This is a genomic window from Corallococcus sp. 4LFB (genome assembly GCF_046520365.1).
Lineage (GTDB): Bacteria > Myxococcota > Myxococcia > Myxococcales > Myxococcaceae > Corallococcus > Corallococcus caeni.
Genome location: NZ_JBKGHJ010000014.1, coordinates 1 through 42,141 on the forward strand (window position 1 = coordinate 1; position 42,141 = coordinate 42,141).

The 42,141-nt window shown below is 70.7% G+C and carries 38 protein-coding genes and 4 pseudogenes; 20 read left to right on the forward strand and 22 right to left on the reverse strand.

The window, feature by feature from the left end:
• A pseudogene (locus ACLEQD_RS02900) lies at window positions 1-511 on the forward strand (hypothetical protein); the annotation flags it as partial.
• 81 nt (window positions 512-592) lie between these two features.
• Here the strand turns inward: ACLEQD_RS02900 and rimO are convergent.
• From rimO to ACLEQD_RS02920, 4 genes are read right to left on the reverse strand one after another with little or no spacing between them, the layout of a single operon-like run.
• Window positions 593-1,993 (reverse strand): 30S ribosomal protein S12 methylthiotransferase RimO, encoded by a 1,401-nt coding sequence (rimO, locus tag ACLEQD_RS02905; protein ID WP_410381652.1) that lies wholly within the window; start codon window positions 1,991-1,993, stop codon window positions 593-595.
• Window positions 1,994-2,026: 33 nt separating this feature from the next.
• Entirely contained in the window at window positions 2,027-3,142 is a 1,116-nt protein-coding gene (locus ACLEQD_RS02910) for a hypothetical protein (RefSeq protein WP_410381590.1), read from the reverse strand.
• 11 nt (window positions 3,143-3,153) lie between these two features.
• Complete coding sequence (locus tag ACLEQD_RS02915) at window positions 3,154-3,651, reverse strand: YajQ family cyclic di-GMP-binding protein (RefSeq protein WP_120578719.1); 498 nt, start codon at window positions 3,649-3,651, stop codon at window positions 3,154-3,156.
• A 30-nt stretch (window positions 3,652-3,681) separates the two neighbouring features.
• Window positions 3,682-5,322 (reverse strand): ribonuclease J, encoded by a 1,641-nt coding sequence (locus tag ACLEQD_RS02920; RefSeq protein WP_410381592.1) that lies wholly within the window; start codon window positions 5,320-5,322, stop codon window positions 3,682-3,684.
• 148 nt (window positions 5,323-5,470) lie between these two features.
• Here ACLEQD_RS02920 and ACLEQD_RS02925 point away from each other — a divergent pair, with 148 nt between their 5' ends.
• From ACLEQD_RS02925 to ACLEQD_RS02940, 4 genes are all read left to right on the forward strand, one after another.
• Entirely contained in the window at window positions 5,471-5,875 is a 405-nt protein-coding gene (locus ACLEQD_RS02925) for a BlaI/MecI/CopY family transcriptional regulator (protein WP_370469482.1), read from the forward strand.
• Window positions 5,872-6,018, forward strand: coding sequence for a hypothetical protein (locus ACLEQD_RS02930; RefSeq protein WP_410381594.1), 147 nt, complete (start codon window positions 5,872-5,874; stop codon window positions 6,016-6,018). The genes ACLEQD_RS02925 and ACLEQD_RS02930 overlap by 4 nt, the downstream gene beginning before the upstream one ends.
• Window positions 6,015-7,460: a transglycosylase SLT domain-containing protein gene (locus ACLEQD_RS02935; RefSeq protein WP_410381596.1), complete on the forward strand. Its 1,446-nt coding sequence runs from the start codon at window positions 6,015-6,017 to the stop codon at window positions 7,458-7,460. The genes ACLEQD_RS02930 and ACLEQD_RS02935 overlap by 4 nt, the downstream gene beginning before the upstream one ends.
• A gap of 179 nt (window positions 7,461-7,639) precedes the next feature.
• Window positions 7,640-8,440, forward strand: coding sequence for a hypothetical protein (locus ACLEQD_RS02940; protein WP_410381598.1), 801 nt, complete (start codon window positions 7,640-7,642; stop codon window positions 8,438-8,440).
• A gap of 4 nt (window positions 8,441-8,444) precedes the next feature.
• Here ACLEQD_RS02940 and ACLEQD_RS02945 read toward each other — a convergent pair.
• A pseudogene (locus ACLEQD_RS02945) lies at window positions 8,445-8,885 on the reverse strand (AAA family ATPase); the annotation flags it as partial.
• A gap of 451 nt (window positions 8,886-9,336) precedes the next feature.
• Between ACLEQD_RS02945 and def the strand changes: the two are divergent.
• A pseudogene (gene def / locus ACLEQD_RS02950) lies at window positions 9,337-9,962 on the forward strand (peptide deformylase).
• Window positions 9,959-11,025, forward strand: a pseudogene (locus ACLEQD_RS02955) (NADH:flavin oxidoreductase/NADH oxidase). Before def ends, ACLEQD_RS02955 begins: the two co-directional pseudogenes overlap by 4 nt.
• 22 nt (window positions 11,026-11,047) lie before the next feature.
• On the opposite strand, the gene ACLEQD_RS02960 reads toward ACLEQD_RS02955, so the two are convergent.
• Window positions 11,048-11,941, reverse strand: coding sequence for a type VI immunity family protein (locus ACLEQD_RS02960; protein WP_410381600.1), 894 nt, complete (start codon window positions 11,939-11,941; stop codon window positions 11,048-11,050).
• Window positions 11,942-11,944: 3 nt separating this feature from the next.
• Window positions 11,945-12,529 (reverse strand): hypothetical protein, encoded by a 585-nt coding sequence (locus tag ACLEQD_RS02965; RefSeq protein WP_410381602.1) that lies wholly within the window; start codon window positions 12,527-12,529, stop codon window positions 11,945-11,947.
• Window positions 12,530-12,783: 254 nt separating this feature from the next.
• Here ACLEQD_RS02965 and ACLEQD_RS02970 point away from each other — a divergent pair, with 254 nt between their 5' ends.
• The 3 genes from ACLEQD_RS02970 to ACLEQD_RS02980 all read left to right on the forward strand — a co-directional run bounded on the left by ACLEQD_RS02970 (window position 12,784) and on the right by ACLEQD_RS02980 (window position 15,395).
• Window positions 12,784-13,632 (forward strand): MBL fold metallo-hydrolase, encoded by an 849-nt coding sequence (locus ACLEQD_RS02970; RefSeq protein ID WP_410381603.1) that lies wholly within the window; start codon window positions 12,784-12,786, stop codon window positions 13,630-13,632.
• Between the two features lie 30 nt (window positions 13,633-13,662).
• Entirely contained in the window at window positions 13,663-14,823 is a 1,161-nt protein-coding gene (locus tag ACLEQD_RS02975) for an FAD-dependent monooxygenase (protein ID WP_410381605.1), read from the forward strand.
• Between the two features lie 68 nt (window positions 14,824-14,891).
• On the forward strand, window positions 14,892-15,395 hold the full coding sequence (locus ACLEQD_RS02980; protein WP_410381606.1) for a hypothetical protein: 504 nt from the start codon (window positions 14,892-14,894) through the stop codon (window positions 15,393-15,395).
• Here ACLEQD_RS02980 and ACLEQD_RS02985 read toward each other — a convergent pair whose 3' ends face one another.
• From ACLEQD_RS02985 to ACLEQD_RS03000, 4 genes are all read right to left on the reverse strand, one after another.
• Window positions 15,396-16,160, reverse strand: coding sequence for an alpha/beta fold hydrolase (locus ACLEQD_RS02985; protein WP_410381608.1), 765 nt, complete (start codon window positions 16,158-16,160; stop codon window positions 15,396-15,398).
• 14 nt (window positions 16,161-16,174) lie between these two features.
• Window positions 16,175-17,734: a mucoidy inhibitor MuiA family protein gene (locus ACLEQD_RS02990; RefSeq protein ID WP_410381610.1), complete on the reverse strand. Its 1,560-nt coding sequence runs from the start codon at window positions 17,732-17,734 to the stop codon at window positions 16,175-16,177.
• Window positions 17,734-19,059: a DUF4139 domain-containing protein gene (locus tag ACLEQD_RS02995; RefSeq protein ID WP_410381612.1), complete on the reverse strand. Its 1,326-nt coding sequence runs from the start codon at window positions 19,057-19,059 to the stop codon at window positions 17,734-17,736. The genes ACLEQD_RS02990 and ACLEQD_RS02995 overlap by 1 nt, the downstream gene beginning before the upstream one ends.
• 102 nt (window positions 19,060-19,161) lie before the next feature.
• A complete protein-coding gene (locus ACLEQD_RS03000) occupies window positions 19,162-19,977 on the reverse strand; it encodes a DUF4140 domain-containing protein (RefSeq protein ID WP_410381614.1) in 816 nt (271 codons plus the stop codon).
• A 413-nt stretch (window positions 19,978-20,390) separates the two neighbouring features.
• On the opposite strand from ACLEQD_RS03000, the gene ACLEQD_RS03005 reads away from it, so the two are divergent.
• Window positions 20,391-21,383: an alpha/beta fold hydrolase gene (locus tag ACLEQD_RS03005; protein ID WP_410381615.1), complete on the forward strand. Its 993-nt coding sequence runs from the start codon at window positions 20,391-20,393 to the stop codon at window positions 21,381-21,383.
• A gap of 12 nt (window positions 21,384-21,395) precedes the next feature.
• On the opposite strand, the gene ACLEQD_RS03010 is transcribed toward ACLEQD_RS03005, so the two are convergent.
• From ACLEQD_RS03010 to ACLEQD_RS03020, 3 genes are read right to left on the reverse strand one after another with little or no spacing between them, the layout of a single operon-like run.
• Entirely contained in the window at window positions 21,396-24,710 is a 3,315-nt protein-coding gene (locus ACLEQD_RS03010; RefSeq protein WP_410381617.1) for a helicase-related protein, read from the reverse strand.
• Complete coding sequence (locus ACLEQD_RS03015; protein ID WP_410381619.1) at window positions 24,707-26,587, reverse strand: phospholipase D family protein; 1,881 nt, start codon at window positions 26,585-26,587, stop codon at window positions 24,707-24,709. The genes ACLEQD_RS03010 and ACLEQD_RS03015 overlap by 4 nt, the downstream gene beginning before the upstream one ends.
• Window positions 26,574-27,797 carry a DUF6361 family protein gene (locus ACLEQD_RS03020; protein WP_410381621.1) on the reverse strand — a complete coding sequence of 408 codons (1,224 nt, stop codon included), beginning with the start codon at window positions 27,795-27,797 and terminating at the stop codon, window positions 26,574-26,576. The genes ACLEQD_RS03015 and ACLEQD_RS03020 overlap by 14 nt, the downstream gene beginning before the upstream one ends.
• Window positions 27,798-28,172: 375 nt before the next feature.
• Between ACLEQD_RS03020 and ACLEQD_RS03025 the strand changes: the two genes are divergently transcribed.
• From ACLEQD_RS03025 to ACLEQD_RS03035, 3 genes are all read left to right on the forward strand, one after another.
• Window positions 28,173-28,718 (forward strand): hypothetical protein, encoded by a 546-nt coding sequence (locus ACLEQD_RS03025; RefSeq protein WP_410381623.1) that lies wholly within the window; start codon window positions 28,173-28,175, stop codon window positions 28,716-28,718.
• Window positions 28,719-28,766: 48 nt separating this feature from the next.
• Window positions 28,767-29,120, forward strand: coding sequence for a hypothetical protein (locus tag ACLEQD_RS03030; protein WP_410381625.1), 354 nt, complete (start codon window positions 28,767-28,769; stop codon window positions 29,118-29,120).
• A gap of 164 nt (window positions 29,121-29,284) precedes the next feature.
• Window positions 29,285-31,663, forward strand: coding sequence for a PAS domain S-box protein (locus ACLEQD_RS03035; protein WP_410381626.1), 2,379 nt, complete (start codon window positions 29,285-29,287; stop codon window positions 31,661-31,663).
• 20 nt (window positions 31,664-31,683) lie between these two features.
• On the opposite strand, the gene ACLEQD_RS03040 is transcribed toward ACLEQD_RS03035, so the two are convergent.
• The 3 genes from ACLEQD_RS03040 to ACLEQD_RS03050 form a co-directional block, all read right to left on the reverse strand.
• Window positions 31,684-32,229, reverse strand: coding sequence for a D-alanyl-D-alanine carboxypeptidase family protein (locus ACLEQD_RS03040; RefSeq protein ID WP_410381628.1), 546 nt, complete (start codon window positions 32,227-32,229; stop codon window positions 31,684-31,686).
• A gap of 121 nt (window positions 32,230-32,350) precedes the next feature.
• The gene (locus tag ACLEQD_RS03045) at window positions 32,351-32,752 is read right to left on the reverse strand and encodes an MGMT family protein (RefSeq protein WP_410381630.1); all 402 of its coding nucleotides are present in this window, start codon (window positions 32,750-32,752) and stop codon (window positions 32,351-32,353) included.
• A 65-nt stretch (window positions 32,753-32,817) separates the two neighbouring features.
• Complete coding sequence (locus ACLEQD_RS03050) at window positions 32,818-34,425, reverse strand: patatin-like phospholipase family protein (RefSeq protein ID WP_410381632.1); 1,608 nt, start codon at window positions 34,423-34,425, stop codon at window positions 32,818-32,820.
• Between the two features lie 205 nt (window positions 34,426-34,630).
• On the opposite strand from ACLEQD_RS03050, the gene ACLEQD_RS03055 reads away from it, so the two are divergent.
• Window positions 34,631-35,815: a DNRLRE domain-containing protein gene (locus ACLEQD_RS03055; protein ID WP_410381634.1), complete on the forward strand. Its 1,185-nt coding sequence runs from the start codon at window positions 34,631-34,633 to the stop codon at window positions 35,813-35,815.
• 7 nt (window positions 35,816-35,822) lie between these two features.
• Here ACLEQD_RS03055 and ACLEQD_RS03060 read toward each other — a convergent pair whose 3' ends face one another.
• A complete protein-coding gene (locus ACLEQD_RS03060) occupies window positions 35,823-36,680 on the reverse strand; it encodes an alpha/beta fold hydrolase (RefSeq protein WP_410381636.1) in 858 nt (285 codons plus the stop codon).
• Window positions 36,681-36,779: 99 nt separating this feature from the next.
• On the opposite strand from ACLEQD_RS03060, the gene ACLEQD_RS03065 reads away from it, so the two are divergent.
• Window positions 36,780-37,133 carry a hypothetical protein gene (locus ACLEQD_RS03065; protein ID WP_410381638.1) on the forward strand — a complete coding sequence of 118 codons (354 nt, stop codon included), beginning with the start codon at window positions 36,780-36,782 and terminating at the stop codon, window positions 37,131-37,133.
• Window positions 37,130-37,396 (forward strand): hypothetical protein, encoded by a 267-nt coding sequence (locus ACLEQD_RS03070; RefSeq protein ID WP_410381640.1) that lies wholly within the window; start codon window positions 37,130-37,132, stop codon window positions 37,394-37,396. Before ACLEQD_RS03065 ends, ACLEQD_RS03070 begins: the two co-directional genes overlap by 4 nt.
• 37 nt (window positions 37,397-37,433) lie before the next feature.
• Here the strand turns inward: ACLEQD_RS03070 and ACLEQD_RS03075 are convergent, their stop codons facing one another.
• The 4 genes from ACLEQD_RS03075 to dgcN form a co-directional block, all read right to left on the reverse strand.
• A complete protein-coding gene (locus ACLEQD_RS03075; RefSeq protein ID WP_410381642.1) occupies window positions 37,434-38,303 on the reverse strand; it encodes a DUF2339 domain-containing protein in 870 nt (289 codons plus the stop codon).
• A complete protein-coding gene (locus tag ACLEQD_RS03080) occupies window positions 38,300-39,085 on the reverse strand; it encodes a DUF2339 domain-containing protein (RefSeq protein ID WP_410381644.1) in 786 nt (261 codons plus the stop codon). Before ACLEQD_RS03080 ends, ACLEQD_RS03075 begins: the two co-directional genes overlap by 4 nt.
• 63 nt (window positions 39,086-39,148) lie before the next feature.
• On the reverse strand, window positions 39,149-39,877 hold the full coding sequence (locus ACLEQD_RS03085) for a YebC/PmpR family DNA-binding transcriptional regulator (RefSeq protein WP_120548648.1): 729 nt from the start codon (window positions 39,875-39,877) through the stop codon (window positions 39,149-39,151).
• A 58-nt stretch (window positions 39,878-39,935) separates the two neighbouring features.
• Window positions 39,936-40,949, reverse strand: a complete 1,014-nt coding sequence (gene dgcN, locus ACLEQD_RS03090; RefSeq protein ID WP_410381646.1) for an N-acetyltransferase DgcN — start codon at window positions 40,947-40,949, stop codon at window positions 39,936-39,938.
• Window positions 40,950-41,063: 114 nt separating this feature from the next.
• Between dgcN and ACLEQD_RS03095 the strand changes: the two genes are divergently transcribed.
• The 3 genes from ACLEQD_RS03095 to ACLEQD_RS03105 form a co-directional block, all read left to right on the forward strand.
• Complete coding sequence (locus ACLEQD_RS03095) at window positions 41,064-41,252, forward strand: hypothetical protein (RefSeq protein WP_410381648.1); 189 nt, start codon at window positions 41,064-41,066, stop codon at window positions 41,250-41,252.
• Window positions 41,253-41,443: 191 nt separating this feature from the next.
• Window positions 41,444-41,983, forward strand: coding sequence for an RNA polymerase sigma factor (locus ACLEQD_RS03100; protein WP_410381650.1), 540 nt, complete (start codon window positions 41,444-41,446; stop codon window positions 41,981-41,983).
• Window positions 41,967-42,141, forward strand: a 175-nt coding sequence (locus tag ACLEQD_RS03105; protein ID WP_410381654.1) for an anti-sigma factor family protein, incomplete at its 3' end; no start/stop codon positions are given. The genes ACLEQD_RS03100 and ACLEQD_RS03105, both read left to right, overlap by 17 nt.

A 42,141-nucleotide genomic window follows, 5' to 3' on the forward strand; every position in this document is an offset into this window, starting at 1 on the left:
CGGAGGCCGGCAGCAGTGCGCGGGCGAGGGCGGCGCGTTCAGCGAGGAGGCCTGCTACGGCGTCTTCGTGCGCGCGGAGCCCGACGGCGCGGTGGCCCTCTCCGGCCAGGTGCTCCGGGACGTGCCCGAGGGCGTGCGCCTCTACGTGGAGCCCCGGGGCGCGGATGGCCAGCGCCTGGAGACGGGCTGTCAGGTGGGCCTGAGCTTCCCCACCACCACGCGCGGGGCCAACACGCAGCACCGGCTGCCGTGGGCGTCCCTGGCGAAGACCTGCCCGCGTGCCACGCCGCGCTGCGGGCGCGCGGGCTACGCCGTGTCGCTGGTGGAGGAGGGGCGCCAGCCCGAGTGCCCCACGACGTGCGCCTTCGTCACGGAGTCCGCGTCGCGGCGCACCGTCTGCGAGTGCCAGCCCACGCCGCTGGGCGAGGGCGTGGCGGTGCCGACGAAGGGCTCGGGCCCGCAGCCTCCTCCTGTCGAGGAGCGCGAGCTGGAGCCCGAGGATCCGAAGTAGGGGCCACGAACGGCTCGGGCCCGCGACCGCCTCCGTGAGGAGGGCGGGGCGGGCCCGGGGCACTGCCTTGGTGGATGCGGACTACTCCGGCCGCGGCTCCGGCGGACGCACCATCGCCTTCAGCGGGATGGGCGCGGGATGGGCCTCGCGCGGGGTGTGCTCGCGCTGCTTCGGATCCGGACGCTCCACCACGCGGGCGATGAGGTCGTAGTCGTGCGCCTCCGTCACCTCCACGGTGACGAACTCGCCCGGGTACGCCAGGCCGTCGTTGATGTAGACCTGCCCGTCGATTTCCGGCGCCTGGCCCTCGTGGCGGCCCACCAGCAGGTGCTCGGACTCCTCGCTGGGGCCCTCCACCAGCACGGTGAGCTTCTGGCCCACGAGCTTCTTGTTCTGCTCGCGGTTGATGCGCTTCTGGATGGCCATCACCTCGCGCCAGCGGCGCTCGATGGTCTTCGCCGGGACCTTGTTCGGCAGGTCGAACGCGGCGGTGCCCTCTTCATCCGAGTACTGGAACACGCCCAGGCGCTGGAAGCGCTGCTCCTTCACGAACTCCTTGAGCAGCTCGAAGTCCTCCTCCGTCTCCCCCGGCAGGCCGACGATGAGCGAGGTGCGCATCACCAGGCTCGGCACGCGCTCGCGCAGCTTGCCCAGCAGCTTCTTGAGGAACTCCGAGTTGCGGCCGCGCTTCATGGACAGGAGCAGCTTGTCGCTGGCGTGCTGCACCGGCATGTCCAGGTACTTGGCGATCTTCGGCTCGGTGGCGATGACGTCGATGAGCTCGTCCGGGAACACGCGCGGGTAGGCGTAGTGCAGGCGGATCCACTTCACGTCCACCTTCACCAGCTCCTTGAGCAGCTCGTGGAGCTTCGGCTTGCCGGGCAGGTCATGCCCGTACGCCGTCAGGTCCTGCGCGACGAGGTTCAGCTCCTGCACGCCGCTGTCCGCCAGCTTCTGGGCCTCCGCGATGATGTCCGCCACCGGGCGCGAGCGCTGGCCGCCGCGCAGCGTGGGGATGATGCAGAACGCGCAGGCGTTGTCGCACCCTTCCGAAATCTTCAGGTACGCCGTGTACTTCGGCATCGAGTTGATGCGCGGCGTCTCCGCGTTGTGGATGTAGTCCGGATCCGGAATCACCTGGCGCGGGGTGGCCTCCGCCGCCAGCAGGTCGCCAATCTGGGCGTACGCGCTGGTGCCCAGGAAGTGGTCCACCTCCGGCATCTCCTGCGACAGCTCCTGGCCGTAGCGCTGGGACAGGCAGCCCGTGACGACGAGCGTCTTGCAGGAGCCCGTCTTCTTCAGCTCCGCCATCTCCAGGATGGAGTCCACCGACTCCTGCTTCGCCGGTCCGATGAAGGCGCACGTGTTGACCACGATGACCTGGGCTTCGGAGGGCTCTTGCACGAGCGAATAGCCGCGGGTGCGCAGCGTGCCCAGCATCACCTCGGAGTCCACCCGGTTCTTCGGGCAGCCGAGGGTCATCATGTACAGACTCTTGGTCTCTTCCACGCGCGTCTACCGCTTTCCCAGTTGCGTCCGCTCGAAGTGGTCCGCACTCCAAACGAAGTTGATGATGGCGCCGTTCGAGTAACCGATGTTCAGCGCCCCCTCTTCTGCCATCTCCACCGAGGTGGCGCGACCCAGCGCACAGGTGGCGGCCGGCCAGTCGAGCACCCGCTGGGCCGTCTTCCCTGACACCACGTAGAGCCCCATCCGGAGCTCGTCGTCGGAGTCGCATTGACCCTCGACGGCATAGGGATTCTTCCCAGTGAGCACGGTGACGACCGGCCGTCCGTCCGGCAGGCGCAAGGCGTCCGGCAGGTTCACGCCCATCTTCTCCGCGTCCACGGCGTTGGGGGCCACCAGCGCGCGCAGCGAGGCGGGGGTGAGGGCCTTCTCCCCCTGCGCCCAGCTCGGGTAGCTGAGCACGCCCCAGCCCAGCCAGCCGGTGGGCGCCGCCTCCAGCGCGGTGACGCTCGGGGGGGGCTTGAGCTTGAGGTTCTTGCGCGCCTCGTCCGGCAGGCGCAGCGCCTCGCCGTCCGCCATCGTGCCGCCCTTGCAGTTGGTCACCGGCACCGCCTTGGCGCCCACCTGGTCCTGGTCCTCGTAGGTGATGCAGAGGTCCATGACGAGCGGCTCCTCCGCGGGGAAGCGGGGCAGGGCGCGCACGGGCACCATGGCCACCACCGACAGCGTGTCGCCCTGGCGGTGCACGGCGGCATTCACCAGGCCCTGCGCGAACCGGGGCGTGCCGCTGTCGGCGTCGGAGGTGCGCTGGCCGTCGAAGGCGAAGCGGTAGGTGTAGCCCGTGGCGGTGGGGCCCGCGTCCGGGAAGAAGAGGGTGAGGGTGACGACGTCGCCGGCGAGCAGCTGGTTGTCCGTGGCCTCCACGCCCACGAAGAGCGTGTTCTTGCGCCAGCCCACCCGGGCGGAGAAGTTCGCGGTGGCGCCTTCGGCGGGCAGCGGCTTGAGGACCAGCGGCGAGCCGAAGTCCTTGAGCCCCTTCTCCGGCCGGGGCGCCCTCTTGAGCACGGGCACCGGCTTGCTGGGCCTGGGCGCCTCGTCCTGCGCGAGCGAGGCGGTGGCGAAGAGCAGGCAGAGGGGCAGGGGGGCCAGACGGGCGGCGTGCATGCGGAGGGGCCCTAGTCGCGGAAGTTGGTGAACTGCATGTCCAGGCTCAGCCGGTCCTGCTCCTTGCGGAACAGCGCCATGGCCTCCTGCAGGTCGTCGCGGTTCTTGCCCGTGACGCGGAGCTGATCCGCCTGGATGGAGCCCTGCACCTTGATCTTCGACTCCTTGAGGACCTTGATGAGCTCCTTGGACTTCTCCACCGGGATGCCCTGCTGGAGCTTGATGGGCTGCTTGACGTTGGACAGGCCCGTCTTCTCGATGTCGCCGAACTCCAGCACGCGCAGGCTGATGCCGCGCTTGGCCAGCTTGCCGAGCAGGACCTCCTTGGCGGCCTGGAGCTTCTCCTCGCTGTTGGTCTTCAACGTGAGCGAGGAATGGTCCGGAGCGATGTCGATTTCGGCCTTCACGCCCTGGAAGTCATAGCGGGTGCTGAGCTCCTTGCGGGTCTGATTGACCGCGTTGTCGAGTTCAGCCAGATCGATTTTGGAGATGACGTCGAAGGAGGGCATGGGGGGGACCTTTTCGCGCCCTTAACATACCTACACCCGGACGACCAAGGGCACCACCAGGGTCCGCCGGGAGGTGTGCTGCTTGAAGGCCCGCTTCACCGCCTTGACCAGCTCCTCGCGCACCAGGGCGTCGTCCCCGCGCAGCTGGGGGTTGAGCTCCTCGAAGAAGGCCCGCGCCTCCTGGGCCACCCGGGACAGCGCGCCCTGCTCGTCCGGGCTGAGGCCCTGGCCGGACAGCTGGGGCCCCCCTACCAGCGCCTGGGTGTCGCGCCGCAGCACCACCGCCGCGGCCACCACGCCCGTCTCCGCCAGCCGGTTGCGCTCCACCAGCGTCTCCTGGGTCACCACCCCGTCCCCGGAGCGCTCCCGCAGGATGCGCCCCGTGGGTACGCTGCCAGTGAAGCGGCCCCGCCCCTCCTCGAACGTCACCACGTCCCCGTCGTGCGCCAGGAGCAGGCCCTCCGGGGCCATGCCGGCCTCGCGCGCGGTGGTCAGGTGTCGGTGCAGGTGCCGGACTTCCCCATGCACGGGGACGAAGTTGCGGGGGCGGACCAGCTCCAGGACCCGGCGCTGCTGGGGGCGGCTGGCGTGTCCGGAGACGTGCACGCCGGGCTCCACCTGGGCGTAGACGATGCGGGCGCCGCGCCAGTGAAGCTGGTCCAGCAGCGCGCCCACGGAGCGCTCGTTGCCGGGGATGGGGCGGGCGCTGACGATGACGGTGTCGCCGGGCTCCAGGCGCACGGGCCCGTCGCCGTTCGCCAGCTGGGTGAGGCCGGCGCGCGGTTCGCCCTGCGCGCCGGTGGTGAGCACGGCCACGCGGTGGGGCGCGAGCTTCGGCACGCTGTCCAGGTGCACGAAGAGCGAGTCGGGCACGTCCAGGTAGCCCATCTCCCGCGCCAGCTCCACGTTGCGCACCATGCTGCGGCCCTGGAGCGCGACGAGCCGGCCGGTGCGCTCGCACAGCTGCAGCAGGTGGCGCACGCGGTGGAGGTTGGAGGAGAACTGGGCCACGACGATGCGGCCCTTCGTCTCGTGGAAGAGGCGCTCGAAGGTGGTCTGCACCACGCGCTCGCTGCCGGTCTCCTCCACGTGCTCGGAGTTGGTGGAGTCCGACAGCAGGCACAGCACGCCTTCGTCGCCCGCCTCGCCCCAGCGCTCCAGGTCCGTCTTGAGGCCGTCGATGGGGTCCGGGTCCAGCTTGAAGTCGCCGGTGTGGATGACGGTGCCTTCGGGCGAGCGGACGATGAAGCCCACCGCGTCCGGCACGGTGTGCGTCACGCGCGTGGCCTCCACGTTGAAGACGCCGCCCACGGGGAAGGGCGTGCGCGGCTCGATTTCGCGCAGGTCCGCCTTCACGCCCAGCTCCTCCAGGCGGTTGCGCGCGAGCGCCAACGTGAAGCGCGTGCCGTAGATGGGGACGGGGACTTCGTCCAGCAGGTAGGGGAGCGCGCCGATGTGGTCTTCGTGGCCGTGCGTGAGCAGCACGCCCTTGAGCTGGGCCGCGTTGCGCTTCAGGTGCGTGAAGTCCGGGACGATGATGTCCACGCCGGGCATTCCCGACGAGGGGAACATCAGGCCGGCGTCGATGAGCAGCATCTCCCCACGACAGGCGAGCACCATGGCGTTGAGGCCGATTTCGCCGAGGCCGCCCAGAGGTATGACGTGGAGCATGTGCCCGGGAGTCTAAGGGCCCGGCTCCTCCGGTGCGTGGGAATCCGTACACCCCGCTCGCGCGAGCCTCCGCCCGCCTGCTTGACGGAATCCAACTAAAGGCTTAGTTGTATTGGAACTAAGGCTTTAGTTCGAAGCCGGGGAGGCCATGCCCGTGACGAAGCCGCCGTCCGCCGAGGAGTCCAAGCCGCTCACGCCGGTGGAGCTGGAGCTGATGCAGCTGGTGTGGAAGCTGGGGGAGGTGAGCGTGGCGGACGTGCTCGCGGCGCTGCCGCCGGAGCGCAAGCTGGCCTACACGTCGGTGTCCACGGTGCTGCGCATCCTGGAGCAGAAGGGCGTGGTGCACAGCCGCAAGGAGGGGCGGGGGCACCTGTACTCGGCGCGGCTGTCGCGCGAGGCCTACGAGGCCCAGAGCGTGCGCCACCTGGTGGCGACGGTGTTCGACGGGACGCCTTCGTCGCTCGTGGCGCGGCTGGTGGAGGCGGTGCCGCTGTCGGCGGAGGAGGTGGAGCAGATCCGCAAGCTGCTGGGCAAGAAGGGAGGCCGGGGATGAGCGCCTTCGTCCGGGACGTGCTGGCCGCGTACCTCACGGCGGCGGCGCTGGTGGCGGTGGGCTTCGGGCTCTTGCGCGCGGTGCTGGCGTCGGGGATGGAGCGGAGGCTGGACGCGCGGCAGACGCTGCGCGTGGGCGGGTGACGCTGGGGCTGGCGGTGCTGCTGCCGTTCGTTGGGCTTGGGGCGCGGGAGTGGCTGCCGTCGGCGCCGCTCTTCACGTTCGAGCGTTCGCTGGTGCGCCATGTCGCGCCGCTGACTCCGGCTGAAGCACGGCCCGTGCGCGGCGCTCCTCCGGGAGCGCTGTCTTCCGGCACGGGGCTGCCCTGGGCGTCGCTGGGATTGGGGCTGGTGGGTGTGGGGGCGTTGGCCTTCCTGGCGTGGGAGCTGCGGCGGTACGCGCGCTTGCGGCGGCGGCTGGAAGCGCTGCCCGTGCTTCGCCGCGTGGGCCGGGTGCGCGTGGTGCTGGGCGACGCGGCGGAGGGCGCGTTCTCCGTGTGGTTCCCCGGTGGGGGCGCGTGGGCGGTGGTGCCGTCCGGCGTGCTGGAGGACGCGGAGGCGCTCCGGCTCACGGTGCGGCACGAGCTGCAACACCACCGGCAGCGGGACACGGTGTTCGCGTATGCGCGGGTGGGGTTCGACAGCGCCTTCTTCTGGAACCCGTTCGCCCGGGCGTTCTCGCGGTGGTTGGCGGAGCGTCAGGAGTTCGCCTGTGACGAGGCGCTCGTCGCCGTGAAGCGCGTGTCCCCGGAGGCGTATGCGCGGTGCCTGCTCCAGGCGTCGCTGCGGGTCCCGGGTGCCTTCTCCCTTCCCGCCGGTGTCACCGGCATGTCCCACCCCACCGTCAGGAGGATCCGCATGTTGTTCCAGCCCCGTCCCCGCAGCTCCGTACGCACCCTGGGTCTGTCGTTGTCGCTGGCGTTGGTGCTCGCGCCGCTGGCGCTGTGGGCACAAGGCGCGGTGCGGGGGCGCGCGGTGTCGCTCACGGAGGCGCGTGCGCTTGCCGATGCTGGGAAGGAGGGAGACCTGCCCGTGGTGGTGGATGCCGCGGTGGTGGAGCAGCTCAACAGGTTCGTCACCACGCCGAAGGGGCGCGACTTCATGCGCAAGGCGCTGGCGAACCTCCAGACGCACCGTGAGGCGATGACGGGCACGCTGCGCTCGCGCTCGCTGCCGGAGGGGCTGCTCGCGGTGGCGATGGTGGAGTCGGCGGTGAGCAACCTGCCGGAGACGTCCCGCGAGCCGTCGATGGCGCCGGGACAGCGGGGCGCGGGCGTGTGGATGTTCATTCCGGAGACGGCGCGCCGCTACGGCTTGAAGGTGGAGGCGGGGCGGGACGAGCGGCTGGACGTGGCGCGGGAGACGGAGGCCGCCGCGACCTTGTTCCAGGCGCTGTATGCGCGCTACGGCGACTGGCGGCTGGCGCTCGCGGCGTACAACCAGGGCGAGGGCGTGGTGGACCGCGTCCTCGCGGAGACCGGCGTGCGCGACGTGAGCGAGCTGGTGCGCACCGGCAAGCTCAATGGCTACACCGCCACGGTGCAGGCCGGAGTGCTGCTGCTGCGAAACCCGCACCTGCTCGACTGAGCGTGGGGGCGCGGTGCCTGTGTGCGGCATGTGGACGCCGCGCCATGCCGCGTTGCCCGGGCCCGGACGCCGCATCTGTCATGCATCCGGGGAATGTCCCCGCCACCCCGGGGTTCGGATGCGCGCCACCCTGCTTTCGCGCGAGGATGGCGCGCTCGGTGCCAGGGGTGGGAAACGCCATGAAGATCGTCGCGCTCGTTCGTCCGGCCGGTGAAGTACCGGAAGCAGCTCAGGTGCTCGCCGCCGCGGCGGGCATGGCCCCGGCGGAGGCCCGCATGCGGTTGGCGCCGGAGCCTCCCGCCCTGCTGGCGCGGCTGGCTCCCGATGCCGCGGATGCCCTGGTGAAGACCCTCCAGGACGCGGGGCTCGCGGCGCTCACCATCGACGAGTCGGAGACCGCGGAGCGCGTCACGGCACGCACCGTGACGTTCGGCTCCTCGCAGGTGACGTTCACGCCTCGCGCGGGGGCTCCGCTCACGATGGCCTGGGAGGACGTGACGGTCATCCTCCGGGGCGCGTCGTCCCTGCGCACGCAGAGCGAGCACACGGAGAAGAAGACGCAGGTGGCGCTGGGGGCGGCGCTGATCACCGGCGGCCTGAAGATGACCAAGACGACGGAGAAGAGCGTGCGCGGCGCCTCGGAGGAGACGTCGCAGCTCCTCTTCGTCTTCGACCGCGACGGCCGGGGCGCCGTGCTGCCGGAGGTGGGCTTCGACTTCTCGTGCCTGGGGCCCGCGATGCAGCCGTCGCGCACCGCGAACATGGTGACCCTGGCGCGACTGGTGCGCGAGCGTGCGCCGGGCGCCTTCTACGACGAACGGCTGCTGCGGCTGGGACGCCGGCCCCTCCCCTTCGTGCTGGGCGGCTCGGTGCAGGTGGTCAGCGGCGCCACGTCCCACTCGCGCATCAACACCGCGCAGGGCCTGGACGTGCTCGCGGAAGCCATTCGCCTGGGCGTGGCGCGGGGCTACCTGCCCTGACCGCTCAGGGGAGCGGGGTGGAGGACTCCGGAGGGGGCCGGGAGATCCACGCGGCGATGAACACGTCCAGCTCCCCGCGCATCACGTCCTTCACGCGAGGCGTCCCGGCGCCCGTGCGCGGATCCTCCACGCGCGCTCCACGGCCCAGGAAGTAGCGGCGGGCCTCGTCGGTGCTGGCGCCCTGGCCGGCGACGACGCGCGCGGCGATGCCCTTGAGCTCGTCCAGCTCCCCGGCGCCAATGAGCGTGAGCACGCGGCCGGTGGCCTCGTCCTTCGCGGTGACCTCGTTGCGCACGCGCTGGAGGTATTCGCCCTCGCGGCTCTTCACCGGACGGCCCTCCAGCACCAGCAGCTCCCGCTCCACCTCCTCCAGCGGCCCGCCCCGGTGCACGCGCACGTACGCGCGCTGGCGCTTCTCGTCCTCCAGGCGGCGGTGCAGCGCGCTGAAGGTCTGGTGCGCGGTGCCGGGCATGTCCTCGGTGTACGTGAAGTACCAGCGCAGCTCGTCCAGGCGCCCGTAGAAGTGGTCCACCACCGCCTGCTCCTGTTCGGAGAGGTGGATGAGCTGGGCGAAGGCGCCGTCCGCGTAGCGCGAGGCCACCGTCTCCACCAGCGGGTCGCGGCTGCGCAGGCGGGAGAAGAGGAGGAACATCTCATCCCGGCGCGCGGCCAGCCGGCGCATGATGCCGGCGGCGTCGAGGGCGAGCAGGTTGCGCACGCGCGCGGTGGTTTCGTCGGCCTTCTTGCGGCGAGCCATGGTGCGACACAGCCTACCGTCAGTGGCACCCCCTCACGCCAGGGGCTGCCCCCTCCGTGGGGAACCGGGCGACCGGGCCCATGCCGGCCCCACGGCGATGCGGCGCGGCGGGAGAGCGGTTGTTACGGTGGGGGCCACCATGGTGCTCAAGATCGTCCAGGCGGGGGAGCCGGTGCTGCGTCAGCGCGCGCGCGAGCTGACCCCGGAAGAAATCGGCAGTGAACAGACGCGGCAGCTCATCCAGCTGATGCGCGACACGCTGCGCGACGCGCCCGGCGTGGGCTCGCGGCGCCGCAGGTGGGCGCGGGCGTGCGGCTGGTGGTCATCGAGGACCGGGCGGAGTACCAGGCCGGCGCGTCGCCCGCGGACCTGGCGCTGCGGGAGCGCTCGCCGGTGGCCTTCCACGTGCTCATCAACCCGAGGCTGGTGGTGGAGGACCCCACGCCGGTGGAGTTCCACGAGGGCTGCCTGAGCGTGAGCGGCTTCGCGGCGCTGGTGCCCCGGGCGCGCGGCGTGCGCGTGGAGGCGCTGGATGAGCACGGGCAGCCGGTGACGGTGTCGGCGCGGGGCTGGTACGCGCGCATCCTCCAGCACGAGCTGGATCACCTGGACGGCACGCTCTACGTGGACCGCATGGAGACGCGCAGCCTGTCGACGCAGGACAACCACCGGCGGCACTGGCTGGGCAAGAGCACGGCCCAGGTGCGCGCGGCGCTGGGGCTGCCGGAAGAGACGCCTTCGCTTCCCCGAAAGGACCCGACATGAGCAGCAAGCTGTTCACCCCCCTGAAGCTGCGGGACATCACCCTGCGCAACCGCGTGGTGGTCTCTCCGATGTGCCAGTACTCGAGCGAGGACGGCTTCGCGAACGAGTGGCACGTGGTGCACCTGGGCAGCCGCGCGGTGGGCGGCGCGGGGCTGGTGTTGACGGAGGCCACGGCGGTGGAGCCGGAGGGCCGCATCTCGCCGCAGGACCTGGGGCTGTGGAAGGACGCGCACGTGGAGCAGCTGGCGCGCATCAACCGCTTCATGCACCAGAACGGGGCCGCGTCCGGCGTCCAGCTGGCGCACGCGGGCCGCAAGGCCTCCACGCCCCGCCCGTGGGACGCGGGCAAGCGCGTGGACCCGGAGCATGGCGGCTGGACGGTGCTGGGGCCGACGACGGAGGCCTTCGACGAGGGCTATCCCGTGCCGGTGGCGCTGGACGAGGCGGGCATCCAGCGCATCGTGAAGGCGTTCGCGGACGCGGCGGTGAGGGCGAAGGCGGCGGGCTTCCAGGTCATCGAGCTGCACGCGGCGCACGGCTACCTGCTGCACGAGTTCCTGTCGCCGCTGTCCAACTCGCGGACGGACAGGTACGGCGGCACGTTCGAGAACCGGACGCGCTTCGCGCTGGAGGTGACGCGCGCGGTGCGGGCGAAGTGGCCGGAGTCGCTGCCCCTGTTCATGCGCATCTCCGCGACGGACTGGGTGGAGGGCGGCTGGACGCCGGAGGACTCCGTGGCGCTGGCGCGGCTGGTGGCGAAGGAGGGCGTGGACTGGTGGATTGCTCGTCGGGCGGCGTGGTGCCGTACGCGAAGATTCCCGTGGGTCCGGGCTACCAGACGCACCTGGCGGAGAAGGTGCGCAAGGAGGCGGGCGTGCTGACGGGCGCGGTGGGGATGATCCGCTCCGCGTTCCAGGCCGAGCACATCCTGGCCACGGGACAGGCGGACCTGGTCATCATCGCGCGGGAGCTGCTGAGGGATCCGTACTGGCCGCTGCGCGCCGCGAAGGAGCTGCGCTCGGACGTGCTGTGGCCGCACCAGTACGAGCGCGCGAAGAACTGAGCCGAGGGGAGGGGACGCCGGTTCAGTCGAGGAACCGGCGGTCCCACGCGAAGAAGTCCTCGTCGGGAAAGTCCGCGGGGCGCCGGGTGGCGTGGAAGGCCCAGGGCTCCAGGACGCGGGCCAGCTCCCGGTAGGCCGGAAGTGGCTGGTCCGGACCGCCGGCGAGCGGCTCGGAACCCAGGGTGACGACGGCCCGGGACGCGTCGAGGGCTTCCACGGTGGTGCCGGGCGCGTGGAGCTGGGAGCGCAGGAAGTCCACGCCGCCCATGGCGCTCAGCGAAGGCTCGCCGATGAAGGTCATCCAGTGCGGGACGCGCAGGCGGGTGCCGATCTCCCAGGAGACCAGATCCAACTCCATGAGGTCGACTCCGGGGTATTGGACCAATTGGGGAACCAAGTCCAATGTGACAGAGCCCATACCGAGAAAGCCGGTGACGGCCAGTCCCGCGTGCCCGGAGCTGAAGGGCAGCGGCGCCGCCAGCGCCAGCGCCAGTTTCCGGACGCTGTCGGGACCGTGGGTGTTCATCCATGACAGTGGAAGAACACATCGCACCGCGCTCACGTGCCCCGGATCGCGACGGAAGATGGCTGCATGGAGGTCCTTGCCGTCGAAGCTGAACTCGTAGCCGTCGGGGTAGGGCGTGTCATTGGTGAGCAAGACAGTCGACCTGGGCTGGCGCCGCATTTCTTCACGGACCACAATCCAGCCAGCCGTATCCAGCTCTTGCCATTCTCCCTCATCGTCCGAGTAGTGGGTGAGCGTCTGGGGTGAGATTGCGTGAAGATACGTCTGTAGGGACTCAGAGATCGCTTGTGTGACGTCCAGCGTAGTCTTGGGAATGTAAAAACAAAGGCTCAGGCCGACTTGTGTGACGGCTCTGTTTCCGCGGGCAATCTGCAGCGGTGAGGAGTTCATGGTTTACAGACCGGCTCCCAGATAGGGAATCACTTGAAGGACTTCGCGCAGGCCGAATGCCTGTCGGTAGATCTCACCCTGAGACTTGCCGTCGTAGGGATGTCCCGGCGGGTATTTTGGCCAGCGCGGACGTTTGTCGATATCTACACAAGGAAACTTGAAGTCGTAGGCTGCTTGAACCTGCTCTGGATTGCCATTGTGAAGAACGGTGTCCGGGACGAGAGAGCCTTTCAGTTCGCCAAGGCTGCCCCGGCGCCGAATCCGGTCCACCTCGGCGGGTGACAGCCACTTCACCTTCCCGCTGCCCAGGTCATAAAGGTATGTGGGCTCAAGACTGAAGCCACCCGGACGGAGTTGGTTCAGCTTCTCCTCCGTGCACTGCAAGGCGACCCGGTGCATCTCGTTCCCGAGCTGCATTGCACGGGTGATGGTCCGGCCCTGGGCGTCGCGGACCTGCTCCGTGCACTCATGCGGCGTCGGGCTCCGGGTCCCGAAGTTCGCGACGATGACCTCTTTTCGCGCCTTGTCCGCGCACTCCTCCAGCGCCTTCCTCACCTTCTGCGTCAACGCCGCATCCAGGATCTTCACGGCCGCCGCCGCGGAGCCTCCCGCCGTCGCGAACGTCCGGACGGCCCTGGGAATCACCGCCTCCTCTCCCGCTGCCTGGGCGCAGTAGGCGGGCTGGGTCCTGCAGGAGTTCGTCGCGCTGTCGAAGTCGTACTGACTCCGCCTGTGCGCGCCTCCGCACGCCTGGAGCAGCACCGTGCCCGTGAGAAGCCACATCCACCGTGGAGTCAACCGCACGAACGCCATCCTTCCGGAGTCCGCATAAGCTTCCGCGCATGCTGACCGAGGTTCAGGCGGGACCGTATACCGTGCGCGGTGTGTCCGTGGGTGGCGTGTACACGTCGCTCCTGGTGCCGGAGCTGGGGGTGCTGCTGGACGCGGGCATCCCCATCCGGTCCTTCGCCGGCACCGACCGCATCTTCCTCAGCCACGGGCACGCGGACCATGCGAGCGCGCTGGGGTCGCTGCTGGGCATCCGCGCGCTCGTGGGGAAGGGGCCTCCGTTCGTCTACCTGCCGGCGGAGATCGAAGCGCCCGTGCAGGAGGCGCTCGCGGCCCTGGGGCGCCTGCACCGGATGAAGTCCGAGATCCGCACCGTCCCCCTGCGCCCTGGCGACACCGTGAAGGTGCAGCAGGACCTGTGGGTTCGCGCCTTTCGCACGCACCACCCCGTGCCGTCGCTGGGCTACCAGTTCCTCCGCCGCGTCGCGAAGCTCAAGCCCGAGTACCGTGAGCTGCCTCCCGCTGAAATCGGCCGCCGCCGTCAGGCCGGCGAGCCCCTGTTCGATGAGGTCGAACGGCTGGAGCTGGCCTACTGCACCGACACCCTCTCCAACGTGCTGGAGCGCCAGCCGTCCCTGTTCGACGGCCGCGTGCTCATCCTCGAATGCACGTTCATCGACGCGGAGCGCACCGTGCGCGACGCGCAGGAGCGCGCCCACATCCACCTGGAGGAGATCGCCTCCATGGCGGACCGCTTCCGGAACGAGGCCCTGGTCCTGATGCATTTCAGTCAGGCTTACAGCCCCGCGCAGGTCCACGCGACGCTCCAGGCCCGGCTGCCGGCGTCGCTGCTCGAACGCGTGCGAGTCTTCGCGCCTGACTCCGGCCGCTGGTTCGGGTGAACGCCAGCGCCGGCCCGTCTGGAGGCAGCCATGACGTCCCCATCCTCTCGCCACGTCCTCATCGCTGGAGCCGGCATTGGCGGCCTCACGCTGGCCTGTGCCCTGCGCCGCGCGGGCGTCCGCGCCACCGTGTTCGAACGGGCCGAAGCGCTGCGTCCGGTGGGCGCGGGCATCACCGTGCAGATGAACGCCTCGGTCGCCCTGCGCCGCATCGGCCTGTGTGACGCGGTGGTCGCCGAGGGCGAGCGCGCCGAGGACAGCCGCATCCTCGACCCCACGGGGGCCCGCATCACCGGCGTCGACGTGCGCTCGGTCCAGGAGGCGCTGGATGCCCCGATGGTGTCCATCCACCGCGCCCGCCTCCAGGCCGTCCTTCGCGCCCACGCGGGCCCGGAGGAGGCCGTGCGGCTGGGCGTCTCCGTCACGGGCTTCCAGGATGACGGCGCCCGCGTCACGGTGACGTTGTCAGATGGCGGCACCGTCCGCGGCGACGTCCTGGTGGGCGCGGACGGCCTGCACTCCGCCGTGCGGGCCGGCCTGCTGGGCGAGCGGCCCACGCGTTACTCCGGCTACACCAGCTGGCGTGGCGTCTGTCCGGCCTCCGACCTGGTGAAGCCCGGCCACTTCACGGAGACCTGGGGACCCGGAGCCCGCTTCGGCATCGTGCCCATCGGCCATGGTGAGGTGTACTGGTACGCCACGCTGAACGCGCCGCAGGGGGCGCAGGACGCGCCGGGCCAGACGCTCGCCCTCCTCCAGGAGCGCTTCGCGGGATGGCACGCCCCCATCGCGAGGGTGCTCGCGGCGACGCCGCCGGAGCGGGTCCTGCGCACGGACATCCACGACCGGCCGCCGGTGCGCAGCTGGAGCAGGGGCCGCGTGACGTTGCTGGGCGACGCCGCGCATCCGATGACCCCGAACCTGGGGCAGGGGGGCTGTCAGGCCATCGAGGACGGCGTCGTGCTCGGGGAGTGTCTCACGGCTCCGGGCAGCGTGGAGGACGCACTGAAGGCCTACGAGTCCCGCCGCGTCCGGCGCGCCAATGCGCTGGTCGTGATGTCATGGCGGATGGGACGGCTGGCCCAGTGGGAGAGCCCGGCCGCCCGCTTTGTCCGCGATGCACTATTCCGGCGGGTTCCGGAGTCGGCCGCGAGACGTCAGCTACAGACCCTGGTGCAGGGTCTGCGCTGAGAGGAATTGGGCTTTGTAGAGTCTGCCTTTGCCAGGGCTTCGCTGTCGGTCCTGGCGGGGGGGTACCCATGCAGACGAAGCCTCCGCGGCTTGCCGCCGTCGTCCTCGTGTCCGCGGCCGCCTGTCAACGCGATGAACCCACGGTGGCCGCCGCACGGCCTCCCGCGGCCAATGTCGTCGCCACGGATGACGCCACCGCCGCGGTCAATGCCCGCATCCAGGACGTCCTCGGTGAGCCCGCGAAGTACGCGCAGGCCTTCGCGGCGTTCCAGCGGGCCGTGGCCGCGCGCGATGCGAAGGCGGTCGCGGCCCTGGTGGCGTACCCCTTCACCGCGAACATCGGCGGCAGGAAGGTGCGGCTGCCCGACGCCGCGTCCTTCGTGCGGCATTACGACGCCATCGTCACGCCGGTCATCGCCAGCGTCATCACCCGGCAGCGCTACACGGACGTCTTCGTCAACGACCAGGGCGTGATGTTCGGCCAGGGCGAGGCGTGGCTCCATGGCATCTGCCGGGACTCCGCCTGCGAGGAGGTCGACGTCCGGGTGATCGCCATCCAGTCCGCGAACTGATCAGCGCCGCGCGACCGACTCAAGGAACGGCAGGACGTGGGGCAGCACCTTCGGCGCCTTCGCCCAGGCGCCACCGTGGTCGGCGTGCTCGATGGTGGCGAACGTCGCGCCGGCTCGCTGTGCCACGGCCTTCATGGAGTCGTGGTACGGGTCCATCGCGCCGCAATAGAGCAGCCCCGGCCGGCCGGATTTCACCAGCGCCTCATCCAGGCCCGCCGAGCTCTCACAGGCCTTCAGGCACAGCCGCAGTGCGTCCAGGTCGCCCGCGTCGATGGCCTCCGCCAGCTCCGGTGCCTTCCGCGCACCCAGCAGGAGCATGTGGAACCAGTCCACGTTCGTGCCGGGCTTGAGCTGCTTCTCCAGCGCCGCGTAGGCCACGGGCAGGCCCACCGCCGGGTCCCACCCGCCCACCACGTAGGACGCCAGCCGCTCCGGCGCGAAGGACGCGAGGCCACACACCGTCCAGCCGCCCATCGAATAGCCCCACGCGTGCGCCCGGTCGATGGAGAGCGTGTCGAGCACCGACAGCGCGTCCTCCACCCGGTGCCGCAGCCCGTATGCCTCCAGGTCGTGCGGCGTGTCGCTCCGGCCATGCCCCAGCGAGTCGAACGTCACCACCGTGTACGCGTCCGTCAGCGCGGGCAGGTACCCCTTGAGCGACCAGTGCGAGCCCAGCTGGAGCAGGCCGTGCAGCAGGAGCAGGGGAGGGCCGTGGCCCTGGACCTCGTAGTGGATGCGGCGGCCGGACTTCGTCGCGAAGGGCATGGCGTGGGGATTCCCTACAGGCCCGCGACCTTCGCGGCGCTGGCCACGGTGAAGCCGAAGTTCACCGTCTGCTGGGAGCGCGGCGGCACGCTCAACTCGAAGCGCACGATGCCCTCTTCGCTCACCTTCGTGGGCGCGGGCTTCGTGGCGTCCTTGAGCATCGCCACCTCCACCGCCTCCACCTCCGACACTGGCATCCGCTCCTCCACCGCGAGCGCCGCGGGCTTCGCGCCCATGTTGGAGACGAACAGCTTCACCTTCTGCGTGCGCGTGCGGCGGCCGGTGATGCGCGCGACCTCCTCGCCCATGTCCACCTGCCGCGACACGCGCAGCGAGTCCTCGCTGCCGAAGCCCAGCTTCACGCGCTCGTTGCGGCCCGCGAACTTGAGCTGCGCGCGGCCCACGTAGCCGTTGGTGCGCACCAGGTCCACCGGCCCCGCGAGCAGCACCGCCGGCCCCGTGTTGTCGAAGCGCGCCACCCGGTGCACCAGCGGCGACTGCTCCGGACAGGCCACCAGCTCCGACGTGGCGGGCGCGGTGAAGGAGAACAGCGCCACGCGGTGGGCCTCGCCATCCGACGGCACCGTGGCCTTGTGCGGCGCGGCCAGCGTCACCGGCTCGCCGCCGTCGTCCATGCCGGGCAGCGCGTCCGCGGCCTTCGCCGTCCCCGCCTCGCCCGTCTCCTGGAGCGACTCCTCGCGGATGGAGACGTCCACCACCTGCTTCTCGCGCGACGTCTTGTCCCGCAGGGTCAGCCAGTCCTCCGTGAGCCGGGGCGGCGTGGCCCCCAGCGTGGGCCGCGCCGTGGAGAAGGCCAGCGTCACGTCCTTCCACGGCTCGCCGGTGTTCTGCCAGACGACGGCCTCGCACTCCAACGTCACCGTGGGCGCCGCCTCCGCGAGCCCCAGCACCGCGCGGTAGGCCGGCCGCCAGGCGGCGCACGGCACCAGGTAGCTGAGCGTGAGCGTCGCCTCGCCGCCCGCCGCGTGGCTCACGTCCAGCTCCGCGCGCACGTCCACCGTGGGCTCCGGCGCCTGCGTGCGCGACAGCACGTCGCGGGTCTCCTGGATGTGCTGCCGCTCCAGGCGCCCCAGGTCCCGGCGGGCCTGCCGCAGTTGATCGTCCGCCGCGGCCTGCTCCTGGCGGACCGTCGCGAGCTGGTCCTTCCATCGCGCCGGATCCGCTTCACCGGCGCCGGTGCGCTCGGAGATGGCGCGCAGGACGTCCTGGCGCGCGGTCTCCAGCAGCTCGTGCTTCGCCTCCAGGCGCCGCACCTCCGCCTGGGCGCGGGCAAGCACCTGCTCGCGCTCGAAGGCGCGCCGGGCCAGCTCCGAGTGGTGCTCACGCAGCGCTTCGGGCAGCACCGCACGCAGCGTGCGGCGCAGGCTGGCCTGGGTCACCGTGCCGCCGGTGAGCTTCGCCTGGAGCGAGCGGTCCACCGCCACCGCCGGCAGCCCGTCCACCCCGAGGCGGCAGGGGCCCGGGGGCAGCGTCACCGCGCCGCTGCGTTCGATGAGGGCCCGGTCCTCCAGGACCGTCACCTTGACCAGGGGCAACAGAATGGAAGTGCGCATCACGTCCTCCGGTTCCCGCCGTTCAGCATCTTGCTGGCGGGCAGCTTCACGACCCACGTCGCCTTCATCGAACGCTTCTCTCCGGCGGGGACGCTCACGCGCCACACCCGCTCGCCCTCCACCGCGTCTTCACCCGGCAGGGGCGTGGCCTTCTGCCAGGGCGGCACCACCTCCGCCTCCTCCACCTTGAGGTCCTTCTGGGACTCGGGGACCGCGCCAATGCGCTCGGAGATGGCGATGCTCGCGGGGCGCGAGAGGTGGTTGGCCACCTCCACGGAGACGTGGTGCGTGAGCACGGTGGCGTTGCCGAACATGCCGCCCGTGGCCTCCTCGAAGCGGGTGTTGCGCGCCACCTGGAGCGCCTCCTCCACGCCCAGGCCCAGCCGCTGCGTCTCACCTGGCCCCAGCGTGGGCAGCGGGGACGTCATCAGGAACTCGTCCCCGAGCGTCACGTCCACCGGCCCCGCGAGCAGCGGATGCGGCGAGGCGTTGTCCAGGCGCACCGTGCGGAAGACGCGCGGCTCCACCGAGGGCACGCACACGTACTCGGCCTTGAGCTCCAGGGGCACCGTCAGCATGGGCACGGTGTGCCAGGCGCCATCGGACGGCACGTCCGCGACGGCCTCCGCGTCGAAGCGCGCATCGAAGTGCCGGGCGGAGTCGCGCGGCGGCACGGACCAGGTGGGGGGCGCCACGGTGTTCACGGACTCGGCGAAGACGAAGGCCTGGGCCTCCAGGCGCACGACCTCCACCTGCACGTTGACGGAGGTGAAGGACAGCATCGCCTGCGACATGAGCGCGGGCCGGGGACGCAGCCGGCCGCGCTGCGCGGGAGAGGCCGCGGAGGCCAGCGTCAGCGAGTCGTAGTCGAACAGGGTGTCCGCCGGCTCCAGGCTGGCCGCACGGCGAAGCTCGTCGCCGCCGCCCTCTTCGTCCAGCGACAACAGGCCCGCCGTCGGGGCGCCGTCGAAGCTGTCATCCTCGGCCATCCGCTTCTTGCTGCGCTTGCGTTCCATGCCGCCACCGCCCCTGGGCGCGGCCATGCTCGGCGCCGGAGCGGAGACAGCGCCGGTGACGCTGCGGCTGGGGGTGGGACGGGAACCGCCGAGGAAGGCTCCCGAGGACTTCGGTGCCGCCATGGGGGGCGGCGGCGGAGCAGGACGGGACACGCTGGGTGCGCCTCCTGGCGCGCCTCCGAACGTGGCCATCTCCTTGTAGGATTCCTGCTCCTCGTAGCCGTCGTCCTCGGCTTCCGGAGCGGGCTCCTCGTACAGCGGGGCCACGGGCGCCTGGGGCTTTTGAAGCACCGGCGGCGGGGGCGCCACGTGCAGGGCGTCGTAGCCCGCGAACAGCTCCTCCAGGCCCGGCGCGGGTTCGCGCCACCCCGAGCGCGCGGCGCGGCTGGCTGCGGCCGATGCGCAGCGACTTCAGCTCCGGCACCTCCGCGCGCCGCTCCAGGCTCGCGGTGGAGACGGCCAGCCGCACGCCCGTCCAGTCCTCGCGGTCCGCTGGATGACGGCGGCGCGCATGCGCAGCGTGCCTTCCTCCAGCGTGCGCGGCAGGCGCAGGTCGTAGGTGGGCACCCAGCGCGCGCCGGCCACCGCGTACTCCAGCACCAGCCGTGCGTCGCCCTGCGCCGCGATGGGGCCGGACAGCGTCAGCAGCGCCGCGCGGAACAGCCGGGCCCGGTCCACGCTGCGCGCGGAGGACAGCTCCTGCACGCGGCGGCGGCGCAGCTCCAGCTCGTTCGTGGCGTCGCGGTGCTGGCGCTCCAGATCCAGCTCCTGCGCCTGGAGCTCCGCCAGCTCCGCGTCCACGAACCCCGTGAGCGACAGCATCGCGCTCAGCGGCGCCTCGCGCGGGGGATGGCCCTTGCGCTGGGCCGGCCAGGTGGGCGTCAGGTCGCGGAGCGCCGCGATTTCCGAGCGCACCCGCTCCAGCCGGCTGTGCACGGCCGACAGCGCGGCCTCCGCTGCTTCGAGCGCGTGCTGCTCCGCGGGCAGCTCCGACTCCGGCGGCAGCCGCACGTCGAACGTGGGCTTGAGGTCGCGGACGAGGAGGCCCGACGGCCCCTCCACCACGCGGGCACGCAGCGAGCCCGTGCGCAGCGCCAGGGGCAGGCCGTCGACGCGGACCTGGCCGGGCAGGTGGCCGTTCTCGGGCGAGAGCACGAAGGCGCGCGTGCACAGCGCGCCCTCGGCGTGAACGGTGACGGATTCCAGGACGGACGGTACGACGCGCATGGGCCCCCCTCTTTCCGCAGAGAGGGCCGCACGCTACCCCGAGGCCCCCGTGCATTGCGATGGCGCGCAGGGGGCGGAAGGCACTTCACGGCGCGGATCACGCACCGCGCCGCGGGCACCGGCGGCGGTCAGAACGCGCGGTTCACGGCGTACGCGCAGATCTTGTCCTCCACTGTGCCAATGGCAGACACGTCTGGTCCGGGTGCCTCCACTTCCGCGCTGCCGCACGCGGCCAGCATCAGGCCCGCGGATAGCAGCGGGGCAGGGGATCACGTCATCCAGTTCAAGCGCTTCATCTGTCACCTGCGGGGATTCAGCGAGGGATGGAAATTTATGATTGAATTGGGTTGGGCATGATTTGCAGGCTTGAGTCTGTTCCGTTGTCGCAAGGGTCCGTGCAAAGGTTGCCACCCATGCGAACGTCCTGGCTCCGTCTGTCTTGGGTGCTGTTGCTCTCTGCCTGTGCCACCACTCCGTCGACGCCGCCGGGCGGCACGGCGGATCCGCTGCACCAGGTGCGGCGGGTGAAGGTGGCACCGGAGGTCGAGCTGGAGGTGCTCGACTACAACGGCAAGGGGCCGGCGCTGGTGTTCCTGCCGGGCCTGGGGAGCACCGGTCATGTCTTCGACGTGCTGGCGCCGGAGTTCCTCGCCACGCACCACGTCTATGCCTTCACCCGGCGCGGCTTCGGAGCATCCAGCTGGCCCGCCGCCGGCTACGACAGCGCGACGCTGGGGCACGACGTGCTGGCCGCGCTGGACGGACTGGGACTGACGAAGGCGACGCTCGCGGGCCATTCGCTCGCGGGGGATGAGCTGAACTGGATGGGCGTCCACCACCCCGAGCGCGTGGAGGCGCTCATCTTCCTGGACGCCACGGACAACCGGGGCGAAATCGCCGCGTTCCTGAAGCCCGGCCCGTTGCCGCCGCTGCCGTTCACGGTGCTCGACGGGCAGCCGTCACGCGATGCCGTGACGGCCCTGCTGGCGCGCGACCTGGGCGGTCCGTTCCCTCCGCATGAGATTGATCAGGCGTATGAGTTCGACGCCGCCACCGGCGCATACCTGCGCTACCACCGCCTCCCGGAATCGACGGAGTTGAGCGTGCGGGGCGCGGCCGAGCCGGACTATGCGAAGCTCCAGGCCCCGGTGCTGGCCATCTCAGACGAGCAGGCCTTCGCGGGGTGGGTGGAGTTCCTGTCCCAGGCGGAGAACGTCCCGGTCGACCTGCGCGAGCGCGCCCGGGTCTTCCTGCCGGAATTGCGTCAGCACGAGGCCGCCCAGGCCGCCCTGCTCAAGAGCCTGCCGAACTGGAAGCTCGTGATGCTCCCAGGCGCCGGGCACTACCTCTGGCTCACGCGGCAGGCGGAGGTCGTCTCCGAGATGCGCGCCTTCCTCACGCGCTGAGTGGCCGCTGCATCAGGTTGAGGGCGGCCAAGAGGCGGCTTCCGCTGCGTAGGGGGACAGGTCGATGCGTGTCGCTGCGAGCGCCTGTTCCAGCACCTGTGGCTCCACGGTCTCGATCAGGTACTTGATGAGGTCATCTTGCCGTGGCTGGCCGAAGGCCATGCGGTAGATGGCAAGAGACTTCGACAGACGCTCCGCGCGCTCGAACTCGCGGCTCAGCGGGAGCGCGAGGATGTGCCGCTCGATCCGTGCGCCGTCGTCCACGGGGTACACCCAGTACGGCACGATGTCCGTCGTTCCCTTCGGACGCGACTGGCGCGCCTTCTCGAACATCACTTCCCAGACGTCCGTCGCCGCGGTGTTGAGGGCCGCCAGTCCGTGGATTCGCGCCACGTTCTTGCGGACAGCATGTCCCTTGTACCGGTGAACCCGGCCCTCGCGCTGCTCGAGGTCCACCGGGTTGCTGGGCAGGTTCCAGTGCACCACCGCGTGGCAGTACGCGTGGAAATCCAGGCCCTCTTGTCCTACCGAGGTGGTTGCCACCACGAAGGGCCAGAAGGGGGAGTTGAACGCCTTGCGCACGGAGTCCGCGCGGGTGGCCACCTGCCCCTCGTCGGTCCTCTCGTCTCCGAACCTCAAGGCGAAGTGGCAGCGCATTCGGCGCTTCTCCTGTTGGACCGTCCGTCCGCCCTGGCTTGGCTCCACGTCGGAGGTGGTCAGGCTCGCGGTGCGCAGTGACAGCGCCTCCGCGATGTTCTCCGCGATTTCGTGCACCCGCTCCGCCGCGCTCCCCGTGCTCAGCCCCAGGTGGTCCCGGAGCACGTGCGCGTACTCGTCCAGCACCGCCTGGAGGCAGCCGTCCACGGCGTAGCGGAGCACGGCCCTCCAGTAGGGCAGGTCACGGGGCTCCGCGACCTCGCGGTGCAGCATCTCCGCGAACTCGGGCTGGTTGAACAAGGCCCGGAACGCCCATGCAGCCATCGCCGCGGCGTCCCGGATGCGCACGCCCGCCGTGTCGCTCAGCGCATCGGTGCGCAACTCGAGGACGCGAAGCATCGACCTGAGGAGCGTGACGCCCGGCGCCGCGATCGCCATTTCCGCGAGTACGTCCACGAGGTCGTCGGGCCTGCGGCCCAGGGGCTCTCCCTCACCTCGCAACATCTCCCGCGCGGTCTCCACGTGGGCCTGCCACGACTGCTCCGCATGCTCCTGGCTGTGCTCCCCCATCCACAGCTCTGGCAGATTTTCCCGGTCGAACCACTGCTCGGTGGCGCGTGGCTCGATGGCCCGATCCAGAAGGAGGGGCGCCGCCCAGTACCACCGCTCGTCGACACGTCCCTCGGCCGCGCCGGGCGGCAGACGCCTCAAGGCGACCTCGAGCTGCATGCGGGCCGCCGCGAGCACTTCGTCGAGTTCGACGAACCCCTCTCCCGGCACCCCATCTCGAAACGACTCCGCAGCGAAGCGCACAGGGTCGCAGGCTCGGGCGAGGAAGACGCTGGGGTAGAGCAGGGCGAGGACAGGCATGCCCGTCGGGCGCCCCTCCGCGACCTGGAAGCGGAGGGACGCGCCCCTGCGGCGGCGCCGCTCGGAGGAGTAGCCGTCTCGCTCCTCGCGCCCGTACATGCGCCGCTCGGCCTCGAAGCTCAGCAGTGCCGCGATCGCTCGGGGAGCGAACTTCCAGGAGGAGAAGACGAGGCGCTTGCTGACGTCTTTCGTCCCCGGCTCGCCCCAAGGACCGCGAAGCCGGTAGTAGGGGAGGGACGGTTGCAGCCAGAGCAGGCGGTGCGCACCGCACCCGAGCGTCTGCTCCACGAGTTCCCGCATCCGGGCGTTGCCCAGGTCAATCTCCGCATACCGCTCGATGGCGGCCCAGGGGAGGCGCAGGTTTCCAGGGGCCGTCAGCGTCCGGGCCAGCTCAAACCGGGCCTGCCCGTCCTCGCTCCGCTCCAATAGGGTGCGCTTGAGCTTGTAGCCCTCGTCCATGAAGCTCAACGCGTACGGCGTGCTCTTCCAGTACTCGAGCGTGTCGGGGTGGTTGCACAGCCGAGCCACCTTCTGGAGGGCGAGGTAACCCAGCGCATCGTCGCGCGTCAGCCTCGCGGTGGTCGAAGGGACCGACTTGAGCATGCCGTTGCGGTCGGGCGTGGAGGCCAGCCGTTCGGTCCGGACCATCACCCGCCGCAGCCGGTCCTCCAGCTTCCCGCGGACGGCCTCCAGCTCGCGCCGGCGCTCCGCGTCCCCCAGCTCCATGAGGCCGCGCCGGTATTGCTGGAAGAGCCTGTCGATGTCGTCCGTTCCGGCAGGCTTCCGCTCGAGGAAGCGGAGCGTCCGGACGAAGTCCTGGTAATGGTCCTCGCCTCCCGCCTCGCTGGCGGTCGTGTACATCTTGTACGGGGTCGCGGAGAGGAGCAGGGTCCGCACGCCATCAAAATCAAAGAGCGCGCGCGCCAGCTCGCTGGCGTCATCCTGTCCATCGAGCAGGTGGCTGAATCGCTGGAACTCGTCGAGGACGACCAGGTCGGGTTCCAGCGTCGCGACGCAACTGGATGCGAGCGCCGAGCGCAGCTCGCCCACCAGTCGGGAGCGCGCTCTGGACGTCGTGCCGTCCGGCTGGCTCCTGGAGGTGGAGTACGCCTGGCGAAGCTCGTCGAAGCGCGCGCGCAGGTCTGGTTCACCTCGCGCCCTGGCCTCGGCGGCACGCTTGTCGAGCTCCTTCGCGAAGAAGCGGGTGCTGTCTCCCGTCGGATCGAAGTCCGCGAGCCGGGTCCTTCTGACGCCGTCGCGGAAGCGCTCGCTGTCCACCCCTCCCTGGAGCACGTTCATCGCGGTCGCACTGGTGCCCAGGCCCCACAGTTCGCTCAGCATGGCGTGGAGCAGGAGGCGCTCCTCCACATGCCCCAGGCCCCCGCCCAGGTCGAAGGACGTCGCTGGCGTGAAGGAGATGAAGTTGACGCGGGAGGGGGAGTCCTTGAGTCGCTGGGCCTGCTTGGGGAGCAGCGTCAGGCGGGAGGCAAGCGTGACGTGTTCCCCCTCGAGCTTGAGGCGGCTGACGTTCTGGCGCGCGATGTCCGTGTTGGAGCAGATGTAGACGACGTCCAGCCGCTCCACCCGGTCGCGGAGGTGCTGGACGGTCTTCGCGATCACGCCCTTGGCGATCATCGTCTTTCCCAGGCCCACCTCGTCCGCGACGAGGAAGCGGCCGGAACCATCGGGGAAGAAGAGCCGCTCGAAGACGTAGTCCACCGTCTCCCGCTGGAAGTCCTTCAATCCGAGCAGCGCGCGCTCCGCGCCAGCGAGGATCTCCGTCTCTGCTGGGCGACTCACGCTGCCACCTCCCCCGTCAGGGTCTTCCGTGCTGCCCAGATGGGCTCCCACGCCGCGAGGAAGCCGTCCGGCAACAAGCGCCGTCCTTCATCGGTCGCGAGGAGGTCCTGCACCACCTGCTGGATGGCATCCAGGCGCGAGGGATCGCGGTCCAGCGCCCGGATCATGGCTTCGAGGAGCGGCACCTCCGCGCCAGCCCCGGCGCCATTGCCGCCCGGGGTGGCCTCCGTCACCTCGAACCCCGCCAGGCCCTCCAGGATGTCCATCGGGTCCGAGGCCAGGAGCATCCTCAGGAAGCGGAGCACCTTGGCGGGCTCATCGAGCATCGATTGGAGGATTCGCGCGGCCCGGTTCGCCGGGGCGTTCTGGAGGATCGCGGTGACGACGAAAACGGCTTCCGCCTGCCTGCCGTCCACGGTGGTGGTCAGGGAGAACGCGAAGAAGCCCGTGAGCGCCTCGAAGCTGCGTGCCGCGAAGTCGGCGCCCGCGTGTCCCTCGTGAAGTTCGAGGGCGCGCGCGAAGGTGTCCCGGGGAAGGGAGATGGGCCAGACGCTCACCGCGATGTCAGCGGGCACCTCGACCGGGCCTTCGGACCGCAGGCGCGTCGAGAACCCCGTCGGCCCCTCCGTTACCTCGGCGACCCAGCTCATCCGGCCCAGCAGGCCCCGGACGGCGCGGAGGCGCTCCTCCAGGGCCTTGTCGGTGGGATCCTCTTCCGTGGGCTTCTCGGGAGGAGTCCACGAGGCGAGCAGGGCGCGCAGCCCTGGCTCACCCTGGCGACCGTCGAGGAGGGCCTCAATGCCGACCTGGCTCTTCCTCCCCGTCAGCTTCACGAGGAATTCAACGTTCTGATGGAACGCCGCGCTCGTGGCATTGGCGGAGCCCGTCCAGACGTGAGCGTTCCGGCCATCGTCCTGGACGAACAGCTTGGCGTGCAATCCAGAAGGGGGCGGCGAGTCCTCTCCGCCGCGCGCTGACGTCTCCCCTGTGTCCCCGAACTCCAGCATCTCCGCCCCGTCGTGCAGCACGCACACCTCGAAGGGCGCGAGGCTCTCCCGAGGAAGCTTCGCCAGCTCATCCATGCGAGACACGAGGATGCCGCCCTCCGCGAGCCCCTCGAGGGCCGGCGCGGTGACGAAGGGCGAGACGATGAGCGCCCGGGGCGCCGTCTCCACGGGGGAGCGCTTGTAGCCGGCCAGTCCCAGGGGATGGAACTGGAGCTCCTCGAAGGGAGGTGGAAGCTCGAAGCGAACGCGTCCCAGTTCGCCGGCGATGAGTGCGACGTCGTCCATCACCCGTTGGGGAGGAGGGCGCACGGCGAGGGAGGGGAGGGCACGGAAGAAGTCCGCCAGGGGGCGGTTCGCGGCGAAGGACCGCTCCCGGTCCGCCAGCGGGCCGTCCAGGACGAGCGCCGTATCCCAGGATGGATCGAAGGTGAGGTTCCGTGAAAGGCAGAGGACCCGGTACGCCACCTCGCCCTCATCGCCCACGAGGCGCAGTGCCCACATCTTCGGGTGGAAGACGCCGCCCTCAGTGGGTGCATTCACCTCGACGACCGAGTCCTCCACGTAGGCAAGCAGGCGCTGGTACCTGGGCGGGGCCGAGATGCGCGTGCTCTGGCAGAAGACCGTGGTGCGCTCGGCGTGAGCGCGGACCGCCTTCAGCAATGCGAACGGGTTCAGATGTTCGCTGGCCTCCGCGCTGCTCGTGGCGTCCTCCTTGCCGGCGATGCCATCGAACAGGGAGAAGGCCAGCGGCGCGGTGAGCAGCGCCATCAGGTCGAGCGTGTAGGTGGTCGCGAGGGCGCGGTCGATGCGGAAGCCCTCCGGGGGCCTGAGCGCCTCGAGCAGGACCCTTCGCGTGTCAGGCGCGAGCATGGCGACCCCCGAGTCCGGCGTGGATGTCCTTCAGGATGCGGGCGGCACTGGGCCACCGGTAGACGAGCCGGTCCGCGCCGGATGCCCCGTTCCAGAGCTCGAGCGCTCGCGGGTTTCCGAGTCGGGCTCGGGCTCCCTTCAGCTGGCGCTCGCGGTCACGCACCAGCCTTCGCACCGCCACGTCGTCGGCTGCGCGGTGCAGGCTCTGCCACGGTGCATGTTCCTGCCACTGCTCCACGAAGCGGTGGGTGGCTCCGCTGACACGGGTGCGCTGCTGGACAAGGGACCAGAAGTCGCCGCGTTTCCAGCTTGAGAGGACACCGCCGCGCGGCTCCAGCTCCGTCACCCATGACTCAAGCTCCTCACGGAACGCCGTGGTGCGTTCGTCCCTCCGGGGCCCTGGGGGAAGCTCCTCCGCGAGCATGAGGTTGTAGAGCAGCGCCGCTCCGTGGAGGGACTCCGCGAGGAGTTGGCCGTGGTGGAGGATGTCCTGGATGTGGGAGGGGAACTCGGCGAGCTGGGGATGGGCCCAGGGATACTGGGCCTCCACGGTCTTGCCTCGCCGCACCAGGAAGGCGAGGAGCGACCGCGGAGCGGAGAAGCAGATGCGCTCGGCGAGGTATCGGGCCTCGTCGGGACTCAGCTCGAAATCCGTGCCCGCCGGGAAGGCGTCTGGGGCTGGGGGGAGGTGGAGGTGCCAGGGCGCCAGTCGTCCTCCATCGAGCGACTCCCCATCATCGTCGCGCCCGCCGTCCTCCGCCGTGTGAAGGCGCTCGAAGTAGCGGTGGTACTCCTGCTGCGAGCCTGGGTAGAGGCGGATCTTCCAGGCCCCGAGGCCTTGCCAGTACACATTGCTGGGCAGGCGTTTGAGTGCGGCCCCCGCCACCTTGCCAAGCACGCCCGCGGTGTCCGTGGACTCAAGCAGCGTGTCCCGCAGCTGGATCTCCTCCTTGCGCGCGCGGGCCGCGACCTTGTCCGCGGTCATGCGCTTCTCATGCAGCTGGCGGTACATCCAGGGGACGAAGAGGAAGTAGCGCGCGCGTGTCTGGATGGTGCTCGTTCCTGGAAAGAGCAGGTCCGCGAAGGTGTCCCGAATGGCGCCGAGGCCAAGCTCGTCTCGGGTGTCGGTTTCCTTGAAGCGGTCCACTGCTTCGAGCACACGCCGCCGATCGTGCTCCGAATGGTCCAGCCACGTGAATGTAGACGGCATCAAACCCCCGGGGAGACGAGCCAGCGAAGGCTACCGCGGTTCTTGCGCACGCCAGCGGTGTCCTGACGGCATCAGCACGGGTGCCAGAGGACCCCGTTCGCCAGCCGTCCGAGGCGGCACGTGAGAGTCTTTATGACCTGAGAGCCCCGCTCTTGAAATACCCACTTTGGGTGTATTGACACTCGTCAGCTGGGGCGCGCGGCAAGCGGAGGTCGTCATCCAACCCCAAGGCGTCCGCGCGCCAGCGGGCATCCCTTCCAGACGAACTTCGACGGGAGCTGGACGCTGCCTTCCTCATACATCGATGCCTGGGCGGACACGCATCCGGGGGATGCCCTCGCGAGCGCCATCTCCCTTCCGCTCGACTCACCGACGGTGGGGGCGTTCGCGGAGGTCGTCGACAGTTGCTCGCTCGAAGCGGGCGTCAATCCGTGCCTGGATGGCACCTACGCTGACAACTCGGTGGCGGAAGAGGCCTTCGCCGCGGAGCAGGCCAACGGCTTCATGGGCTACACCGAGCGCCTGTTCTACATCCTCAAGGCCAATCCCTCCATGCCGCTCCCGGAGGTCGTCTCGGTTCCGCTGGGCACGGGCTCGGCGCCAGCGGTCTTCGTGGATGCGCTGGTGCTCAACGCGAGCTGCACCGGAACGTGCGCGGAGGACGCCCGGGCCTTCACGTCGTTCATGCAGGCCCCCGAGACGCGCAGCCTCATCGCCTTCAGCGAGGACGGCCCCGAGGGCACCCGGCCTCGCTACCTGCTCCAGGCCAACCGCGCCTTCTATCAGCGGGAGCCCGCGCGCTCCGACCCCATGTATCAACAGTACGAAGCCATCCTGAGTGGAGCGCGGCCCTATCCCAACCAGCACTTCCCCGAGAACCGGAAGGCGCTCCAGGGGGCCCTGCTCGAAGCGCTCCAGTGATTCAGCACGGGCCCGGAGCGCTTCACGGACAGGCATCAGGCACCGGGCATGGCGCCGGGAGCGCTCGACCGCGAGCCGCTCGCACGCGCCGCCCAGCTCCTCGTGGGGCGCGAGCCTCGGGGCCTGCTGGAGGTACATGTCCGCCCGGGACCGCACGCGCTCGAGTCGAAGCTGCTGCGCGTGCTGGAGGACCGGGTCATCTCGCGCCTCGGCGAGCACGCGTGGCGCAGGCACTGGCTGGAGCGGCTGGCCCTCCAGGCCGCGCTGCGGCGCGCGGATGGCAATGCCGCGGAGGCCGCGCGCCTGCTGGGCGAGGTCGGCCGGGGTGCGGCGAAGGACCCCGGCGGCACGGTGCGCACGATGATGAAACGGCTGGGCGTGTCCCCTCGCGGCGGTGCGTGAGTGTCCCGCCGCGGCGGGTCGCTTCCCCGTGCTGCGGAGGGAGGAGGGCGACGTGTGGCGCATGGGCTGGCGAGCCCCCATCGTTGAAGAGGGAGGAATCCGTTCCAGCCACACGTCCCATGGATCGCCTGCACGACAGCCCAGCGAATCCACCCCCGAGCGCCATGCCGCCAGGGCAGAGCCGCCTCCTGGAGGCCGTCCTCGCCAGCATGGGCGAGGGGCTCATGGTGGCGGATGAGCACCAGCACCTCGTGTTCATGAACCCGAAGGCGGAGCTCATCCTGGGCATGGGCCCCACGGACGAGCCCGTCAGCCGGTGGCCGGAGCACTACGGGCTCTACCTGCCCGACAAGGTGACGCTGTATCCGTCCGAGCGCCTGCCCATGAGCCGGGCCCTGTGTGGTGAGACCGTCAGCCGCGAGGAGGTCTTCCTTCGCAACGCAGAGAGGCCGGCGGGGACCTGGCTGCACGTCAGCTCCAGCCCGGTGTGTGACGAGGCGGGCGCGGTCCGTGGCGGAGTCTCCATCGTCAGCGACGTCACCGACCACAAGAGGGCCGAGGACTCGCTGCGCTCGGCCGGCGAGAAGTACCGCTCGCTCTACAACAACACGCCCGTGATGATGCACTCCATCGACCTGGAGGGGCGGCTCATCAGCGTCAGCGATTGCTGGTTGAGCACCCTGGGCTACGAGCGCGCGGAGGTGCTCGGGCATGACTCCGTGGAGTTCCTGACGCCGGAGTCCCGTCGGTTCGCCCGCGAGGTCGTCCTCCCCGAATATTTCAGGACGGGGGCCTGCTGGAACGTGCCGTACCAGGTCGTGAAGAAGAGCGGGCAGCCCATCGACGTCCTCCTGTCCGCCATCGCGGAGCAGGACGCCTCCGGCAAGGTGGTCCGCTCGCTCGCGGTGCTCATCGACGTGACCGAGCGGAAGCGGGCCGAGGACGCGCTGCAGGAGAGCGAGCAGCGGCTGCGCGCCATCCTGGACAACGCGCCGACGGTGTTCTTCCTGCTGGATACCCAGGAGCGGTTCCTGTTCGTGAACCGTGAGTGGGAGCGGCTCTTCCACCGCACCCGGGAACAGGTCGCGGGGAGGACCGTCTTCGACGTCTTCCCCCAGGACATCGCGGAGGCCCTGCACCAGGCCAACCGGGACATCTTCAAGACAGGCGTCTCCGTGGAGCGGGAGGAGCGGCTCGCGCACGACGACGGCATCCACATCCACCTCACGCAGAAGTTCCCGCTCCGCGACGCCACCGGGATGGTCTACGCGCTCTGCGGCATCGCCACCGACATCACCGAGCGCAAGCAGATGGAGGTCTCCCAGCGCTTCCTCGCCGAGGCGAGCCGCGAGCTGGTGACGTCGCTCGACTACGAGACCACGCTCCAGCGCGTCGCCGAGCTGGCGGTGCCCGTGCTGGCGGACCTGTGTGTCGTCTTCGTGCGGACGGAGACAGAGCCCCTGCGGCCCGTGGCGATGGCGGACCGTTCACCGATCCGCGCCGCGGGCGTGCGGGCGTTCCTCCAGCGCCACCCGCCGGACCCGGCGGCCCCCCACGGTCCGGCCCGCATCCTGGCCACCGGAACCTCGGAGACGTCCGAGGCGTCCAGGGGGCTCTTGGATCCGGTGGCCCTGGCGGAGGAGCGTTGGGCGGAGGTGCGGACGCTCCGGGGCCGGCCCTCGATGGGCGTGCCCCTCCAGGCGCGAGGCCGCACCCTGGGCGTGCTGTTCCTCGTCTCTCCCGCGCCGGGGCGCACGTATACGCCCGCGGAGCTCGCGTTGACGGAGGAGCTGGGCCGCCGGGCCGCCGTCGCCATCGACAATGCCCAGCTCTACTGCTCCGCGCAGGAGTCCATCCGCGCGCGGGATGAGTTCCTGTCCATCGCCTCCCATGAGCTGAAGACGCCGCTCACCTCCATGCGGCTGCGCGTGCAGCAGCTGGGGTCCGCCATCACGTCGTCGCGCCCGCTGCCCGCGGAGAAGGTGTCGAAGCTGCTGGAGGTCTTTGAATCCCAGCTCCAACGGCTGTCACACCTGGCGGAGCACCTGCTCGACGTCTCGCGCATCAACGAGAAGCGGCTCGACCTGCGCCTGGAGGCGCTGGACCTGACGGCGTTGGCGCGGGACGTGACAGCCCACCTCACGGAGCAGTTCCAGAAGTCAGGCTGCGCGTTCGAGCTGATGGCCCCGGAGCCGGTGTGGGGGAAGTGGGACCGGCTGCGGCTGGAGCAGGTCATGCTCAACCTGCTGACCAACGCGATGAAGTATGGCGCGGGGCGGCCCATCCGGATGGAGGTGGTGAACCACGCGGGAGGCGCGCGGCTCGTCGTCAAGGACCACGGCATGGGCATTCCCCCGGAAGCGCAGGCCCGCATCTTCGAGCGCTTCGAGCGCGCCGCCTCCCGCAACTACGGAGGGCTCGGGCTGGGGCTCTTCATCACGCGCCAGCTGGTCGAAGCGCACGGTGGAAACATCCGCGTCGAAAGCGAGCCGGGGCACGGCGCGACGTTCACCGTGGAGCTGCCGCCGCGCGTTCCCTTCTGACGGGGCCCGCGTCCCGGAGCCTAGCTGGCGTCCTGGCGGACCACGACGGGCGCAGGCTCCACGTTCAGGGGACGGCCCAGGCAGTCCTCACCGGCCTCCGGCGCGGAGGTGCTCCGGGGCCGGTACTCCCAGTGCCACGGCTCCGACGCCACGGTGCGGCGGAAGCCGAAGCGGCACGCGTTGCCCGCGAGCCAGCCATACGTGGGGGACGCTTCCTCGCTGCCCACCACCAGGTCCACCGCGAGCCCGCGGTTGTGATTGGAGCGGCCGGGCCGCGCGGCCTTGGGCCCCAGGCCCTTGCGGTAGCGGCGCCACAGGTATCGCTGCTGCTGGTACGAACGCCAGCCGCTCTTCACCCGCAACGGCTGCCCCGCCGTGCGCGCCTCCGCCGCCATGCGCTCGAAGGCGCTGGCCGCGTCGCGCTGGAGCCGGTGGCCGCTGTGGATCCGCACCAGGCGCGGCGCCTTCGCCTTGGCCTTGCGGACCTTCACTTCCTTCGCGAACCCGACGGGGGCCAGCAGACAGACCAGGAGCACGAGGCCCCAGCGGAGCAGGGGAGAGGACATTCTTCGGAGGTCCAAGCAGTGGGCGAGGTTCGAAGGCTGACGCCTTTATTCCCCGCTGAAAAGCAGGCGAGCCGCCGAGCGCTTCCGCCTCGCGTCAGGACGCCCGGACGCTCCGTGGGCCCTAGAAGAGCTTGAGCTGCGCGTCGGGGGCGGGCGCATCCCTGGGGGGCAGCACGCTGAAGCCGTGGGCGCGTGCCCAGGCCTCGCTCGGGCCCTTCCAATGGTGCGCGTCCATGCGCACGTGGCCCGCGTCGTCGAAGGCGACGCCCTCGGCCTCCAGCAGCTCGCGCTGGCGGTGGCCGGAGGTGCTGATGCCTCCCGTGCGGTTGATGATCCGCTGCCAGGGCACGGTCGCCGCGCGCGACCCCAGCGCCGCCATCGCGTGCCCCACGGTGCGCGCATCACAGCCCCCGCCGACGATGGCGGCGAGGTCTCCGTAGGTGGCCACCTGTCCGGAGGGCACCTGTTCGCAGACGGCGTAGATGCGCTCGAACGGGTCCTGCGTGTCGGTGGGGGAAGCCATCGGGTCTCCGGGCAGGGGATGGCCCGAATCCTACTCATGACATCCGCCGATGCACGCAGAACCCGCTAGGCCGCCACGGACGTCCCGTCCCGCGACGGGGCGCTGACCTGATTGAGCACCGCCCACTCCTTGCGGAGGCGTTCGTACAGGGCGTTCAGAGGCTGGCCCGGGGCTTCGTACTGCCCGGCGTGGTGCTCCACGAGGTGGCGCAGGAGCACGAAGCAGAGGGTGGCCGCGCCGGCGCCCTCCACGGCCGTGAACTGCGCCGGGTCCGTGAACCAGAGCGTGGTGGGCATCCGGCAGGCCTGCGTGCCCAGGGACACCAGGTGCGCGCCCGGCTTGAGCCAGGGGTGCTTCGCGAACAGGTTGGGCCGGTCCACCGTGAGCGCGCCGATGAGGTTGGAGACGCGGCGGTCCTTGAACCGCGAATCCCCATACACCTGACCGAACACCAGCCCGCGCACCCGCTTCATGAACACCTGGGACGTCAGCGCCAGCATCGACGTCACGCGGAGCACCAGCATCTGCGCGAACTCCAGCACCGTGAGCTTCTTGAACGACGGCCAGACGTCCAGGTCCATCTGCCGCTTGAGCAGGGCCATGACGTCCTCCAGGCGGGCGCGGCCCCAGACCAGCGCCGTCGCCACCGCCGCGGTCAGCACGCCGGGGATGAGATAGAGGAAGTAGTCCCGGGGCTCCCAGTCGCCCTCGCGAGCGGTCTCGAACCCGCGCCACGCCAGGATGGCGGCGGAGAGCAGCGTGAGGAGGAAGAGCCCGTAGGCCATCCAGGAGACCCCGTTGAGCGTCACCCAGCCGCGCTTCGTCGGGTTCGCGGGGACGTTGTACATCTCCGGGCTCTGGACGCTGACGTCGGAGATGACCAGCGTGGGCGGCGACTCCGATCGGGTGTACGCGAGCAACAGGCTGTCGATGCCCTGGTTGTCATAGATGCCGCCGTCCATCAGCGGCAGGCCGCTCTGGAAGCCCGGCCCCAAGGCCGCCAGCGCGGTGTCGAGCGGGTAGCCCTGGGGCCAGTGGAACTGCTGCGGGAAGACCAGCGGCTCGAAGCCGCCCGGGAAGCAGGAGGACGCGGCCGCGACGTCCGCCAGCCGCACGTGCTGCGCCACGGGGCGCGGCAGCCGGTAGGCGTTGTTGCCGAGGATCGTGTTCGGGTTGCCGCTGCGCCGGAAGCGGAAGTCCAGGCCCGAGTGGAACTCCGTGGTGTTGAAGATGGCCTCCTGGAGCTGGAGCCCGCCCGCGTCCAGAACCTCCCCGAAGCGCCGGTCCCCCAGGAAGTCGGGCCGGGCATACACGTCCGCGGCGGACCGGATGAGGCTGGCCCACGCGTGGCTGCCGTGGTCGCGGTTGGAGGTCAGCCCGGTCAGCGCCTCGGCAATCACATTCGTCCCCAGCAGATACGCGGAGAACGTCTCGTGAAACGCCTTGAACGGCTTGCCGTCCAGCTGGCTCACCACCCAGGCCAGGCCCGTGAGCGTTCCTCCGGACACCGTGGACAGGCCCACGACATCGGACAGGAGTCCCACGGTGTCGAGGAACCGCAGCGCCCCCAGGTGGAACGCCGCCGCGCGATAACCGCCGCCGGACAAGGACAGCGCGAGCGGCCCGAGCGGACCGTGTTTCTCTGTGACAGGAGGCGTGGCGTCTTGGGTCATGGGTGGCCGCGAGCTTAAGCCAGATTGAGCCCCGGCCAGGTCTCCCCGGGCTCCCAAGGCGTTCCCCTGCCGGGTCGCCTGGGTGCCCTGGTGTTGTACGGGAGTGTCCCATCACGCACCGACGCTTCCCCTCTTGCCTCGTGATGAGACCTTGTCTCATGGGCACACGGGATGCACTTCGCGCGGGTACATCCTGGGGGTGGATATGACACTGAAGAGCGCAGGGCGCGCGGCGGGCATGGGCCTGCTGCTGCTGGCGGGGACGGGTTGTGGGCCGCAAGGGGAGGATCCGGGCGACTTGGACGCGCTGGAGCTCGCGGACGAGGAGGTGGCCCCGATGCCCGAGGGGCGGCAGTCCTCCGCGTTGACGCCGGGCCTGACGAACTACGCCATCGCGAGCGCCGATGCGCGGACGGACGCGGATGCGCCCACCACGAACTACGGCGATACCACGCGGTTGCGCGCGGACAGCATGCCCCTGTCCGAGTCCTACCTCCGCTTCGAGTTCGTGGGGCTGGGCGCCCCCGTGAACAACGCGAAGCTGCGCCTGTACGCGACCACCGGCTCCGTGAACACCGTGAGCGCGTGGCCCGTGTCCAACGACTGGACCGAGTCCACCATCCACTGGGACAACCGTCCCCACTCCCAGGGCGGGCCGCTGCTCAGCACCCCGCTGCCGGTGGAGGACGAGTCGTGGGTGGAGCTGGACGCGACGGAGCTGGTGCAGGGGAACGGCGTCTACAGCTTCGGGGTGGGAATGAGCGGGCCTGACGGCGTGAGCTTCGTGTCTCGCAACAGCACCTTGGAACAGCTACGGCCCGTGCTCTTCGTCAACACGGAGCCCGCCAACTGCACTCCCGGCACGATGGTGGAGAGCTACGAGGTGAACCACCCGGACCGCGTCTTCCACGTGTCCGCGTCCTCGCCCGACTCGCGCCTGTCTCGCAGCACGTCGTTGTGGGTGGACGCGGACGTGGGGCGTGAGACCTTCCTCAGCTTCATCGTCGACCCGCGCGGACGCCACATCAAGCGCGCGGTGCTGGGCCTGCGCTCGCGCGATGACGGGACCCAGCACGGCCCCAGCCTCTACAACGTGGTGCCTGGAACCTGGATGCCGGACAGCCGCACCTGGAACAACCGCCCCCAACTGGAGCCCTCGCCCATCACGGGCCTGGGCGCCGTGCCGCCCTTCACCTCCGTGCAGCTGGACGTGACGGGTCTGGTGCGAAGCGGCACCGGGACACTGGGCACCAACGGCACGGGGTTCCGGGTGGAGCTCGGGCTGCGCAGCGACTCCTCGGACGGCGTGGAGTTCTACTCGCCCTACGTCGCGTCGGACGCGGTGTGGCCCAAGCTCGTGCTGTACTTCGACCGGCCCTGTCCTCCGTGACGAAGCCCTACCCGGACCGCGCGACCTGAAGGGAGGCCTCCGCGGTGTCCAGGTGCTCGCGCAGCAGCGCGTTGACGCGCTCCGCGAAGCGCAGCGTGACGCCGTGCGAGGCCTGCGGGAGCTCCACGAAGCGCGCGCCCGGGATTCCCACCGCCAGGGCCTGCCCGGCGGTGGGGGGCGCGATGGGGTCGTGCGTGGCGCTCACGACCAGGGTCGGCAGGCCCGCCAGCCCCCGGAGGAACGGCGTGGCGTCCGCGCTCCCCATGGCCCGGAACTGCCGCATCGCCACGGGGGGCTGATCCGCGAGGTCATGGTCGAACAGCGCCGCGAGCTGCTCCGCCACCGCATCCTTGTCGGCGTGGGCCAGCTCCTCCGGCGCCAGCACCATCCGGAGGAAGGCGTGGCGCCGCATGCGCCGCGTGCCCACCTGCGTGCGCAGGCCCATGATCAGCATGCGCGGCGTGAGCCGGGTGGGCACCGCGCCCGTCGCGAACGTGCACAGGAGCGTGAGGCTGCGCACCCGCTCGCGGGCCCGGTGCGCGAGGTACAGCGCGACGAGTCCGCCCAGCGAGTGCCCCAGGACGTGCGCGCTCTTCCAGTCCTGCGCGTCCATCAGCGCGAGCACGTCCTCGGCCATCAGCTCCACCGTGAGCGCGTCGCCCGGAGGCTGGCTGGCGCCGAAGCCCCGGTTGTCCAGGCAGAGGCAGCGGAAGTGGGGGGCCAGCCCCTCCACCTGGGGCCGCCAGCCGGTGGCGCCGATGCCCACCCCCTGGATCATCACCACCGGAGGACCGTCTCCCTCCACGAACCAGCTCAGCGTGCAGCCCCGGTGCAAGGTGCTCTGTCGGCGGTAGGCGAGGCTCATGGAGGCTCCTGAGGCAAGGAGACACAAGGCTAGCCTGTCTCAGTGTATCTGGCGCTTCACGAGGGAGTTGGAGCAGGCTCCTGGCCCATGCCAATGCCAATGCCAATGCCTTCCTCGCATCGTCGCAAGGTCGTCCCCGCGGCACTCTTCTGCGCGGGACTCGCGCTGGGCTGGCCCCTGTTCGCGGGCGCGAAGCTCCAGGGGAACGTGTGCGATCCACTGAATGATGAAGCCGAAGGCGTCCGGCTGCGGCTCGTGTCGGCCACCGCGGATGGCGTCTCCATCATCCCCGAGCAGGGCCCGGGCCCCATTGGCGCCGTCTACAACGTGTGGGCCGTGCGGCCGGAGGCCGGAGCGACCGGCGAGTTCGCGCGGGCCCTGCTCTTCGAGGCCGAGCCGACGGAAGGCACGGGAGAGCTCTACCGGAACCTCAACCTCCAGAGGCAGCCATGAGGAAGCTCGGCATCGTGCTCGCGGGCATGCTGACCAGCGCCCTGGCCTCCACGCTGTTGACGGCCTGTTGCCCGGACCGCCCACCGCGCGTGGTCTTCAGGCTTCCCTTCGGGACCTACACGGTGAGCACGCCCACGGCGGACACGAACTACCGCCTGGTCCTCTCCGAGGACGGCCTCACCGTGGTGGAGACCTTCGAGCGAGGGGGCAAGGTCTACCGGCAGGAGTACCGGGTGACGGAGCGGCAGGAGAGCGATACCTGAGAGGCCGCCTCCCGTCGCATGCTCGCGATGTCTGTCTTCACCCGCGCCGGTCGCGCAGCCGGGTGTAGGTGTATGAGACGAGCAGCAGCATGACGCCCAGCAGGATGAACGTGAGCACGCGTTGATCCGGCGGCAGCTTCGCCACGTCCACCAGCACCAGCCGGCCCAGGGCGAGCCCCAGCACCGCCAGCGCGGCCAGCCGGTACCAGCGCTCGCGCACCGCGAAGCCCACGCCGAAGAGGAGGAACGCCGCGATGACCCAGCCCAGTGTGACGAGCCCCTCGGGCATCCGCGCGCCCACCAGCGCCACCAGGGACAGCCCCGCGCCCACCGCGCAGACGGCGGTGAAGCGCGTCCGGGCCTCGGGCTGGGGCAGGCCGGCGACGCGCACGCTCCCGCCGCGCTCCACCAGCACGAACGCCACCACCAACCCGGCGAGCAGCGTCAGCCGTCCCGGCGTCTCCCACTCACACGCGCCCAGCGCCACGTAGAGGATGAGCACGCCCACGCCGCGCAGCACCGGGGCCTCCACCCCCCGCGCGGCCAGGCCCGCGACGAGCCCCGTCACCGTCCACGCCGCCACCAGCGCGACGTCGTCGTAGCGCGCGGGCATGGCCAGCGCGAGCGTCACCGCGGTCAGCGCGAGGTACGCGTGCGTCAGGGCCGCGGGCGCACGCTGGAGCCGCGACACGGCCGCCCCCGCGCCGTGCGCCAGCGCGACGACGAGCAGGAACGTGAAGAGGCCCGGATCCTGCTCCTGGGAGACCTCGTACGCGCCCAGCGACGTCAGGCCCGCCCAGTTGAGCAGCGTGAACGCGAGGCTCGCGCGCACGGGCAGCTCGCGCGGACGGACGAGCAGCGCCACGGAGAACAGCAGGAAGTAGAGCGCGAGGAAGCCCAGGCTCAACACCAGGCGGTCGTGCTCCGGGGCCCCGGCGCCATGTGGCCCGTGCGCAGCGCCCAGACGACGTGCGTGCTGTACACGGCCACCAGGCTGGACATGGGAACGATGACCCAGCGGTTGCGCACGAGGAAGAACAGCGCGCCCGCCGCGAGCAGCGAGGTGGACAGCAGCGTGAACGCGGTGATGTCGCTGAGCATCCCCGTGTGCAGCCCCAGGAACAGCGCGATGCCCGCCACCGTCTCCGACTGCATCCGGTGCGCGATGGTGACGATGGCCACCACGAAGCCCGCCAGCAGCACCAGCGCCAGCACCTCGCTGTCGATGACCCGCACCGCCGGGATGAAGTGCAGCGCGTAGGTGACGAAGTACGCGAGCGCCAGGCCCCCGCCGAAGACGATGCGGCCGAACAGTTGATGCCGCCGCGCCAGCCACAGCCCGAACGCGCCCAGCCCCGCGCTGAGCAGGTAGCCCGCGCCCACGCGCGCCAGCACCCCCAGCTCCCCGAAGTGGTAGGTGATGAGGTACGCGATGCCGATGATGAGCGCCACGATGCCCAGGCGGCTCAGCCAGTAGGTGCCGACATGCGCCTCCAGGTCCCGCTGCTCGGGCGCGGCCACGGGCGGCGCGGCGGCGGGGACCGGGGGGACGGCGGGCGTGGACCCGGGACGCGGCGCTGGCGCTTCACGGGCCTCCAGCCTCGCGAGCCGTGTCTCCAGGGCGGTGACGGTCGCCTCCAGCCGCTTCACCGTGTCCCGCAGGCCCTGCCCTTCACCCTCGTCCGACATGGACTCCCCTCGTACACCCGCGCGCATCCCGGCGGATGCGCACGGGGACCGGATGCCGGTGCTTCAGGCGAGGTTGTGGAAGACGTGCTGCACGTCGTCGTCCTGCTCCAGCATGTCCACCAGCTTGAGCACCTCCGTGGCCTGCTCCTCGGGCAGCTCCTTGAGGGTGCCGGGCAGGGGGATGTACTCGGACTGCGTGGACACGGGCGCGATGCCCTTGGCTTCAATCGCGGACATGAGCTTGCCGAAGTCCGCGAACTTGCAGCGCAGGAGCAGCTGCTTCTCGCCCTTCTCACCCGTGGTCTCGCCCATCTCCTCCAGGCCGTGGTCGATGAGCTCCAGCTCCAGCTCCTCCTGGTTCACGCCCTCGGCGTCCAGGCGGATGGCGCCCATGTGCTCGAAGAGGCGGGACACGCTGCCCGCCGTGCCCATGCTCCCGCCCAGCTTGGTGAAGGGGAAGCGGACGTTGGCCACGGTGCGCGTGACGTTGTCCGTGGCGGCCTCCACCAGGATGCCCACGCCGTGGGGCGCGTAGCCTTCGTAGAGGAGGATCTGGTAGTCGGCCTGGTCCTGACCGCTGGCGCGCTTGATGGCCGCGTCCACGTTGGTCTTGGGCATGTTCGCCGCGCGGGCGTTCTGCACGGCCCGGCGCAGCGCGGGGTTCGATTCGATGTTCGGCCCGCCCGCCTTCACCGCGATCACGATGTCCTTCGTGATGCGCGTGAAGACCTTCGCCATCTTGTTCCAGCGGGCGAACATCGTCGCCTTGCGTGTCTCGAAAATGCGTCCCATGGTGTCCTCAATATACCGTGACCCGCTCCGGTGGAGCGGGTTTCGGCAAGGCGGTGTGTCACCCGCGCGGGAAGCGGCTCGCCAGCGCGTCGGCCAGGGGGCCCGCGCCCGTGCGCAGGGGATCCACGCAGGGCAGGCCATGCGCCCGGCCGGTGGCCTCCAGCAGCGACAGCGCCTCAGCCTCGCCCAGGTGTGCGGTGTTGATGGCGATGCCCGTGCACTGGATGGCGGGGTTCGTCAGCCGGCCCTCCAGCACCGTGCGGTCGATGACGTCCTGGAGGGACGGCAGCGGGTGCTGCACGCCGCGCATGCGCGTGCGCGTGGGCTCGTGACAGACGATGAAGGCGTCCGGCTGCGCGCCGTGCAGCAGGCCCAGCGTGACGCCCGCGAAGGAAGGATGGAACAGCGACCCCTGGCCCTCCACCACGTCCCAGTGGTCCGCGTCGTTCGCGGGCGTGAGCCACTCCGCCGCGCCGGAGACGAAGTCGGACACCACGGCGTCCAGCGCCACGCCGCGCCCGGAGATGAGGATGCCCGTCTGCCCGGTGGCCCGGAAGTCCGCCTTCCACCCGCGCTGGCGCAGCTCCTTCTCCAGCGCCAGCGCCGTGTACTTCTTGCCCACCGCGCAGTCGGTGCCCACGGTCAGGACGCGCAGGCCGGGCCGCTTCGTGCCCTGGCCCGTGGCGAAGTCCCGGTCCGGGAAGCGCACGTCGTGCAGCCTGCGCCCGTGCTTCGCCGCCGCGGCGGCCACGGTGGGAAACGAGGACAGCCGCTTGTGCAGCCCGGTGGCCACGTCCAGCCCGGCCTCCAGCGCCCGCGCCAGCGTGTCCACCCACGCGTCCGCCAGCACCCCGCCCGGGTTCACCACGCCCACCACCAGCGTGCGCGCGCCCTTCGCCTTCGCCTGGGCAAGGTCCATGTCCGGCAGGCCACAGTCCGCCACGCAGCCCGGGAGGCGCAGCTGACCCACGCACCAGTCGGGCCGCCAGTCCACGATGCCGTGGGCCGTCTTGGCCGCGAGCTGATCCTTCACGTCCCCCAGGAACAGCAGGTAGGGCTTGGCGATGTCCACGCGCGGTGCCTTAGCACGGCCAAAAAACGGCGTGGAAATGGCACGGGGGAATAAGCGCGACACCGGACGTAACAGGGAGGAGCCCGGCCACGGGCCCTGCTTCCGGAGTCACCCATGCGCTTCATTCCTTCCGCCCCGTCGCCGGGGCTCCTCTTCCCGAACGGGTTCTGCGTGCTGCGCTTCAACATCGGCTCGGGCGGGTCCGGCTACAGCAAGATGCGCGTCACGGGCTTCGGAGCGGCGCTGGGGGTCTTCAAGGCCCGGGGGCGTACGGGGGTTCGCGTCGGCAACGGTCCCTGCTAGCCCTCCGGGCCGCCGTCCCAGGCGTCCCACCTGCCGGGTGGGAAGCGCTGGGGAGGGTGTCGATAGACTTCGCGGGCGGGGCCGCTCCTGCTAGGAACGTCCCCGTGGTGTTCCGCTCGCGATCGCCCCGCGTCGCCCCTCGGCCCGGGGAGTCCTCCGCATCCGACACGGAGGTGCCTTCGGCTTCCCGTGTGGACGCCGGGGAGTTCCAGGCGCTCGTCGCGCGGTGCGCGCCGGCGCTGGAGGCGCGAGCCCGCATCCTGTGCCGGGGCCGCAACCCGGCGGATGCGAAGGACCTGTTGCAGGAGACCTACGAGCGCGCCTTCCGCGCGTTTCATACGTATGACCGGTCCGCGCCCCCCATGGCGTGGCTGGCGTCCATCCTCGTTCGACGCTTCCTCGACTGGTGCCGGCACGACCGGCGCCACCCCCACGAGGAGTTCACCGACACGATGGGGGACACCCTGGCGGAGGCCGATGCCGCCCCGGAGACGTGGGCGCGCTACACGTTGGACGACGTGTGGCAGGCGGTGGAACAGCTTCCCCCGGAGCTGCGCGAGGTGGTCCGCATGAAGGACATGGAGCGACAGAGCTACGCGGAGATCGGCCGGCGGCTCGGCATCCCGTCCATGACGGTGGGCACCCGCCTGTTCCGGGCGCGCAAGAAGCTCAAGGAGCTGCTCCTGGCCCGGGAAGGGACCGCGGAGGGCCGGCGTGACGGCGTCATGTGAACAGCTCGCCGCCTTCGTGGACGGAGAGCTTCCGCCCGAGGACGCCGAGGCCTTCCAGCGCCACCTCGCCGGCTGCGCGGAGTGCCAGGCCGGCCTGGAGGACCAGGTGCAGGCGAGCCTCCTCGTGGAGGCCGCGCGGAGCCGCCGCGGAGGCCCGG

Excerpts from the sequence above, each read along its gene's own strand:
- rimO (WP_410381652.1), bottom strand. The coding sequence starts at position 1,993 with ATGACCCTCGGCTGCCCGAAGAACCGGGTGGACTCCGAGGTGATGCTG.
- ACLEQD_RS02910 (WP_410381590.1), bottom strand. The coding sequence starts at position 3,142 with ATGCACGCCGCCCGTCTGGCCCCCCTGCCCCTCTGCCTGCTCTTCGCC.
- ACLEQD_RS02915 (WP_120578719.1), bottom strand. The coding sequence starts at position 3,651 with ATGCCCTCCTTCGACGTCATCTCCAAAATCGATCTGGCTGAACTCGAC.
- ACLEQD_RS02920 (WP_410381592.1), bottom strand. The coding sequence starts at position 5,322 with ATGCTCCACGTCATACCTCTGGGCGGCCTCGGCGAAATCGGCCTCAAC.
- ACLEQD_RS02925 (WP_370469482.1), top strand. The coding sequence starts at position 5,471 with ATGCCCGTGACGAAGCCGCCGTCCGCCGAGGAGTCCAAGCCGCTCACG.
- ACLEQD_RS02930 (WP_410381594.1), top strand. The coding sequence starts at position 5,872 with ATGAGCGCCTTCGTCCGGGACGTGCTGGCCGCGTACCTCACGGCGGCG.
- ACLEQD_RS02940 (WP_410381598.1), top strand. The coding sequence starts at position 7,640 with ATGAAGATCGTCGCGCTCGTTCGTCCGGCCGGTGAAGTACCGGAAGCA.
- ACLEQD_RS02960 (WP_410381600.1), bottom strand. The coding sequence starts at position 11,941 with ATGAACTCCTCACCGCTGCAGATTGCCCGCGGAAACAGAGCCGTCACA.
- ACLEQD_RS02970 (WP_410381603.1), top strand. The coding sequence starts at position 12,784 with ATGCTGACCGAGGTTCAGGCGGGACCGTATACCGTGCGCGGTGTGTCC.
- ACLEQD_RS02975 (WP_410381605.1), top strand. The coding sequence starts at position 13,663 with ATGACGTCCCCATCCTCTCGCCACGTCCTCATCGCTGGAGCCGGCATT.
- ACLEQD_RS02980 (WP_410381606.1), top strand. The coding sequence starts at position 14,892 with ATGCAGACGAAGCCTCCGCGGCTTGCCGCCGTCGTCCTCGTGTCCGCG.
- ACLEQD_RS02985 (WP_410381608.1), bottom strand. The coding sequence starts at position 16,160 with ATGCCCTTCGCGACGAAGTCCGGCCGCCGCATCCACTACGAGGTCCAG.
- ACLEQD_RS02990 (WP_410381610.1), bottom strand. The coding sequence starts at position 17,734 with ATGCGCACTTCCATTCTGTTGCCCCTGGTCAAGGTGACGGTCCTGGAG.
- ACLEQD_RS03000 (WP_410381614.1), bottom strand. The coding sequence starts at position 19,977 with ATGCGCGTCGTACCGTCCGTCCTGGAATCCGTCACCGTTCACGCCGAG.
- ACLEQD_RS03005 (WP_410381615.1), top strand. The coding sequence starts at position 20,391 with ATGCGAACGTCCTGGCTCCGTCTGTCTTGGGTGCTGTTGCTCTCTGCC.
- ACLEQD_RS03015 (WP_410381619.1), bottom strand. The coding sequence starts at position 26,587 with ATGCTCGCGCCTGACACGCGAAGGGTCCTGCTCGAGGCGCTCAGGCCC.
- ACLEQD_RS03020 (WP_410381621.1), bottom strand. The coding sequence starts at position 27,797 with ATGCCGTCTACATTCACGTGGCTGGACCATTCGGAGCACGATCGGCGG.
- ACLEQD_RS03030 (WP_410381625.1), top strand. The coding sequence starts at position 28,767 with ATGGCGCCGGGAGCGCTCGACCGCGAGCCGCTCGCACGCGCCGCCCAG.
- ACLEQD_RS03035 (WP_410381626.1), top strand. The coding sequence starts at position 29,285 with ATGCCGCCAGGGCAGAGCCGCCTCCTGGAGGCCGTCCTCGCCAGCATG.
- ACLEQD_RS03040 (WP_410381628.1), bottom strand. The coding sequence starts at position 32,229 with ATGTCCTCTCCCCTGCTCCGCTGGGGCCTCGTGCTCCTGGTCTGTCTG.
- ACLEQD_RS03045 (WP_410381630.1), bottom strand. The coding sequence starts at position 32,752 with ATGGCTTCCCCCACCGACACGCAGGACCCGTTCGAGCGCATCTACGCC.
- ACLEQD_RS03050 (WP_410381632.1), bottom strand. The coding sequence starts at position 34,425 with ATGACCCAAGACGCCACGCCTCCTGTCACAGAGAAACACGGTCCGCTC.
- ACLEQD_RS03055 (WP_410381634.1), top strand. The coding sequence starts at position 34,631 with ATGACACTGAAGAGCGCAGGGCGCGCGGCGGGCATGGGCCTGCTGCTG.
- ACLEQD_RS03060 (WP_410381636.1), bottom strand. The coding sequence starts at position 36,680 with ATGAGCCTCGCCTACCGCCGACAGAGCACCTTGCACCGGGGCTGCACG.
- ACLEQD_RS03065 (WP_410381638.1), top strand. The coding sequence starts at position 36,780 with ATGCCAATGCCTTCCTCGCATCGTCGCAAGGTCGTCCCCGCGGCACTC.
- ACLEQD_RS03070 (WP_410381640.1), top strand. The coding sequence starts at position 37,130 with ATGAGGAAGCTCGGCATCGTGCTCGCGGGCATGCTGACCAGCGCCCTG.
- ACLEQD_RS03080 (WP_410381644.1), bottom strand. The coding sequence starts at position 39,085 with ATGTCGGACGAGGGTGAAGGGCAGGGCCTGCGGGACACGGTGAAGCGG.
- ACLEQD_RS03085 (WP_120548648.1), bottom strand. The coding sequence starts at position 39,877 with ATGGGACGCATTTTCGAGACACGCAAGGCGACGATGTTCGCCCGCTGG.
- ACLEQD_RS03095 (WP_410381648.1), top strand. The coding sequence starts at position 41,064 with ATGCGCTTCATTCCTTCCGCCCCGTCGCCGGGGCTCCTCTTCCCGAAC.